Origin of the sequence: Pseudomonas sp. RIT-PI-S, assembly GCF_025642975.1 — a bacterium.
Classification (GTDB): domain Bacteria; phylum Pseudomonadota; class Gammaproteobacteria; order Pseudomonadales; family Pseudomonadaceae; genus Aquipseudomonas.
In genome coordinates, this window is sequence record NZ_JANZKJ010000001.1 from 1 (window position 1) to 57017 (window position 57017).

51 protein-coding genes (1 of these 51 running past the window's edge) are annotated in these 57017 nt (G+C 62.7%); 31 read left to right on the forward strand and 20 right to left on the reverse strand.

The features are described 5' to 3' along the window. Positions 1-43: 43 nt before the first annotated feature. From OGL93_RS00005 to OGL93_RS00015, 3 genes are all read left to right on the forward strand, one after another. Positions 44-613, forward strand: coding sequence for a GNAT family N-acetyltransferase (locus OGL93_RS00005; RefSeq protein WP_263260181.1), 570 nt, complete (start codon positions 44-46; stop codon positions 611-613). A gap of 64 nt (positions 614-677) precedes the next feature. Next, positions 678-1547, forward strand: a complete 870-nt coding sequence (gene tesB / locus OGL93_RS00010) for an acyl-CoA thioesterase II (RefSeq protein WP_263260182.1) — start codon at positions 678-680, stop codon at positions 1545-1547. Beyond that, a complete protein-coding gene (locus OGL93_RS00015) occupies positions 1544-2155 on the forward strand; it encodes an HAD family hydrolase (protein ID WP_263260184.1) in 612 nt (203 codons plus the stop codon). The genes tesB and OGL93_RS00015 overlap by 4 nt, the downstream gene beginning before the upstream one ends. 212 nt (positions 2156-2367) lie before the next feature. Here OGL93_RS00015 and OGL93_RS00020 read toward each other — a convergent pair whose 3' ends face one another. Beyond that, the gene (locus OGL93_RS00020) at positions 2368-3258 is read right to left on the reverse strand and encodes a neutral zinc metallopeptidase (RefSeq protein ID WP_263260186.1); all 891 of its coding nucleotides are present in this window, start codon (positions 3256-3258) and stop codon (positions 2368-2370) included. A gap of 145 nt (positions 3259-3403) precedes the next feature. Here OGL93_RS00020 and pcaH point away from each other — a divergent pair, with 145 nt between their 5' ends. Then, positions 3404-4123, forward strand: a complete 720-nt coding sequence (gene pcaH, locus OGL93_RS00025; RefSeq protein ID WP_263260188.1) for a protocatechuate 3,4-dioxygenase subunit beta — start codon at positions 3404-3406, stop codon at positions 4121-4123. A 14-nt stretch (positions 4124-4137) separates the two neighbouring features. Next, positions 4138-4743 (forward strand): protocatechuate 3,4-dioxygenase subunit alpha, encoded by a 606-nt coding sequence (gene pcaG / locus OGL93_RS00030; RefSeq protein WP_263260189.1) that lies wholly within the window; start codon positions 4138-4140, stop codon positions 4741-4743. A gap of 34 nt (positions 4744-4777) precedes the next feature. Here the strand turns inward: pcaG and OGL93_RS00035 are convergent, their stop codons facing one another. Next, positions 4778-5602 (reverse strand): aldo/keto reductase, encoded by an 825-nt coding sequence (locus tag OGL93_RS00035; protein WP_263260191.1) that lies wholly within the window; start codon positions 5600-5602, stop codon positions 4778-4780. A gap of 15 nt (positions 5603-5617) precedes the next feature. Next, a complete protein-coding gene (locus tag OGL93_RS00040) occupies positions 5618-7336 on the reverse strand; it encodes an FAD-dependent oxidoreductase (protein WP_263260193.1) in 1719 nt (572 codons plus the stop codon). 157 nt (positions 7337-7493) lie between these two features. Between OGL93_RS00040 and OGL93_RS00045 the strand changes: the two genes are divergently transcribed. The 5 genes from OGL93_RS00045 (at position 7494) to OGL93_RS00065 (ending at position 13032) form a co-directional block, all read left to right on the forward strand. After that, positions 7494-8270, forward strand: coding sequence for an IclR family transcriptional regulator (locus tag OGL93_RS00045; RefSeq protein ID WP_263260195.1), 777 nt, complete (start codon positions 7494-7496; stop codon positions 8268-8270). Between the two features lie 70 nt (positions 8271-8340). Further along, positions 8341-9156: a sugar phosphate isomerase/epimerase gene (locus OGL93_RS00050; protein WP_263260196.1), complete on the forward strand. Its 816-nt coding sequence runs from the start codon at positions 8341-8343 to the stop codon at positions 9154-9156. A gap of 3 nt (positions 9157-9159) precedes the next feature. Continuing rightward, entirely contained in the window at positions 9160-10119 is a 960-nt protein-coding gene (locus OGL93_RS00055) for a DMT family transporter (protein ID WP_263260197.1), read from the forward strand. Positions 10120-10368: 249 nt separating this feature from the next. Continuing rightward, the gene (gene quiC / locus OGL93_RS00060; protein ID WP_263260199.1) at positions 10369-12279 is read left to right on the forward strand and encodes a 3-dehydroshikimate dehydratase QuiC; all 1911 of its coding nucleotides are present in this window, start codon (positions 10369-10371) and stop codon (positions 12277-12279) included. A 90-nt stretch (positions 12280-12369) separates the two neighbouring features. Then, the gene (locus OGL93_RS00065) at positions 12370-13032 is read left to right on the forward strand and encodes a TetR/AcrR family transcriptional regulator (protein WP_263260200.1); all 663 of its coding nucleotides are present in this window, start codon (positions 12370-12372) and stop codon (positions 13030-13032) included. 67 nt (positions 13033-13099) lie between these two features. Here the strand turns inward: OGL93_RS00065 and OGL93_RS00070 are convergent, their stop codons facing one another. The 5 genes from OGL93_RS00070 to OGL93_RS00090 form a co-directional block, all read right to left on the reverse strand. Continuing rightward, the gene (locus tag OGL93_RS00070; protein ID WP_263260201.1) at positions 13100-13975 is read right to left on the reverse strand and encodes a shikimate dehydrogenase; all 876 of its coding nucleotides are present in this window, start codon (positions 13973-13975) and stop codon (positions 13100-13102) included. Positions 13976-14093: 118 nt separating this feature from the next. Beyond that, positions 14094-15509 (reverse strand): MFS transporter, encoded by a 1416-nt coding sequence (locus tag OGL93_RS00075; protein WP_263260202.1) that lies wholly within the window; start codon positions 15507-15509, stop codon positions 14094-14096. A 66-nt stretch (positions 15510-15575) separates the two neighbouring features. Beyond that, the gene (locus OGL93_RS00080; RefSeq protein WP_263260203.1) at positions 15576-17216 is read right to left on the reverse strand and encodes a phosphoethanolamine--lipid A transferase; all 1641 of its coding nucleotides are present in this window, start codon (positions 17214-17216) and stop codon (positions 15576-15578) included. A gap of 148 nt (positions 17217-17364) precedes the next feature. After that, on the reverse strand, positions 17365-18453 hold the full coding sequence (trmA, locus tag OGL93_RS00085) for a tRNA (uridine(54)-C5)-methyltransferase TrmA (protein WP_263260205.1): 1089 nt from the start codon (positions 18451-18453) through the stop codon (positions 17365-17367). Then, positions 18450-19745 (reverse strand): NCS2 family permease, encoded by a 1296-nt coding sequence (locus tag OGL93_RS00090; protein WP_263260207.1) that lies wholly within the window; start codon positions 19743-19745, stop codon positions 18450-18452. The genes trmA and OGL93_RS00090 overlap by 4 nt, the downstream gene beginning before the upstream one ends. Before the next feature lie 277 nt (positions 19746-20022). On the opposite strand from OGL93_RS00090, the gene OGL93_RS00095 reads away from it, so the two are divergent. The 4 genes from OGL93_RS00095 to OGL93_RS00110 all read left to right on the forward strand — a co-directional run bounded on the left by OGL93_RS00095 (position 20023) and on the right by OGL93_RS00110 (position 24174). Further along, positions 20023-20355, forward strand: a complete 333-nt coding sequence (locus OGL93_RS00095; protein WP_263260209.1) for a hypothetical protein — start codon at positions 20023-20025, stop codon at positions 20353-20355. A 110-nt stretch (positions 20356-20465) separates the two neighbouring features. Then, positions 20466-20984, forward strand: a complete 519-nt coding sequence (locus OGL93_RS00100; protein WP_263260211.1) for a (2Fe-2S)-binding protein — start codon at positions 20466-20468, stop codon at positions 20982-20984. Beyond that, the gene (locus tag OGL93_RS00105) at positions 20981-21970 is read left to right on the forward strand and encodes a xanthine dehydrogenase family protein subunit M (protein ID WP_263260212.1); all 990 of its coding nucleotides are present in this window, start codon (positions 20981-20983) and stop codon (positions 21968-21970) included. The genes OGL93_RS00100 and OGL93_RS00105 overlap by 4 nt, the downstream gene beginning before the upstream one ends. Further along, positions 21967-24174: a xanthine dehydrogenase family protein molybdopterin-binding subunit gene (locus tag OGL93_RS00110; RefSeq protein WP_263260214.1), complete on the forward strand. Its 2208-nt coding sequence runs from the start codon at positions 21967-21969 to the stop codon at positions 24172-24174. The genes OGL93_RS00105 and OGL93_RS00110 overlap by 4 nt, the downstream gene beginning before the upstream one ends. Positions 24175-24277: 103 nt before the next feature. Here OGL93_RS00110 and OGL93_RS00115 read toward each other — a convergent pair whose 3' ends face one another. Then, entirely contained in the window at positions 24278-25507 is a 1230-nt protein-coding gene (locus OGL93_RS00115; protein ID WP_263260215.1) for an MFS transporter, read from the reverse strand. 222 nt (positions 25508-25729) lie between these two features. Between OGL93_RS00115 and OGL93_RS00120 the strand changes: the two genes are divergently transcribed. The 6 genes from OGL93_RS00120 (at position 25730) to OGL93_RS00145 (ending at position 30958) form a co-directional block, all read left to right on the forward strand. Continuing rightward, positions 25730-27160: a cytochrome ubiquinol oxidase subunit I gene (locus OGL93_RS00120; protein ID WP_263260217.1), complete on the forward strand. Its 1431-nt coding sequence runs from the start codon at positions 25730-25732 to the stop codon at positions 27158-27160. A gap of 6 nt (positions 27161-27166) precedes the next feature. Beyond that, positions 27167-28174 carry a cytochrome d ubiquinol oxidase subunit II gene (cydB, locus tag OGL93_RS00125; protein WP_263260219.1) on the forward strand — a complete coding sequence of 336 codons (1008 nt, stop codon included), beginning with the start codon at positions 27167-27169 and terminating at the stop codon, positions 28172-28174. A 10-nt stretch (positions 28175-28184) separates the two neighbouring features. Beyond that, positions 28185-28331: a DUF2474 domain-containing protein gene (locus tag OGL93_RS00130; protein WP_263260221.1), complete on the forward strand. Its 147-nt coding sequence runs from the start codon at positions 28185-28187 to the stop codon at positions 28329-28331. 173 nt (positions 28332-28504) lie between these two features. Beyond that, positions 28505-28882 (forward strand): GtrA family protein, encoded by a 378-nt coding sequence (locus OGL93_RS00135; protein ID WP_263260222.1) that lies wholly within the window; start codon positions 28505-28507, stop codon positions 28880-28882. Continuing rightward, positions 28882-29814: a glycosyltransferase family 2 protein gene (locus tag OGL93_RS00140; RefSeq protein WP_263260223.1), complete on the forward strand. Its 933-nt coding sequence runs from the start codon at positions 28882-28884 to the stop codon at positions 29812-29814. The genes OGL93_RS00135 and OGL93_RS00140 overlap by 1 nt, the downstream gene beginning before the upstream one ends. Before the next feature lie 25 nt (positions 29815-29839). Then, positions 29840-30958, forward strand: a complete 1119-nt coding sequence (locus tag OGL93_RS00145) for a hypothetical protein (protein WP_263260225.1) — start codon at positions 29840-29842, stop codon at positions 30956-30958. Between the two features lie 47 nt (positions 30959-31005). On the opposite strand, the gene OGL93_RS00150 is transcribed toward OGL93_RS00145, so the two are convergent. Both OGL93_RS00150 and OGL93_RS00155 read right to left on the reverse strand, forming a co-directional pair. Next, positions 31006-32568: a glucosyltransferase domain-containing protein gene (locus OGL93_RS00150; RefSeq protein ID WP_263260226.1), complete on the reverse strand. Its 1563-nt coding sequence runs from the start codon at positions 32566-32568 to the stop codon at positions 31006-31008. A 145-nt stretch (positions 32569-32713) separates the two neighbouring features. After that, positions 32714-33838, reverse strand: coding sequence for a methyltransferase (locus OGL93_RS00155; protein ID WP_263260228.1), 1125 nt, complete (start codon positions 33836-33838; stop codon positions 32714-32716). A gap of 115 nt (positions 33839-33953) precedes the next feature. On the opposite strand from OGL93_RS00155, the gene OGL93_RS00160 reads away from it, so the two are divergent. After that, positions 33954-34724 carry a ferredoxin--NADP reductase gene (locus tag OGL93_RS00160; protein WP_263260230.1) on the forward strand — a complete coding sequence of 257 codons (771 nt, stop codon included), beginning with the start codon at positions 33954-33956 and terminating at the stop codon, positions 34722-34724. A gap of 112 nt (positions 34725-34836) precedes the next feature. Here the strand turns inward: OGL93_RS00160 and mscL are convergent, their stop codons facing one another. Continuing rightward, the gene (mscL, locus tag OGL93_RS00165; RefSeq protein WP_263260231.1) at positions 34837-35286 is read right to left on the reverse strand and encodes a large-conductance mechanosensitive channel protein MscL; all 450 of its coding nucleotides are present in this window, start codon (positions 35284-35286) and stop codon (positions 34837-34839) included. 192 nt (positions 35287-35478) lie between these two features. Here mscL and radA point away from each other — a divergent pair, with 192 nt between their 5' ends. Both radA and OGL93_RS00175 read left to right on the forward strand, forming a co-directional pair. Further along, the gene (gene radA, locus OGL93_RS00170) at positions 35479-36846 is read left to right on the forward strand and encodes a DNA repair protein RadA (protein WP_263260233.1); all 1368 of its coding nucleotides are present in this window, start codon (positions 35479-35481) and stop codon (positions 36844-36846) included. 69 nt (positions 36847-36915) lie between these two features. Beyond that, on the forward strand, positions 36916-37593 hold the full coding sequence (locus OGL93_RS00175) for an HAD-IA family hydrolase (protein WP_346659618.1): 678 nt from the start codon (positions 36916-36918) through the stop codon (positions 37591-37593). Between the two features lie 27 nt (positions 37594-37620). Here the strand turns inward: OGL93_RS00175 and OGL93_RS00180 are convergent, their stop codons facing one another. Beyond that, complete coding sequence (locus OGL93_RS00180; RefSeq protein WP_263260234.1) at positions 37621-37974, reverse strand: PilZ domain-containing protein; 354 nt, start codon at positions 37972-37974, stop codon at positions 37621-37623. 232 nt (positions 37975-38206) lie between these two features. Between OGL93_RS00180 and OGL93_RS00185 the strand changes: the two genes are divergently transcribed. From OGL93_RS00185 to yjiA, 3 genes are all read left to right on the forward strand, one after another. Then, positions 38207-40273: a carbon starvation CstA family protein gene (locus OGL93_RS00185; protein WP_263260235.1), complete on the forward strand. Its 2067-nt coding sequence runs from the start codon at positions 38207-38209 to the stop codon at positions 40271-40273. A 13-nt stretch (positions 40274-40286) separates the two neighbouring features. Further along, positions 40287-40487: a YbdD/YjiX family protein gene (locus OGL93_RS00190; protein WP_263260236.1), complete on the forward strand. Its 201-nt coding sequence runs from the start codon at positions 40287-40289 to the stop codon at positions 40485-40487. 122 nt (positions 40488-40609) lie between these two features. Then, positions 40610-41578, forward strand: a complete 969-nt coding sequence (yjiA, locus tag OGL93_RS00195; protein ID WP_263260237.1) for a GTPase — start codon at positions 40610-40612, stop codon at positions 41576-41578. 29 nt (positions 41579-41607) lie between these two features. On the opposite strand, the gene OGL93_RS00200 is transcribed toward yjiA, so the two are convergent. The 3 genes from OGL93_RS00200 to OGL93_RS00210 form a co-directional block, all read right to left on the reverse strand. Beyond that, positions 41608-42171, reverse strand: coding sequence for a hypothetical protein (locus OGL93_RS00200; RefSeq protein ID WP_263260238.1), 564 nt, complete (start codon positions 42169-42171; stop codon positions 41608-41610). A 153-nt stretch (positions 42172-42324) separates the two neighbouring features. Then, positions 42325-43578: a serine hydroxymethyltransferase gene (gene glyA, locus OGL93_RS00205; RefSeq protein WP_263260239.1), complete on the reverse strand. Its 1254-nt coding sequence runs from the start codon at positions 43576-43578 to the stop codon at positions 42325-42327. A 184-nt stretch (positions 43579-43762) separates the two neighbouring features. Continuing rightward, the gene (locus OGL93_RS00210) at positions 43763-47584 is read right to left on the reverse strand and encodes an EAL domain-containing protein (protein ID WP_263261078.1); all 3822 of its coding nucleotides are present in this window, start codon (positions 47582-47584) and stop codon (positions 43763-43765) included. Positions 47585-47839: 255 nt separating this feature from the next. On the opposite strand from OGL93_RS00210, the gene ettA reads away from it, so the two are divergent. Beyond that, positions 47840-49498: an energy-dependent translational throttle protein EttA gene (gene ettA / locus OGL93_RS00215; RefSeq protein WP_263260240.1), complete on the forward strand. Its 1659-nt coding sequence runs from the start codon at positions 47840-47842 to the stop codon at positions 49496-49498. A 77-nt stretch (positions 49499-49575) separates the two neighbouring features. Here ettA and OGL93_RS00220 read toward each other — a convergent pair whose 3' ends face one another. The 4 genes from OGL93_RS00220 to OGL93_RS00235 all read right to left on the reverse strand — a co-directional run bounded on the left by OGL93_RS00220 (position 49576) and on the right by OGL93_RS00235 (position 53049). Continuing rightward, entirely contained in the window at positions 49576-50076 is a 501-nt protein-coding gene (locus OGL93_RS00220; protein WP_263260241.1) for a GreA/GreB family elongation factor, read from the reverse strand. Between the two features lie 124 nt (positions 50077-50200). Beyond that, entirely contained in the window at positions 50201-50551 is a 351-nt protein-coding gene (locus OGL93_RS00225; protein ID WP_263261079.1) for a hypothetical protein, read from the reverse strand. 102 nt (positions 50552-50653) lie between these two features. Then, positions 50654-52504, reverse strand: a complete 1851-nt coding sequence (locus OGL93_RS00230) for a DUF4105 domain-containing protein (protein ID WP_263260243.1) — start codon at positions 52502-52504, stop codon at positions 50654-50656. Between the two features lie 56 nt (positions 52505-52560). Beyond that, entirely contained in the window at positions 52561-53049 is a 489-nt protein-coding gene (locus tag OGL93_RS00235) for a DUF3015 domain-containing protein (protein ID WP_263260245.1), read from the reverse strand. A 266-nt stretch (positions 53050-53315) separates the two neighbouring features. Here OGL93_RS00235 and OGL93_RS00240 point away from each other — a divergent pair, with 266 nt between their 5' ends. The 4 genes from OGL93_RS00240 to OGL93_RS00255 all read left to right on the forward strand — a co-directional run. Continuing rightward, complete coding sequence (locus OGL93_RS00240; RefSeq protein WP_263260246.1) at positions 53316-55757, forward strand: AAA family ATPase; 2442 nt, start codon at positions 53316-53318, stop codon at positions 55755-55757. 111 nt (positions 55758-55868) lie between these two features. Beyond that, positions 55869-56210, forward strand: coding sequence for a hypothetical protein (locus OGL93_RS00245; protein ID WP_263260247.1), 342 nt, complete (start codon positions 55869-55871; stop codon positions 56208-56210). A 153-nt stretch (positions 56211-56363) separates the two neighbouring features. After that, the gene (locus tag OGL93_RS00250) at positions 56364-56852 is read left to right on the forward strand and encodes a TIGR00645 family protein (RefSeq protein ID WP_263260249.1); all 489 of its coding nucleotides are present in this window, start codon (positions 56364-56366) and stop codon (positions 56850-56852) included. Between the two features lie 63 nt (positions 56853-56915). Then, positions 56916-57017, forward strand: partial view of an FKBP-type peptidyl-prolyl cis-trans isomerase gene (locus tag OGL93_RS00255; protein WP_263260250.1) — the start only. The gene runs 516 nt beyond the window's last position; only the first 102 of its 618 coding nucleotides appear in the window; its start codon is at positions 56916-56918; its stop codon lies beyond the right edge, outside the window.

Sequence of the window (57017 nt, forward strand, 5' to 3'; positions counted from 1 at the left end):
GAGTGTGCCAGCTTTCGCTATCGAGGAACAAAGGAGGCCACCGATGACCGACCTGCTGACTTTGGAAAGCCCGCGGCTGTGGCTGCGCCAGTGGCAAGACGAAGACCTCGCGCCCTTCGCCGAGCTTTGCGCGGACCCCACCGTGATGCGGTACTTTCCGGCGCCGCTGAGCCGCATAGAAACCGCGGCCCTCATCGGCCGTATTCGCGGGCACTTCGCAGAATACGGCTATGGCCTATGGGCGTTGGAGCGCAAGGACGACGGCGCTTTCATCGGCTTTACCGGATTGAGTCACGTGCGTTTCGAGGCCAGCTTCACCCCAGCGGTGGAGATTGGCTGGCGCTTGGCGCGGGACTATTGGGGCTTGGGCTACGCCAGCGAGGCCGCGTGGACCTGCCTGGGCTGTGCGTTCGAGCAGCTGGGGCTCGAGGAAGTGGTGGCCTTTACCGCCGAGCCGAACCTTCCATCGCAGAAGGTGATGCAAGCCATCGGCATGCAGCGCGATGCCGCCAGCGACTTCGACCACCCCGCAGTGGCGCAGGGCAGCCCCCTGCAGCGCCACCTGCTGTATCGAATCGGCCGGCAGGCATGGCTACAAGCCATGCACGATTAGGCGGTTGGCCAGCACATCAAGGTATGATGGCCGCTTATGTATTTGCGACCCGAGGTGACATCGAATGAGCCACGTCCTGGACGATCTGGTGGATCTGCTGAGCCTGGAGCCGATCGAGGAAAACCTATTCCGTGGGCGCAGCCAGGATCTGGGCTTTCGCCAGCTGTTCGGCGGGCAGGTATTGGGGCAGTCGTTGTCGGCCGCCAGCCAGACCGTAGAAGACGACCGCCATGTGCACTCGCTGCATGGCTATTTCCTGCGCCCTGGCGATGCCTTGTTGCCCGTGGTGTACATGGTGGACCGGGTCCGTGATGGCGGTAGCTTTTCCACTCGCCGGGTCACGGCGGTGCAAAAAGGCAAAACGATTTTCACCTGCTCGCTGTCGTTCCAGTACGACGAAGAAGGTTTCTCCCACCAGAGCCAGATGCCCAACGTGGTCGGCCCGGAGAACCTGCCCACCGAGCTGGAACTGATGCGCCAGGTGGAGGAGTTGATCCCGGCGCACTTGCGGGAAAAGCTGCTGTGCCCCAAGCCTATCGAAATGCGCCCAGTGGCCGAGCGGGACCCGTACAACCCCACCCCAGGGGATCCGGTCAAGTATGTGTGGTTCCGCGCCGATGGCGCCCTGGCGGACTCGCCCGCCTTGCATAAATACGTAATGGCCTACGCTTCGGACTTCAACCTGCTGACCACCTCGCTGCTGCCCCATGGCAAAAGCGTGTGGCACAAGGACATGCAGATGGCCAGCCTGGACCATGCGTTGTGGTTCCACGGCAACCTGATCGCCGATGACTGGCTGCTTTACGCGCTGGACAGCCCTTGGGCCGGTAACTCCCGGGGCTTCTGCCGGGGCAGCGTGTATAACCGGGCAGGCCAATTGGTGGCGTCCTCGGCGCAGGAAGGGCTGATCCGCCATCGCAAGGACTGGGTGTGATGCTGGCCGATATCCACCATTGGGTGTTCGACATGGACGGCACCCTCACGGTGGCGGCGCACGACTTCGCGGCGATTCGCGCAGCGCTGAGCATTCCCGCGGACCAAGACATCCTCGGCCACCTGGCGAGCCTGCCCGCCAGCGAAGCCGCCGCCAAGCATGCCTGGCTGCTCGAGCATGAGCGCGAGCTCGCCCTGGCATCCCGGCCAGCGCCTGGCGCGGTGGCGCTGGTGCGCGAGCTGGCGGGGCGGGGCTATCGGCTGGGCGTGCTCACTCGCAATGCACGCGAACTGGCGCTGATCACCCTGGCGGCCATTGGCATCGGCGATTGCTTCGACACCGAGCACGTTCTCGGTCGCGACGAGGCGGCATTCAAGCCCTCCCCAGAAGGGCTGCTGAAACTGGCGCAAACCTGGAACGTGCCTCCGCAGCGGATGGTGATGGTGGGGGATTACCACTTCGACCTCGCCTGCGGCCGCGCCGCGGGTACCCACACTGTGCTGGTGAACGTGCCGGAGAACCCCTGGCCAGAGCTGACCGATTGGCACGCGCTTGATTGTGGAGCGTTGCTGGGAATGCTGTCGGCCCCGGAGCGTGCAGGCGCTTGAGCTGAGCCTTGTGGGGCCGGGCGTAGCCCGGGAACGCACGGCTCATTGGGGTGCCGGACGGTAGCAGCAACGCCTGCGCGCGACCGGAGGCGTATCGCTTGGGTAAAGGCAGTCGCGGGCAACCCTGCTGCTACGGGCCTTGCACCTGTGGAGCTGGGCGCAGCCTGCGAACCCTAGGCGTTGCCGGTTCGCGGGCTTCGCCGGATAACGCCCTACAGGCTCCGCGTATTAAAGGTGTCGCACTGGTCCAGCTTGCCGCCCTCGAACCCTGTCTTGAACCAGCGTACCCGCTGCGCCGAGGTGCCATGGGTGAAGGAGTCTGGCACTACGCGGCCCTGGCCCTGCTGCTGCAAGCGGTCGTCGCCGATGGCGTTGGCGGCGTTGAGAGCTTCCTCGATGTCGCCGGGCTCCAGCCAGTTCAGCCGCTGCTGGGCATGGTTGGCCCAGATGCCGGCGAAGCAGTCGGCTTGCAGTTCAAGCCGTACCGACAGGCCATTGGCCCCTTCCATGTTCTGCCCCTTCTGCCGGGCGGCATCCACCTGCCGTTCGATACCCAACAGGTTCTGCACGTGGTGGCCCACTTCGTGGGCGATGACATAAGCCTGGGCAAAGTCACCGGCCGCATTGAAGCGCTGGGTCATCTCCGTGAAGAAGGTGGTGTCCAGGTAGACCTTGCGGTCGCCCGGGCAGTAGAACGGCCCGACGGCGGAGGACGCGAGCCCGCAGGCTGAGTTCACTCGCCCGCCGAACAGCACCAGGGTAGGGTCTTCGTACTGGCGGCCGCCTTCCTTGAAGATCGCCTGCCAGGTGTCTTCGGTATCGCCCAGGATGGCCCGCACGAATTCGGTCTGGTCGTCGCCGCCGGCAGGGGTGCTCCGTTGCTGTGTAGGCGCTGGCGCGGTGGCCTGGCCGGTAAGTTGGCCGAGGATCTGTAGCGGGTCCTGGCCGGTGAGCAGGCCGAAGCCCACAATCAGCACCACCGCGCCCAGGCTCAGCCCCTTGCCGCCTACCCTGAAGCCGCCGCCCCCGCCATAGCCACTGCTGTCTGCATCGCCCCGTGCATCGACCACATTGTCGCTGCGCCTGCCTTTTTTCCACAGCATCCCGGCTTCTCCTCGAGTTTTTTTCATAACCATATGGTTATGTAAGAACGGCTTATTTTCAGTAGTCGCTCTACCGGCTTTGGCGGACACTCAAAGCCCGCGTATTGACCGTGCGACCTTATAAATCCAATAACAGGAGATCGACATGTCTGAACAAGACACCAGTCGCTTCATTATCCGTGACCGCAACTGGCACCCCAAGGCGCTGACGCCCGACTACAAAACGTCGGTGCCGCGTTCGCCTCGCCAGGCTCTGGTGAGCATTCCGCAAACCGCAAGCGAAAGTACCGGCCCAGACTTCTCGCATCTCAAGCTCGGTAAGTTCGACAACGATCTGCTGCTGAATTTCAATAATGGCGGCCTGCCGATTGGCGAGCGGGTGATTATCGCCGGCCGGGTGATCGACCAGTTCGGCAAACCCGTGCCCCGTACGCTGGTGGAAATGTGGCAGGCCAATGCCGGCGGCCGCTATCGCCACAAGAATGACCGCTACCTGGCCCCGCTGGACCCGAACTTCGGGGGTGTAGGCCGCACCCTGACCAACGGCGAAGGCTATTACAGCTTCCGCACCATCAAGCCTGGCCCGTACCCGTGGCGCAATGGCCCGAACGATTGGCGCCCGGCACATATCCATGTGTCCATCAGCGGCCCGTCGATCTCCACCAAATTGATTACTCAGCTGTACTTCGAGGGCGACCCGCTCATTCCGATCTGCCCGATCGTCAAGTCCATCGCTAACCCTGAAGCGGTGCAAACGCTGATCGCCCGCCTGGACATGACCAACGCTAACCCCATGGACTGCCTGGCCTATCGCTTCGACGTGGTACTGCGCGGCCAACGCCAGACCCATTTCGAAAACTGCTGAGAGGAGTAACGCACATGCCCGTTCAAATCTTGCCGGAAACCCCCTCGCAGACCGCTGGCCCCTACGTTCATATCGGCCTGGCCCTGGGCGTTGCCGGTAACCCTACCCGGGAAGAGGAAATCTGGAACGAGATGGCCAAGCCCGGCGCCCCAGGCGAGCACATTGTGCTGGTGGGCAACGTATACGACGGTAATGGCCACCTGATCCGCGACTCTTTCCTGGAGTTCTGGCAAGCGGACCATCACGGCCGCTACCACACCGAATACAACCTGGAAAACCCCTTCAACAGCTTTGGCCGTACCGCGACCACCTTCGATGCGGGGGAGTGGAGCCTGCAAACGATCAAGCCGGGCGTGGTCAAGACCACTGCGGGCATCCCCATGGCGCCGCACATCAACGTCAGCCTGTTTGCCCGTGGCATCAACATCCACCTGCAAACGCGTATTTACTTCGACGACGAAGCCGAGGCCAACGGCAAGTGCCCGATCCTCAACCTGATCGAGCAACCACAACGCCGTGAAACACTGATTGCACGCCGCTGCGAAGTGAACGGCAAAACCGCCTATCGCTTCGACATCCGTGTGCAGGGCGAGGGTGAGACGGTGTTCTTCGACTTCTGATCGAAGCGTGCCACCTACCCGGTATAGGCGCCGCTCAATCCCAACGCGGCGCAAATTCCGGGTTGACCAGGCGCTGGTCCTTGGGAAGCCCAGCGATCAAGGCCCGGTCTTCGTCGTCCAGCTGAACCTTGAGCGAATCCAGGTTGCTTTGTTGGTTAGCAAGGCTTGCCGCTTTGGGGATGGCGGCAACGTTTGGCTGATCGAGCAACCACTTGAGCGCCACCTGGGAAGGCAGCACCCCGTGCTTCTCAGCGATCCGCTGGATCTCCGGGAACTGCGTCACTCGGTTGCGAGCCAGCGGGCTATAGGCAGTCAATGCCAGGCCGTGCTGTTGGCAGAAGTCCAGCAGTGGTTGCTGGCCCAGGCTAACGTGGTATTCGACCTGCAGCGCCGCCAGGGGTACGTGCAACTCCTCCACGGCCCGGCGCAGCATCGGCAGCGGGAAGTTGGCCACGCCGATGGCCTTGGCTTTGCCGCTATCGCGCAGCGCCGCCAGCGCGTCGAGGCTGCGCTCCATGTTCCAGTCCCCCCGCCCGGGCCAGTGGATCAGGAACAGGTCGATATAGTCCAGGCGCAGCGCTTTGAGGCTGGCTTCGAACGAGGCGCGCAGGTCGGCCGGGGCAAGTTTGTCCCACCACACCTTGCTGGTCACATGAATGGCTTCGCGTGGCACCGACGTGCGGCTCAAAGCCTGGCCCACGGCCGCTTCATTGTTGTAAGCCGCGGCGGTGTCGATATGCCGGTAGCCCAGGTCCAACGCGGTGCACACTGCATCGCTGCAGGCTTGGTCGAGCATCGGCCAGGTGCCAAGGCCCAGCTTTGGCATGCTCAGGCCTAATGAATTGTCGAGGGTTTGCATCGGCGCCTCCTTGGGTCAGCAGTTATCTGAAAGGCCAGCGGCATGGCGGCCGGCAATGTAGCCAAAGGTCATGGCCGGCCCGAGGTTGATGCCGCCGGCTGGGTAAAAACCGCCCATGATGCTGGCCATGTCTGCCCCGGCCGCGTACAGCCCGGGAATCGGCACGCCGCTGGCGTTCAACACGCGTGCACTGGCATCGGTTTTCAGCCCGGCAAAGGTGCCGAAGCTGCCCGGGCGCACCTCCACGGCGTAGAACGGCGGCTGCTCCAAGGGCGCCACGCAGGGGTTGGGGCTGTGCCGCGGGTCACCTTGCTTGCGGTTGTACAGGCTATGGCCGCGGCCGAACTGCGGGTCTTCTCCGCGCCGGGCATGCAGGTTCCAAGTGCTCAAGGTTCGCTCCAGCCCCTCGGGATCGATGCCACAGTTGCGGGCCAGTTCGCCGATGGTGGCGCCGGTTTTCAAGTAGCCCGAGCGCAGCGCCGGCTCCACTGGGAAGGGGAACGGCCTGGCGATGCCCAGGCCGTAACGGCGCAGGAAGGCATGGTCGCAGATCAACCACGAGACCACGTCCGTTCCTGGGGCCTGCTCCACCATTGCCTTGGCATAGTCGTAGTAACCGCCCGCTTCGTTGACGAAGCGCTCGCCATTGGCCAACACGCCAAAAATGCCCGGTTTGCCACGGTCGATGATGTGTGGGAAATGCCCATGGCTGCCGTCCGGGTAGGGCACGCGCGACACCGGGCACCAGGCGGCCGGGCTGGCTAGATCGTCCGCCACCACGGCGCCCACGCTTTCGCCAAGGCGCAGGCCATCGCCATTGGCCGCGGGCGGCGGCAGTGGCAGGTGATCCCCATTGCGAGGCGCGCGTGGAAACGTCGCCTGGCGGCGGGCTTGGTCATGCGGGAAGCCGCCCGCGGCCAGCACTACGCCTCGTCGCGCGTGGACATGTACCTTGCCTTTGGCAGTGGCCACCTCGGCACCGGCTACGCGATCACCGCGCTGGATCAACCGCGTGGCCGGCGCGCTGGGCCACAGCACCACGCCAAGGTCCTCGGCAGACTTCGCCAGGCGGGCGATCAACGCCACACCGTTGACTAAGTGAGTGGCGCGGCCCTTGAGTGCCATGCCCAGCAGGTGGGCACTCAGGCGCCGCGCCACGTGCAGCGCCGAACGCCATGAGCGGGTGACGCTGAGGAAGGCGGCCAGGTCCGCGCCGGCCATGATCGGCATGCCCAGCACCGCGGTTTCACGCATCGTGCGGCGCAGCCGGGGCAGCAACTTGCCGAGGCTATAGGCGCTGATGGGCGCGGCAATCACCGAACGCCCGCCTACGCCGGCGCCCGGGCTGTCGCCGTGGATATCGGCGATACCGTTACCGTCGGCGAACTGCAGCGCGGTGCGCTGTTCGAAAAACGCCACCATCTCTGGCCCCGCCTTGAGGAAAGCCTCGACGCGTGCCGGGTCGAAGCGCTCGCCTAGCTCATGCTGGAGGTATCGGCGCGGTTCGGCGGGGTCTTCGATGATGCCGGCGCGCTTGGCCAAGGGATTACAAGGTATCCACATCCATCCCCCAGACCAGGCGCTGGCACCGCCCAGCACTGGGTCCTTTTCCACCACGATAACCCGCAGCCCCTGCCAGGCCGCGCTCACCGCCGCCGATAGGCCCGCCGCGCCGGAGCCGATTACTAGCAGGTCACAGGTGAGCGTGGAGAAGGGGTGGGATAACTCTGGCATAAAAGCACTCAGCGGGTTTTAAAATGTGGAACTGTGTTCCAGAATTTTAAGAAGCTATCTCGCCTGCAGCCAACCCCTTAGGTATCGAAAGCGGGCGAAGATCGCACGCAGACCCAGGCTTCACTACAATCGCGGTTTTTCCAAAGGGCCCACTACCATGGCCGGAAGTCAGATCGAACGCGCCCTGAGCCTGTTGGAGCGGCTCACGCTGGAGCCACGGGGCCTGCCCTTGCAGGCGCTGGCCGACGCGCTGGGCATTCCCAAAAGCGCGGCGCACCGCATGCTCGGCGAACTGTCGCGCTTGGGCTACGTTCGGCAAAACCCCGAAAGCCTGCGTTACCTGTTGACCACGCGGCTGGTTGCCCAGGGCTTTCGCTACCTGGGCAACAGCGGGGTGGACATTGTGCAGCCGATCCTTGATCGTCTCGCCGAACACAGCGGCGAGCTGATTCGCCTCGGCGTGGTGGAAGGCCCGCGGCTGACCTGGCTGGCCAAGGCTCAAGGCGCCCGCTCCGGCTTGCGCTACGACCCAGACATGGGCCGCGAGGCGCCACTGTTTTACACCGCCTCCGGCCATGCCTGGCTGGCGACCCTCGGCGACGCCGATGCCTTGGCGCTGGTACAGGCCCAAGGTATCGCCCCGGCCGAAGGCTTCGGCCCCAACGCTCCACGCAATACCGCCGAGCTGCTGGAACGCCTGCGCCTGGCACGCGAGCGCGGCTATGCCTGGGTACTGGAAAGTTCGGCCGTCGGGATGTCTGCGCTGGCCGTGGCGGTGCGCCATCCCGCTACCTCGGCAACCTTGGGGGTGCTCAGCGTGGCGGGACCAACCGCGCGCCTGCCCGAAGCACGGCTGCATGACCTCGCCCCAGCGGTGCGGGCGGCCGCGGTGGAGCTGGCGGAAGCGAGCCCGGCATCTGAGTGGTTTCAATGAGGAGGCAGGGGTTGTATTGAAACTGGAACTCGGTTCTAAATAAGCGAACTTCAGCCTTTCCCGGTTCTCGATGATGGATCGCAATTTCTCTTTGGCCGCGCTCACCGTATTGGAGCTCTCGCCTGTAGACATGATCGAAGTGGCCGCTCGTGCGGGCTATACCCATGTGGGCTTGCGCACCGAGCCGGCCACCGCCGAGGAACATCACTTCCCGCTGCTGGCGGACGCTGCCCTGCGCCGCGCCACTCACCAGCGGTTGCGCGACACCGGGGTAAAGGTGCTGGATATTGAAATCCTTCGGTTAAAAGCGGACACCCAGGTAGCCAGCTTCGAACCGCATCTGGCTTTCGGCGCCGAGTGTGGCGCCAGCGAGCTGCTCGTGGCCGGCAACGATCCGGAGCTGGGCCGCTGTGCCGAGCGGTTTGCCGAGCTGTGCAACCTGGCAGCGGGTTACGGCCTGCATCCCCACCTGGAGTTCATGCCGTGGACCGACGTGCCAGACCTAGCGACCGCTATTGAAGTGGTGAACCGAGCCGGGCGCACCAACGGGTGCGTGCTTGTGGACGCATTTCACTTCAACCGTTCCCGTTCAAGGCTGGAGCAACTCGAGCAGCTGCCGCCCAGCCGCTTGCGCTACGCTCAGTTGTGCGACATCGCCGGGCCCCCTCCGGCCGACCTCGCCCGGGTGCTGTACGAAGCTCGCCACGAGCGCTGCCTGCCCGGCGACGGAGATTGCGACCTTACCGGGTTGCTGCGAGCGCTGCCGGCGGGCATTGCCCTGAGCCTTGAAATCCCTACCCGCCGTTTGCTCGAGCAGGGGCTGAGCGCGCTCGACCGCGCGACCCTCGCCTTGCAGGCGACCCAACGCGTACTGGAACGCCTCTAGCCCATGACCAAAACTGACATGTCGTTGACCGGAAGCAGCCAGCCGCTCAAAGGGATGCTGTTGATGGTGATAGCCACGCTGCTGTTCGCCAGCCACGACGTGTTATCCAAGTACCTCTCTGGCTTCTACCCCGTGATGCTGGTGATCTGGGTGCGGTATTTCGTGCATACATTGCTGATGATGGGGATTTTCCTGCCGCAGTCCGGGCTGCGAATCCTGCGTACCCGGCGGCCGTCGTTGCAGGTGTTGCGCGCGCTCTGCCTGTTGGGGACCAGCCTGCTGTTCGTTTCCGGGTTGCAGTACATCCCTCTGGCCGAAGCCACCGCGGTCAACTTCCTCGCGCCGTTGCTCGTGACGGCGCTGTCGGTGCCCTTGCTCGGAGAGCGGGTGACCTTCGGCCAGTGGGCCGCCGTGTTGGTAGGGTTTTGCGGGGTGATGATCATCGTTCACCCCGGGGGCGAGCTGTTCACCCCGGCGATTCTCTTTCCGTTCGGCTCAGCGCTGTGCTTCTGTTTCTATCAACTGCTGACCCGCAGAGTCGCGGAGGTCGATAGCCCTACCACCAGTAACTTTTTCGCCGGGATCTTCAATACCTTGCTGATGAGCGCGGTGGTGCCGTTCTTCTGGCACTGGCCCAGCTGGCTGGACGGCCTGTTCATGGTGGCGCTGGGTGGTTGTGGCATGTCGGCGCACTTGTTGCTGACTCAGGCTTTTCGCCATGCGCCGCCTGCATTGCTGGCGCCCCTGGGGTACTGCCAGATCGTTTTCGCCGGCATCTATGGCTATGTAGTGTTCCACCACAGCCTGCCTTCGACCACGGTCGTGGGCATCGTGGTGATTTGCAGCAGTGGCGTGGCGGCGGCCTGGTTGCAGCGGCGGGCGAAGGCTGGGGAACCCTCGGTGGCGGCGCAGGCCCAACGTACAGGCGCCGCAAGCGGCCGGGCGGCCGAGCAAGGCAGTTAGCGATCCTGCACTAGGCTGGGCGGTAATCGAACACAAAACTAACCAGTTGGTACGCTCGGGCGGTGGGGTTTCGGTATAACCCTAACCCATAACTGTAGGAGCCGGCGCCAGCCTGCGAACCTACGGGGCGACAGGCATGCACGCTGTTGCCCGTGTTCCACAACCGCGGATAAGCGTTCGGCTTCGCCCAAGGCCACCGGCGTACACGGGCCGACGCGGCAGGCTTGTTCGCACCAGGAGTAGGTCACCATGCATCGTTCGATCGCCACCGTCTCACTCAGCGGCACTCTCCCAGAAAAACTCGAAGCCATCGCCGCCGCCGGTTTCGATGGGGTGGAGATCTTCGAAAACGATCTTCTTTATTACGACGGCAGCCCGCGGGAGATCCGCCAGATGTGCGCGGACCTGGGGATCGCCATTACCCTGTTCCAGCCGTTTCGCGACTTCGAAGGGGTACGTCGCGATCGCCTGGCGCGCAATCTTGAGCGCGCGGAGCGCAAGTTCGACCTGATGCAGGAACTGGGCACGGACCTGGTGCTGGTGTGCAGCAATGTGGCGGCCGACTCGCTCGGCGAGCATGAAATCCTCGTGAACGACATGCGCCTGCTGGCCGAACACGCCGCCGCGCGTAACCTGCGCATTGGCTACGAAGCGCTGGCATGGGGCCGCCACGTGAATACCTGGCAGCAGGTATGGGAGATCATTCGGGAGGTTGACCACCCGAACCTGGGGATGATCCTCGACAGCTTCCATACGCTGTCCTTGCGGGGCGACCCTTCGGGTATCGCTCAAGTGCCGGGGAACAAGATTTTCTTCGTGCAGATGGCCGACGCGCCGTTGCTGGCCATGGACGTGCTGGAGTGGAGCCGGCATTTTCGCAATTTCCCCGGCCAAGGCGATTTCAACCTGCCCAACTTCCTCGCCCCTATCCTCAAGACGGGCTATCAAGGGCCGTTGTCGCTGGAAATCTTCAACGATGGCTTCCGCGCCGCGCCGCCTCGCTCGAATGCGGCCGATGGCTTGCGCTCGCTGCTGTACCTGGAAGAAAAAACCCGCGAGCTGCTCGCCCAGGGCGAGGTGGGGCAGGCCGACACCGAACAGTTGTTCGCCACACCGCCTGCTGCCCCTTATGGCGGTGTGGAGTTTCTTGAATTTGCCGTTGACGAGGCCACGGGTGCCAAGCTCAAGCACTGGCTGGGGCAGCTAGGCTTTGCCGTCGCCGGCCAGCATCGATCGAAAAGCGTGACCCTGCTACGGCAGAACGACATCAACCTGATCCTCAACTCGGAGCCCTATTCGTTCGCCCATAACTTCTTCGAGGCCCACGGCCCGTCGCTGTGCGCCACGGCCATACGGGTGAAGGACAGCAGCGCCGCGCTAGAACGCGCCGTGGCCTACAAAGCCCAGCCTTATCGCGGGCTGGTAGGGCCCAACGAGCGGGAGCTGGCTGCGGTCCGGGCGCCCGACGGCAGCCTGCTTTACCTGGTGGACCCTGATGCCCAGGGGCGCACCATCTATGACACCGACTTCAACCTCACGCCGGTGCCCGCTGCCAGCGGCGGGCTCAAGCGCATCGATCACATGGCCATGGCGCTGCCCCCCGACGCGCTCGACAACTGGGTGCTGTTCTACAAGAGCGTGCTGGACTTCACCGCCGACGACGAGGTGGTGCTGCCGGACCCATACGGCCTGGTCAAAAGCCGCGCGATCCGCAGCCGTTGCAGCTCGGTGCGGCTGCCGCTGAATATCTCGGAAAACCGTGGCACGGCGATCTCCCACGCCTTGTCGTCCTACCGGGGCTCGGGGGTTCACCACATTGCCTTCGATTGCGACGATATCTTCGCCGCTGTGACCCGGGCGAAGGAGGCGGGCCTGCCGCTGTTGGAAATCCCGCTCAATTATTACGACGACCTCGCCGCGCGGTTCGACTTCGACGAAGAGTTCCTGAGCGAGTTGGCCTACTTCAACGTGCTTTATGACCGCGACGCTAACGGCGGCGAGCTCTTCCATGTATATACCGAGCCGTTCGAGAACCGTTTCTTCTTCGAGGTGCTGCAACGCCGAGCTGGTTATGCCGGCTACGGCGCGGCCAATGTGGCGGTACGCCTGGCGGCCATGGCTAAGGCCAGGAGCGGCGGGCAACGGCAGGCACGGCTGTAAGCGCCTGGCCTGGCCGCTTACCCTGGATCCGCTTCCTTCCTGCTGGCTGGCGCCGCATAATCACCGCTGACCCACACAGGCTTAGAGCCCATGACAATAACGACAGACATGCCCGTGGCCAGCGCGCCGCGCCGCACCCGCAAGAACAACCCGGAAAAAACCCGCGAAAGCATTCTGCAGGCCGCCATCGTCGAGTTCGTGGCCCAGGGGCTGGCCGGGGCACGTGTAGACGCCATCGCCGAGCGCACGCAGACCTCCAAGCGGATGATCTATTACTACTTCAACAGCAAAGAGCAGCTCTATGTCGAGGTGTTGGAGAAGCTGTACGGTGACATCCGCCACACTGAAAGCAGCATGCACCTGACCGAGCTCGAGCCGTTCGAAGGGCTCAAGCGGCTGGTGGAGTTCACCTTCGACCACCACGACCGCAACGTGGATTTCGTGCGCATCGTGTGTAACGAAAACATCCACCAGGGCGAGTACATCAAGCAATCCCGCTCGATCCGCAGCATGAACCAGACCGTGCTGGTGCAGCTTGAGGCCTTGCTGGCCAAGGGTGTGGCCAGCGGTGTGTTCCGCCCGGGGCTCGAGGCCCTGGACGTGCATATGCTGATCAGCTCGTTCTGTTTCTATCGGGTGTCCAACAAGCACACCTTCGGGGAAATCTTCCAGGTGGACTTCAACGATCCGACACTCAAGCGCCATCACCGGCAGATGATCGTCGAGTCCCTGGAGCGCTTCGTTAGCGTCTGAAGCCAGCAGCAGTTGGCCTAGGCCGCGACCGGCGCACCACCGAGGGTGCGCCGGTCGCGGCCAGGCCTCAGGCGTTCATGCTGTGGAAGTGAGCGCTCATGCGCTCGGCGTTCGCTGTGATCCCGGTAAACAGCTCGAACGCCTTGACCGCCTGGAACACCGCCATGGTGCTGCCGTCCAGCGTGCGGCAGCCCAAGGCGCGGGCGTCGCGCAGCAGTTCGGTTTCCAGGGGAAAGTAAACGATTTCCGCGACCCACAGCTCTGGGCGCAACAGCGCCTTGGGTACCGGTGTACCCGGCAACTTGGCCATGCCCATTGGGGTGGTGTTGACGATGCCCTCGGCTTGCCCGACCGCCAGGGATAAATCCGTGCCGACCTGAGCGGGCTCGCCGGGAAAGTGTGCGTTGAGGTTGTGCACAAGGGTCTGGGCGCTGTGTGGGTTGACGTCGAATACCGTCAGCTGCTGTACGCCTTCGAGCAGCAGCGCGTGAGCCACCGCCGACCCCGCGCCACCCGCGCCCATCTGCACTACCCGCCCGCGCCCTGCGTCGGCGAGGCCGCGGCGCAAGCCTTCGGCGAAGCCCAGGCAGTCGGTGTTATGGCCAACCCGCTTGCCATCCTTGAGCACTACGGTATTGACCGCGCCAATGCCCTTGGCCTCGGGAGAGAGCTCGTCGAGGAAGGGAATGATGGCCTGCTTGCTAGGGAAGGTGATGTTCAGCCCGGTGAAGCCCATGCGTTGGGCGGCGATGAGCAGTTCCTCCAATGCGCTGTTGTCCAGCTTGAGCACGTCCAGGTCGATCAGCCGATACACATAGCCCAGGCCTTGGGCATGGCCTTCCTGTTCATGCATGGCAGGGGTTCGGGACAGCTGTATGCCCTGGCCGATCAGCCCGGCCAAAATGCTTCGGCACGCTGGTGAGGCGGGGGAGGTGGCACTCATGGGAAAGCTCCGTTGTTATTTTTAAGCAGCTGGTAATAAATTGTACCAACTGGTTAATGAGGTCAATGCTTTCCCCTGATGGAGCCCACCCCGCCCGTCGAAACCGGGCGGCAATCGGTCAGTTGGCGCTGCCAGCCACTTTTGCGCCGGCGTTCGCGGGCAATTTCCACACATCCACGGCCGCCGCCAGGGTCAGCAGGCCAACGGCAACGAACGCCAAGTGGAAGGCCGTTGGCTGGGCGGAGCCCACCCCCAGGATGCCTTGCGCAGCCCGTAGCAGGATCACCGCCAGGGCAATGCCAAGGCCGAATGCGAGTTGCTGGGTCATGCTGAACAAGGTGTTGGCCGAGGTCATCAGCGGCGCTGGCACGTCAGCGAAGGCCAGGCTGTGATAGGCGGTAAAGCCCATGGAGCGGGCCATGCCGGAGATCACCAGCACCGGGACGATCGCCCAAAGCGGCGTAGCCACCGTCATGCCGGCGCAGGCGAAGGTGGTCGCTGCCAGCACGCCGATGCTGCCAAGCAGCGTGGTGCGAAAGCCTAGGCGTTTGAGGATGGCGCTGGTCATGGGCTTCATGCCGATGTTGCCAGCGAACAGGGCTAGCACCAGCAGGCCGGATACGAGCGGCTCCAGGCCGAAGGCCAGTTGGAACATCAGCGGCAGCAAGAAGGGCGCGGTGCTGACCATGGCACGGTATAACGAGCCCCCGCCGATGGTGACCGCGTAGGTTTGGGTGCGCAGGGCTTCAAGCCGCAACAGCGGGGCGGCCGCCTTGCGTAAATGCCGTTGCAATCGCCACAGCACCACCGCGCTAACGCCCAGCCACACATAGCCTTGCAGGTCTGCGGGTAGCTTGCCCACGCGTTCCAGCCCATGCACCAGGCCCGCGCAACCCAGCGCGCAGTATGCGAACCCTAGCCAGTCGAATGGCTGATGATCAGCTTCCGCCACGCTGGCTGGCATCCACCGCCAGGCGCAGGCCAGGGCCAGTGCGCCAAGGGGCAGGTTCAGCAGGAAGATCCAGTGCCAGGAGGCGTAGCTGGTGATAAAGCCACCCAGCGGTGGCCCCAGCACCGGCGCTACCAGGCCCGGCCAGGTGATCAAGGCGATGGCCCCGAGCAAGTGGCGTTTCTCGGTATTGCGCAACACTGCCAGCCGGCCGACCGGCACCATCATGGCGCCGCCCACTGCCTGCAGCGCCCGGGCAAGCACGAACTGCCAGAGGGCCTGGCAGCTGGCGCACAGTACCGAGGCCAGGGTAAAGAGCAGCAACGCCGCCATGAATACCCGCCGGTGGCCAAAGCGCTCGGCAACCCAGCCGCTGGCGGGAATGAACACCGCCAGGGTCAGCACATAGGTGGTGATGCCGACATTGAGGTCCACCGCCTCGACCCCAAAGGAGCGTGCCATGGCCGGCAGTGCGGTCACAATCACGGTGGCGTCGAGGTTGTCCATGAAGAACGCCGCGGCCACCAGCAGCGCCAGCAGCCGGGCCCGTGAGGGCGACGAGGCAAAAGCGGATGGGGTAGTCACAGGGGGCTCCGGGCCACAGGCCCTCCGGGTCGGAGCGCCGATGTAACCGGGCTTGAACGGGGCTTGTCAACCGGCCGTGGCGCCCTCGTGGCAGGGCCGGAACAGATCCAGCGCCGGCTTGTAGACCTGCGTCTGCACCCCGAACAACCCCAGCACCGAGTGGAATACGAAGTCGTGGCTCAGGTCGGCGTCGTCACGGCGGGCCGCCAGGCACTCCCGGGATACCCTGGCATCGGTCAGGGTGCCTTGGCCGAACCAGAGCACCATGGGCACATGCTTTTGCGCTTCCGGGGCGATGGCATAAGGCGCGGCATGCAGGTACAGGCCGTTTTCCCCTAGGGACTCGCCATGATCGGAGACGTACCACATTGCCGTGTCGAAGCGCCCCTGGTTGGCTTTCAGCAACCCGACAACCTGGGCGAGGAAGTGATCGGTATACAAAATGCTGTTGTCATAAACGTTGGCCAGCGCCTCGCTGCTGCAGCTGCCCAACTGGTTCGTATGGCACACCGGCGTGAAGCGCTCCAGCGCTGGCGGGTAGCGCTCGTAGTATTCCGGGCCATGGCTGCCGTCGGAATGAAGGAAGATCACCGCATCACCATCGAGTTTGTCGATATCGGCCTGCAGGCCTTCGAGCAGGGCCTCGTCGAGGCAATTGTGACCGTCGCAGAAAGGGCTGGGTTGGTTCTTCGGAATGTCCCGGTGCGGGCTGCGCAGGCAGGTGCCCTTGCAGTCGCTGTTGTTTTCGACCCACAACACCTTCACCCCGGCATGCTGCAGCACATCGAGCAGGCCCTCTGTGGTCTTGCCTTTCTTGTCCGAGTAATCCTTGCGCCCGAACATGGAGAACATGCACGGCACCGACACCGCAGTGGACGTGCCGCACGAGTGGACCTGGGTGTAGTCGAGAACGTCCAGGTGGCTCAACTCGGGGTTGGTGTTCCGGCCGTAACCGTTGAGGGCGAAGTGGTCTGCCCGGGCGGTTTCTCCCACCACGAAGATCATCAGCCGTTTGCGCCCGCCAGCCGCTGCCTGCACCGCATCGGTGCCGATGGCCTGGACGGCAGCGACCTGGCGCACGCCTAGGCGTTCTTTGCCCAGTTTGATCCCGGCATAGATGAAGTTGGTGGGGTTGATGAAGTGGGTCAGCTTGTCTTCCTGGCGCAGCAACGGGCCATAGGTCGAATAGAACGCGGCGACGGCGGCCAGCAGCAGTAGCGTTGCCAGCGCAGCCACGCCCAACTTGTGCAGCAACCCGCGCAGGGGCGGCGCATAACGTACCGGCCACAGCCAGATCAACGCAGCCGGCAGCAGGCCGAGCAGCACTACATAAGCGAACATCTTCGCGCTCAGCAGGGCGGCGACTTCGCCTGGGTTGGTTTCCACCACGTTCTGGAACATCACCGTGTCGATCGCCACGCCGTAGTCGTTCATGAAATACGCAGCGGCAGCAGCGCTGATCGCTACCAGGCTCAGCACGGGCTTGAGCAGGGGCCGAAACGACAAGCCAATGAACAGCAAGGTAAAGGCCGACCATAAAAAGACCGCGAATGAGCCCTCGAACAGCAACCGCTTGAGCCCATGCAGTTCCACCAGCGCGGCCAACGCCTGCCAGCAGGCTAGGTTGCAGGCAACGACCATGAAGGCTGAGAACAGCATCACCAAGCGAGACGAACTGATAGGGGGCAGGCGGTGGGTTGAGGCCATGATGACTCTACGAACAATGCCAGGGGGCGGCGGGCGGGATCGGCGCAGAGCGTAGAGGCGTGGATGTCAGGGCGGGGTGACAACTTCGTGAAGAAAGCGTTAACCGCCGGGGGCGGGTGCCCCGGCGATTGGCAGGTTAAGCCGCCGTTCAGCGACGGACCAGCAGGACCCCCGCTTCCATGTGATGGGTGTAGGGGAACTGGTCGAACAAGGCGCAGCGGGCGATGCGGTGGCTGCTGTGGAGTTGCTCCAGGTTGATCGTCAGCGTCTCCGGGTTGCAGGAGATATACAGGATGTTATCGAAGCGGCGAGCCAGCTCGCAGGTGTCGGGGTCCATCCCGGCGCGGGGCGGATCGACGAACACGGTACCGAAGCGGTAACCGGGCAGGTCGATACCCTGCAGCCGCCTGAACTCGCGTACACCATTCAACGCCTGGGTCAGCTCCTCGGCGGATAGCCGCACCAGCGCTACGTTATTCACGGCGTTGTCATCCAGGTTGTGGAGGGCAGCGGCGACGCTGGTTTTACTGATTTCCGTTGCCAGCACCTGGCGTACTCGCGTGGCCAGGGGCAGGGTGAAGTTACCGTTGCCGCAATAGAGTTCCAGCAGGTCATCGTCACGCTCGCCGAGGGCCTCGTATGCCCAGTTGAGCATGTGCTGGCACACCTGGCCGTTGGGCTGGGTGAACGCACCCTCCGGCTGCCGGTAACTGAACGCACGCCCGGCCACCGTCAGCGTTTCGCTGACGTAATCGCGCCCGATCACCAACCGCTGCCCCCGCGAACGGCCGATCAGGCTGACCCCAAGAGACGCTGCCAGGGCCTGGGCAGCGGTTTCCCAATGGCTGTCGAGCGGGCGGTGATAGCAAAGGGTGATCAAGGCATCACCTGCCAGTGTGGTCAGGAACTCCACCTGGAACAGCTTGTGGCTCAGGGCGTCGTCCGCCTGCCAGGCCGCCTTGAGCAACGGCATCAGCGTGTTGATCCGTTCGCTGGCCACCGGGAACTGCTCGATCAAGATAGGCGTGTACTTGTCACCAGGGCTGAACATCGCGTAGTGGCGCAGGCCTTCTTCGCGCCACAGGCGAAATTCCGCGCGCAGCCGGTAGTGCTCGCGCGGGGACTCGAATACCTGTGGCACGGGCGCCTCGAACGGCGCCAGCAGGGCTTGCAGGCGAGCCACCTTGGCTGCGAGCTGATCGGCGTAACCCGCCGGATCGAAGCTGATGGAGGTCATGCGTTGAACCAGCCCAGCTTGATCACGAACAGCACGGACAAGATGATCAGCGCCGGGTTGAGGTCACGCAGGCGGCCCGAAGCCAGCTTCATGGCGGTCCAGGCGATAAAGCCGAAGGCGATGCCGTTGGCGATCGAGTAGGTCAGCGGCATGGCCAGGGCGGTCACCACCACGGGCGCGGCTTCGGTGATGTCGTCCCAGTTGATTTCCGCCAGGCCCGAGGTCATCAGCACCGCCACGAACAGCAGTGCTGGCGCCGTGGCATAGGCTGGCACGCTACCGGCGAGCGGAGCGAAGAACAGCGCCAGGAGGAACAGAACGGCGACCACGATGGCGGTCAGGCCCGTACGGCCGCCAGCGCTCACGCCCGCAGCGGACTCGATATAACTGGTGGTGGTGGAGGTGCCCAGCAGCGAACCGGCCATGGCGGCGGTGCTGTCCGCGATCAGCGCGCGGCCCATCTTCGGCATATGGCCATCCTTGCCCATCAGCCCGGCGCGCTTGGCCACGCCGATCAGTGTGCCGGAGTTGTCGAACAGGTCCACGAACAGGAAGGCGAAGATCACGCTCACCAGGCCGATGTTCAGCGCGCCGGCGAGGTCCAGCTGAAGGAAGGTCGGCGCCAGCGACGGCGGCATTGATACCAGCCCGCCGAAGGGGCTGAAACCAAACCCGATCGACACCACGGTGACAGCCAGAATGCCGATGAGCACGGCGCCGCGCACTTTGCGCGCCTCCAGGGCGACGATCAGGATAAAGCCAAGCACCGCCAGGATGGCGCCCGGCTGCTTGAGGTCGCCAAGGCCCACCAGCGTGGCTGGGTTGTCCACCACGATGCCGGCGTTTTGCAGTGCGATCAGCGCCAGGAACAGGCCAATGCCCGCGGCAATTGCACTGCGCAGTGGCAGCGGGATGCTGTTGACGATCCACTCGCGGATTTTGAAGATCGACAGCAGGAAGAAGCACACCGCGGAAATGAACACCGCGCCTAGGGCAACCTGCCAGGTGTGGCCCATGTGCAGGACGACCGTGTAGGTGAAGAAAGCGTTCAAGCCCATGCCCGGCGCCAGGGCGATAGGGTAGTTGGCGATCAACCCCATTACCGCCGAGCCGATGGCCGCGGCAAGGCAGGTGGCGACGAAGACGGCGCCTTTGTCCATGCCAGTGCTGCCCAGAATGCTGGGGTTGACGAACAGGATGTAGGCCATGGCCAGGAAGGTAGTAACCCCCGCCAGTACCTCCGTGCGCACAGTGGTGTTGTGTGCCTTCAACTGAAACAGCCTTTCCAGCATGCCCGCTCCCCGGGGCGCCCAGTGGCGCCTGAATGATGACCTATCAGCAAAGCACAGCTTTGCAAACAGGCCCAAAAAAGCCGCGCATCATACCAGTGAGCGGTGCCTGGGTGAATGCGCCGCTTACCGTCCGGTGGCCCGTGCCTAGCCCCGTACCCAACCGTTGGTCGACTTGCTTGATACATTTCGTTGAGAGCGATGACCTAGAGCAAGATGGCAATGAACACGACAGGTTATTGGCTAACGCCCTGCCGTTATTTTTGATTAAGGTTTTTCGATGACAGCTGCCGCCCTTCCAACCACGGTCTTGGAAGTGTCCACGACTGTGCTTTATCCAGGCGCCGATGGGTCAATCAGCTATGGCCAGTTGCCCATCCCGCTGGCCGGTGTCGTTCCCTGCCAGCTACGCTTTGCCGATGGTGTGTGCGCCAGCGGCTCGTTGCTGGCCGTGGAGGAAAACGGCTGGCTTCTGCTCGTGCATGGCTATACCACCGCCCAAGGGCGCCCGGTCGCCTCGCGAGGCTGGGCACTGGAGCAGCCGGCAGATGAGCCTGGCCGGCGCTTTCGCATACGGTCCATGGTGCCAGCCGGCCCGGTTGCAGTGAGCTAGCGAGCGCTGGCGCCAACGCTGCCCGGCTGAACGAACCCGTGCCGGGGAAAGTCGTAAATCGGAGAGACGCAGGCGCCCAGACTTGCGCGAACGACCGTGAGGCTTCCCCCATGAGTGCTCTTTCCAACCGCACTGGCGTGGAGTGCTACGCCAGCCATTCGATACAGTTCACCCTCAACGGCCAGCAACAGGCGCTTGACGTATTGCCCTGGACGACCCTGCTCGACTTGCTGCGCGAACGGCTTGACCTGATCGGCAGCAAAAAGGGCTGCGACCATGGCCAATGCGGGGCTTGCACCGTGCTAGTCAACGGCAAGCGGGTGAACGCCTGCCTGACCCTGGCCGTCATGTGCGACGGGGCCACGCTGACCACGGTTGAGGGGCTGGCCAGCGGCGATGCCTTGCACCCCCTGCAAGCGGCCTTCATCAAACACGACGCCTTCCAGTGTGGGTACTGCACGCCGGGGCAACTCTGCTCGGCGGTAGGGCTGTTGGCGGAGGGGCAGATCGGTTCGGCGGATGACATTCGCGAGCGAATGAGCGGCAACCTCTGCCGCTGCGGGGCCTACGGCAACATTGTCGCGGCCATCGAAGAAGTCATTCAGGCGCCCGGGGAGGCCACCCCATGAACCCGTTCAATTACGCTCGCGCCAGCGACGTCAATGAAGCCTTGGCGCTATACCGGCCTGGTAGCCGGTTTATCGCCGGCGGCACCAACCTGCTGGACCTGATGAAAGAAAACCTCGTTCAGCCCGAGCGGCTGATCGACATCACCCGGCTGCCGTTGCATGAAATCACCCTGCAAGGCAACGACAGGGTGCGTATCGGTGCGTTGGTCAGCAATGCCGACCTTGCCCAGAACCCGTTGATCCAGGCGCGTTATCCCTTGCTCAGCCAAGCCATCCTCGCAGGCGCGTCCCCGCAGCTGCGCAACATGGCGACCACTGGCGGCAACCTGTTGCAGCGCACCCGCTGTTACTACTTCTACGACGCCGGCGTGCCCTGCAATAAACGCCAGCCCGGCAGTGGCTGCCCGGCGCGCACTGGGCTGAACCGCATTCATGCGATTTTCGGGGCCAGCGAGCAGTGTGTGGCCACGCACCCGAGCGACATGTGCGTGGCATTGGCCGCACTGGGGGCCAGCATAGAGGTGCAGGGGCAGGCGGGTTCGCGGGTGATCGACTTTGCCGACTTCCATCGCTTGCCCGAAGACCATCCAGAGCGGGACAACCAATTGGCCGATGATGAGCTGATCGTGGCCGTGGAGCTACCCGCGGAGGGCTTCGCCGCCCATAGCCATTACCTGAAAGTCAGGGACCGGGCGTCCTATGCGTTCGCACTGGTGTCCGTGGCGGCCGCCCTGCGGCTCGATGGGGATGTGATCCGTGAAGCGCGCTTGGCCCTTGGCGGCGTTGCCCACAAGCCATGGCGCAACCAGGCGGTAGAGGCGGCGCTGATTGGCCAGCCGGTGAGCCATGAAACCTTCACCGCTGCCGCCGAGGCGCTGGTCAAGGATGCGCAACCGCTGGCGGGCAATGCGTTCAAGGTCAAGCTGGCGCGGCGAGCCATCGTTCGCGCCCTCGATGAAGCCGCGTTGGGAGGGCCACGGGCATGAGCATGTTAGGTAAACCCATGGACCGTGTGGACGGTGTGTTGAAGGTTACCGGCCGTGCCCGTTATGCCGGCGAGTATCCCGAAGAGGGGCTGCTGTACGGCAGCGTGGTGTCCAGCACCATCGCCTCGGGCCGCGTGCTGCGCATCGACGCTAGCGCCGCCCTGGCCTTGCCGGGTGTGGTCGAGGTCATCGACCATGGCAACCGGCCGCCCATGGCCGGCGACGATGAGCAGTATTCGGATGAAGATGCCGCGGACGGCAAGCCCTTCCGCCCCCTTTACAATGATCGCGTGCTCTATAACGGCCAGCCCCTGGCATTGGTGGTCGCTGAAAACCTGGAGCTGGCACGGCATGCTGGCTCCCTGGTGCGCATCGAATATGTGGAGCATCCCTGGAGTTCGGACCTACGTGCCGAACTGGGCAACGCTGAACCAGCACCGGCCGAGTTGCCGGAGCCCCGGGGCGACTTCGATGCGGCCTACGCGGCGGCGGCTTATCAGGTCCACGCTACCTACGAGACCCCTGCCGAGCACCACAACCCCATGGAGCCGCACGCCAGCACGGTGTTCTACAAGGCCGACGGCAGCCTTGAGGTGCACGACAAAACCCAGGGCACGCAGAACTGCCAGACCTACCTGTGCCAGACGCTAGGGCTGGAGAAAGAAAAGGTGCGGGTGCTGGCCGCCTTTGTCGGCGGCGCTTTCGGGTCTGGCCTGCGCCCGCAGTACCAGCTGCCGCTGGCCGCCATGGCCGCGCTCAAGCTGCGCCGCTCGGTCCGGGTTACCTTGACCCGGCAGCAAATGTTCACCTTCGGCTACCGCCCACGGACCGTGCAGCACTTGCGCCTGGCCAGCGATGCTGGCGGCAAGCTGGTGGCAGTGGCGCATCACGCCATCGGGCAAACCTCGCGCTTCGAGAAATTCACTGAACATGTGGTGGAGTGGAGCGGCATGCTTTACCACTGCGACAACGTAAAGCTCAGCTATGACCTGGTTCCGGTGGACCTCTATACGCCGCTGGATATGCGCGCCCCCGGCGCGGCCCTAGGCCTGATCGGGCTTGAGTGCGCGATGGACGAGCTCGCCGAGCAGGTAAAAATGGACCCGGTCACCTTCCGCGAGCTGAATTTCTCCGACCATAACCAGAACGAAGGCAAGCCTTACTCAAGCAAGGCGTTGATCGCTTGCTACAGCGAAGGAAAGGCCCGCTTCAATTGGGCCCGGCGCAAGGCCGAACCACGTAGCCTGCGCAATGGCCGCAAGCTGGTTGGGCTGGGCATGGCGGGCGGGGTGTGGGAGGCCATGCAAATGCCGGCCAGCGCCAAGGCAAGCCTGGGCAAGGACGGCACGCTCACGGTTAGCACGGCGACCACGGACATTGGCACCGGCACCTATACCGCGCTGACCCAGATCGCTGCCCAGGCCGCAGGCATGCCGCCGGAGCGCATCACCATCAAGTTGGGTGATTCTTCATTGCCCAAAGCACCGCTGCAGGGTGGGTCGTTCACCATTTCTTCGGTGGGCACGGCCGTGCAGCAAGCCTGCGAAGCGTTGCACAAGCAACTGCTGACCGCTGCCGCCAGTATCGACCCGGACTTCGCCACCGTGACCCTGGAGCGCGTGCGCTTTACCGAAAGCGCGCTGGTGTGGGGTGACAAGCAGCTGTCGTTCACCGATCTGGTCCATGCCAGCGCGGTGGAGGCCATCGAGGTGCAGGTAGACGCCCAGCCAGACAAAAAACGCGAGCAGTTTTCGACCGCTACGCATTCGGCGGTGTTCGCCGAGGTGGAGGTCGACGAAGACCTTGGCACCGTGCACGTTACCCGGGTGGTCAGCACCGTCGCGGCCGGCAAGGTGGTCAACCCAAAGACCGCTCACAGCCAGATCCTCGGTGGCGTGGTGTGGGGCATCGGCATGGCCCTGCATGAAGAGACCCTGACCGACCACGCCTTCGGCCGGCACATGAACCATAACCTTGCGGAGTATCACATCCCTGTACAGGCCGATATCGGGCAGATTGACGTGGTGTTCGTGGACGAAGAAGACACCGTCGTCAATGCCCTGGGCTCAAAAGGGGTAGGGGAGATTGGTTTAGTGGGCGTGGCCGCGGCCGTGGCCAATGCGATCTACAACGCCACAGGCAAGCGAGTGCGGGATTTCCCCATCACCCTGGACAAACTCCTCGATGGCCCCGCTCACCTGTAGGCAGTTCAATGGGTGAGCCCAAGCCGGTGGTGCGGCCTGGCCCGTGGGAATGGGCGGAGGCCGCGAACAGGGCTGCGCCGGGCTTGCAGGCCGGCGCCAGTGCCTACAGTTCCGCCGGGGCCTGCATGTGGTCCCGGTTGGCCAGGCTGGGGAAGAGCTTCATCCATGCCCCGGTCACCAGCAGGGTACCGACGCCGCCAATCACCACCGCAGGGACGGTCCCGAACCAGTGAGCCGTCAACCCGGACTCGAACTCGCCCAGTTGATTGGACGCCCCGATAAACAGGCCATTGACCGCGCTGACCCGCCCGCGCATTTCGTCTGGGGTTTCCAGTTGCACGAAGGCACCGCGGATAACCATGCTGATCATGTCCGCCGCGCCCAGCACCGCCAGGGTTGCCAGCGAGAACCAGAACGAGGTGGAAAGGCCGAAGGCAATAGTAGCCACGCCGAAAATACCTACCCCGGCGAACATGGTGCGGCCTACCCGGCGCTCGATGGGAAAACGCGACAGCCAGAACGACATCAACAGCGCGCCCACGGCCGGCGCAGAGCGAAGCAGGCCCAGGCCCCAGGGGCCGGTGAGCAGGATGTCGCGGGCGAACACTGGCAGCAGCGCGGTAGCACCGCCGAGCAGCACCGCGAACAGGTCCAGGGAAATAGCGCCGAGGATATCGGAGCGGCTGCGGATAAACCGTATCCCGGCCAGCAACGAGTGCAGCGTCGCTCGCCCGGTGGGCAATGGCGCCTCGCGCTTGGGCAGGCTGAGCATCAGGCTCAGCGCTAGTAGATAAAGAACGACCGTAGGCCCATATACCCAGACGCTGCCGAACGCATAAAGGAAGCCACCCAATGCCGGGGCGACGATAGTCGCGGTTTGCATCGCCGACGCCGAGGCGGCCACCGCCCGCGGGAACAGCCCGGCCGGCACGATGTTGGGCAGCAGTGCCTGAGTGGTCGGCATTTCGAACGAACGGGCGGCGCCCAGGCAGAAGGCGAGCACGAAGATCATCTCGCGGCTGACGCTGTCCGTGCTGCTGCCCACCACCAGGGCCAGCGCGACGATGGCCTGGAGGGTCTGGCAGATGGCGGCGACCTTGCGCCGATCGTAACGGTCAGCCACATGCCCGGTGTGCAGCATGAACAACACCCGGGGCGCGAACTCAACCAAACCCACCAACCCGAGGTCCAGCACGCTGCCGGTAAGCTGATACAGATGCCAGCCAATGGCCACGGTGAGCATTTGAAAGCCACTGGCCGTACAGACCCGCGCCAGCCAGAAGGCGAGGAAGGGACGGTGGTGTCGCAACAGCCGAGGAGCTTCGGTAGCCATAAAAGGGCGTGAGCCTCTAGGAACAAAAGGGCCCCGAAGACTATCACTCATCTGTAACAAAAAGTGGCATCGCTTGCATGAAACCTGCCGCTTACCAGGGGTGGGGCAATCGGTCACGCGGCGTTGCACCGCAGCGTCTGGCCGTGGGAACGGGGCTACGCTAATGCAGGTCGTTGATGTGGATCAATGCTGAGTTCCTTGTAGCCTGCCAGAGGAAAACCTATGTTCGGTTCAGAGGCGCTAGACCTCGCCCGTATCCAGTTTGCTTTTACCGTGTCGTTTCACATCCTGTTTCCTGCCATCACCATTGGGCTTGCCAGCTATCTGGCAGTGCTCGAAGGCTTGTGGCTCAAAACGAATAACGGGGTCTATCGAGAGCTCTACCACTTCTGGTCGAAGATCTTCGCCGTCAATTTCGGCATGGGCGTGGTGTCCGGCCTGGTGATGGCCTACCAGTTCGGGACTAACTGGAGCCGCTTCTCGGACTTCGCCGGCGCCATCACGGGGCCGTTGCTCACCTACGAAGTACTCACCGCATTCTTCCTCGAAGCGGGCTTTCTGGGTGTGATGCTCTTTGGCTGGAACCGTGTAGGCCGTGGCTTGCATTTTTTCGCCACGGTCATGGTTGCCATCGGCACCTTGATTTCCACCTTCTGGATTCTCGCCTCCAACAGCTGGATGCAAACACCGCAGGGCTACCAGATCGTCGACGGCCGGGTGATCCCGGTGGACTGGCTTGCGGTGATCTTCAACCCCTCCTTCCCCTACCGGCTAGCGCACATGGCCACCGCCGCGTTCGTGGCCACTGCGTTCTTCGTTGGCGCATCCGCCGCCTGGCATTTGCTGCGCGGGCGCAACAACCCAGCGGTGCGCACAATGTTTTCGATGGCCATGTGGATGGCCTTGGTGGTTGCCCCGGTCCAGGCTCTGCTGGGCGACATGCACGGGCTCAACACGCTCGAACACCAGCCGGCGAAGATCGCCGCCATCGAGGGCCACTGGGAAAACACCAACGATGAGCCCACGCCGCTGATCCTCTTCGGCTGGCCCGACATGCAGGCAGAAAAAACCCGTTTCGCCGTAGAGGTGCCTTATCTAGGCAGCCTGATCCTCACCCACAGCCTGGACCGGCAAATCCCTGCGCTCAAAAGCTTCCCGCCCGAGGACCGGCCCAACTCCACCATCGTGTTCTGGTCGTTCCGCGTCATGGCCGGCCTGGGCATGTTGATGATTGCGGTGGGGCTGTGGAGCCTGTGGCTGCGCTGGCGCGGCGGGCTCTATGACTCACGGCTGTTCCACCGGGTGACGCTGTTGATGGGGCCTTCCGGGCTGATCGCACTGCTCGCCGGCTGGTTCACCACCGAGATCGGCCGGCAGCCTTGGGTGGTGTATGGGCTGATGCGCACCGCCAACGCCAGTTCCAACCATGACGTGGGCCAGATGAGCTTCACCCTGGCGCTGTTCGTACTGGTGTATTTCGCGGTGTTCGGCGTGGGCTTCGGCTACATGATGCGCCTGGTGCGCAAAGGCCCCGCCATCAGCGAGCCGCATAGCCATGGCGGCCCTGGGCAGAAGCGCACACCGGCGCGGCCGTTGTCCGCCGCCCACGACGAAACCCCCGAAGATCACCACGCCACGCCGAGCGAGAGGTAAGCACCCATGGGCATCGATCTATCTCTGATCTGGGCCGTTATCATTATTTTCGGCGTGATGATGTATGTGGTCATGGACGGCTTCGACCTTGGCATCGGCATCCTCTTTCCCTTCACGCCCCAGGAGCACGACCGCGACGTAATGATGAACACGGTCGCACCCGTGTGGGATGGCAACGAAACCTGGCTGGTATTGGGTGGGGCAGGGCTGTTCGCGGCCTTCCCGCTGGCGTACTCGGTAGTGTTGTCCGCGCTGTACCTGCCGTTGATTTTGATGCTGATCGGGCTGATTTTCCGCGGCGTCGCCTTCGAGTTCCGCTTCAAGGCCAGCGCGCCCAAGCGCCATGTATGGGATAAAGCCTTCATCGGCGGCTCGTTGCTGGCGACCTTCTTCCAAGGTGTGGCCCTGGGCGCCTTTATCGATGGCATCAAGGTGGCCGAGCGCGCCTATGCCGGCGGCCCTTTCGACTGGCTCACGCCGTTCTCATTGTTCTGTGGGCTGGGGCTGATCGCTGCCTATGCCATGCTCGGCTGCACCTGGCTGATCATGAAAACCGAAGGTGAGCTGCAAGCGCGCATGCACCACCTGGCCCGACCGTTGACCTTCGTGCTGCTGGCGTTTGTGGCGATCGTGAGCATATGGACGCCTCTGGCGCACAACGCCATCGCCGCCCGCTGGTTCACCCTGCCTAACCTCATCTGGTTCATGCCGGTGCCGGTGCTGGTGGTGATCGCTACCCTCGGCCTGCTTAAGGCAGTGGCGCGCAAGGCGCATTACATGCCGTTTCTGTTGACCTTGCTGTTGATTTTCCTAGGTTACAGTGGCCTTGGCATCAGCCTGTGGCCGAACATCATCCCTCCCGCGATCAGCATCTGGGACGCCGCCTCGCCACCGCAAAGCCAGGGGTTCGTACTGGTGGGCACACTGTTTATCCTGCCGTTCATCCTCGGCTACACCTTCTGGAGCTACTACGTGTTCCGCGGCAAGGTCACCACCGAAGATGGCTACCATTGAGGGCCTTTTAATGCGTGATTCCCCGTTGGTAAAGAAACCCCTGTGGCAGCGCTTAGGCTGGCTGCTGCTGATCTGGACCGCCAGTGTGGTCACCCTGGGCGTGGTCGCCGGGTTGCTCAGGCTGTTGATGGCAGCGGCGGGAATGCGTAGCCACTGATCGCCTCTCAACCCCATTGCCCGCGCCACAGCGGGCTTTTTTTTATGGTCGATGTGCCCCGGATACACAGCGTACCTAGCAGATTTGTCAGGTTATTACGCATTGTGATGCTTGATAGGCTCTGGTGATGTCTCCGCACACGGTGGGGAAGTGTCAGAGGGTCGATCACGCTGATGAACACTGCTGCCCTGCAACCGCTACTGCGCTACGCCTGCGTCGGCGTTATGAACACGCTCGTTCACACCTGCGTGTTTCTCTGGCTGGTCTATGAAGCAGGCCTGAGGCAAGCGCCGGCCAACCTTGCGGCCTTTGTACTGGCCGTGACCTTCAGCTATTGCGCCAATGCCCGGTGGACCTTCCGCGCGGCTGCGTCGCTGCGCCGGTACCTGCTGTTCAGCAGCTTCATGGCGCTCCTGGCTCTTGCGACCGGCGCTGTGGCGCAGGCGCTGGCCTGGGCTCCGCTGCTCACCTTATGCCTGTTCAGCGCCCTCAGCCTGATGCTGGGTTACGCCTATCCCCGTGGCGTTGTCTTCAAACCGGGGGGCCGCTGATGCTGATCTCGTTGGTTGTGCCGGTGTACAACGAGGAGGAAGCGATCCCGCTGTTTTACCGCGCCGTGCGGGCTATGGCAGCGGGGCAGAGGCACGGCTTCGAAATCATCTTCGTCAACGATGGCAGCACGGACGCGTCGGTCCAGGCGGTGGAGCGGCTGATCGCGCTCGACGAGCACATCACCCTGGTGAACTTGAGCCGTAACTTTGGCAAGGAGTCGGCCCTGTTGGCTGGCCTCGACCACAGCACTGGCGATGCAGTGATCCCCATCGATGTAGACCTGCAAGACCCGGTCGAACTGATCCCTACCCTTGTGGAGCGCTGGCAGCAAGGAGCAGACATCGTGCTGGCCAAACGGGTGGACCGGCACGCCGACGGCCTGCTCAAGCGCAAAACTGCAGGCTGGTTCTATCGCCTGCACAATGCGATCAGCCAAAACCCGATAGAAGAAAACGTGGGCGACTTTCGGCTGCTTTCGCGCAAAACGGTAGAGCGACTAAAGGCAATGCCCGAGCGAAACTTGTTCATGAAGGGTTTGATGCAATGGGTAGGCGGGCAGCGCGCGGTCGTTGAGTATGCTCGGCCGTCACGGGTTGCTGGCCAAACTAAGTTCAATGGGTGGAAGTTGTGGAACTTCGCCCTGGAAGGCATCACGTCTTTTTCAACGCTGCCACTGCGCGTATGGACTTACCTCGGCGCCGTGATTGCCGTTGTCGCGTTGTTTTACAGCCTGGGGTTAATGCTCTCCACACTGCTGTGGGATAAACCGGTTGCAGGGTACCCCTCTTTGGTGACCGCCGTGATGCTCATGGGCGGTGTGCAACTGATCAGCATCGGTGTGCTGGGAGAATATGTTGGCCGAATTTACAACGAAGCGAAGTCCCGGCCGCGATATTTAGTGGACTCCGTGGTGCGCCACGGCCATCAGTGAAAGGCAACGCAGCGCCGAGGCCACCATGAATGACGGCAATAGCTTATCGCACCGTTTGACTGCCAAGCCCCTGCAACCATGGTCTGTTGGTGGGTTTTTCTTCACCGCGCTGTTGCTGTATAGCCTGCCACTCGCCGTGAATCACCCCCCTGCCAGCAATAACGTCGACCGCTTTTTTCTGGCCATGCCTTGGCGCGATGAAACCACTTATGTTGGGCATGGGCTTGGCTTCAGCGTGACAATACCCGAACAATCGGCATTGGCTTTGGTTACCGCCATAATGGTGATGGCTTGCAGCATGGCAATTCTCGCCCGGCATTGGTTCGCAAGCCCTACTTATACTCAATGCGCGATCCTTTTACCGCTTTGGTACAACCCTTTGTACCTGCAAGTAATGTCGACTTATCAAGGGGCCTTACCGGTAAGCATTGGCATAGCGCTGTCGTTGCTAATGGTTTGTCATCGGCATCGAGTCGGGCTTGTGTACTGGTGGGGCCTCCCGACGATAGTGGTGGCTGCGGTGATGAGTATTCACCCTCTGCTCCTGGCCGTGTTCTTCGGAGTTGCATGCGTTGATGTCCTCCAGGCAGCGCACCGGCAACCGGCAAGCCGCCGGGTTTTCGAGTTGGCCATGCATCATCTGAAGGTGGGGATTGGCGCCAGTCTTCTCTACCTGGTTTGCACCCACCTCTCTGCGATACCTGGGCAAACCGGGCTGGGCTGGCCCTTTCTCGCCGATGGGTACAGGCATTTGCTGTTCCTGGCCCGAGAAGCTTCATTGCATCTCTCACCGCTCAACGCTGGCGTAGCAATCGCGGTACTGGCAGCCGCGGCGGCGGGGTGGGGGTTGATCGCCCGATGCGCACGGCGTGGTCCTTATACTCCTGGTGCGCTTAGGTTACATATCGGCCTTTGCCTGGCCTGCATAGCCGGGCTGTGCTTGTGCTTCGGTTGCCCATTGCTTGCTTCAAGCAACGCCGAGGGCGCCCTTGAAGCAAACGCGTGGTTGGGTTCGGGGCCCCTGTTGGTTGCACTTTTATATTTGGCTTATGTATTTTTAATTCAAATGAAGCATGCTTACGCTTTATTGATCAGTGTGCCCCTTATGTGCTTGCTGACTTTTGCGTTTGGGTACGGTAGGTGAAGGCTCCGGCATCACTTGCAAGGCTGATACAGCCTACGGTCGTGAATCTATAAATCATCCGGATCTGCCAGTTTGCTGTCAAAAGGCTCGGCCAATAGCGTACATGAAGGGGTAGTGAAATCCAGTACGGCACCTTTTTTATACCGGTAGAGGCGATAAATGCAGTTGGAGGCGCTTACAGCTGGCGGAACATAAGCCGTGAGCGTTGGCGTGGTGAGGCCAAGTGGGTAAAGTACCATGAACTTATTCATCAAGGCGTAATAACCAAACAGCCCATTCTCGCTGAGCGCTGGTGAGATGATCTTTTTCAGCATCGGGTAATTACGAAAGGCTGGCTGGGTGGCAGGTGCTAATGGGCTGGCACCGATAATGCTTACCAAGTGAATGCGCTCACCGTCCATGTGCGACAGGTCATTGCGTATGCTGATAGCCAGGCCATTATCGAAATGGCTTTGGTTCACCGCCGCTCGAAACGCCGCCAACATGAAAGTCGCTGAAAACAAAAGGTACGCTAGCAGCAAAACAGTAAGAGGCCGCTTGAGGCCGGGCCAGGCTTTATGGGCTATGCAAACGTTGAACACTAATGCCGTGGAAAAGGCAGTCAATACCCGTGGGTCCAAGGACACAGCATTGAGTATGAGCAAAAAGCCTGCGATCGCCGCACAAACGAACATCGGCGCCGTGAAACAAAAGGCGGCTTTCGGGTAATTCAGCCAATGCCGTGGGCGGGCGACCAGTTGCTTTACTGCAATTTTCCAGCAGCCGCAGGTGCCGGCGAGGAAAATCAGCATCACAGGCACCCCCGCATACCCAGGGAAGGCTTCGCGCAGGACCTCCACGCCCTTCAAGGCGTTACCCATAACCTGCTTCGCGCCTTGCAGATTGACCGGGACGGTTGCAGCGCGGGCCATGTTATAGCTGTCCGTCACGCAGTAGGGAACGATCAGCACGCGATAGATGACCAGCGCCGTGAACAGCCCCGCTAGCGACAGGCAGGCAGGCGCAAGTTGTTTATCGGCGCCGCCGGGGTGCCGATCGATTGCAAGCACCAACCCCAAGGCGATAAGGATGAAACTATGATTGACGGCTGTTTGATAAAGACAGGCTGCGGCCAAAAATATCAGGAAACTAAAGCCGTACTGAAAAAGGCGCCGGTCGCTCAAAGCCATGCACCCTAAGAAGCCGAGGCCGATCGAGAGCAGAATAGCCAGCGCGTCATAGGCGTATAACATTGCCTGAACCATGAACGGGCTCAGCATCACCACCAATGACAACAGCAGGGCCTGGGTGGACGACACACGGGTCAGTCGCTCCATGCTCAGCGCTAATAGCGCTGCCAACGTCATCAATCCAATAACGAGCGAAAACGGCGACGTATCACTAATAACGCTGGAGAATTGCAAGAGATAGGCCAGCCAGACGGCGAGCGGGCGACCATTTTTTGACCAAAAATCTACATTGCCAGTGATCAGCCGAAAGTTGTCATCTTGATAATGAATACCACTGCTTAACAGAGGTGCGCTGACTAGCAGGGCCACCGCGAATGTGATTATAAAAAATTGAAGACGTGTTAGTGATTTATCAAGCGATGAAAAGAAATGCCCATTCATAAGAGATCCTGAAAATACAGCGTCAAGTGGCGCTTTGTGAAGCGCCTCTTGATGGTTTGATTATGTGCTGTAAGTCAGTGGGCAGTTTAATCGGCTGGCCTGAAGTGCGCGAGGGCTTTCTCTTTTTTAATTTAATCGCCTCGGTTTATTTTCGAGCCCGGAGTATCACGAACTTAGGCGTAGCCGCTACTTGCTCCACACCACGATACAAACGCGCCAACTTGGTGTGATAACCGAGGTGGCGGTTGCCGACGATATAGAGCGCGCCGCCGGGGACCAACGCTTCCCGTGCCTGCTGGAACATGCGCCAGGCAAGGAAGTCCCCTACCACCTGTTGCTGGTGGAACGGCGGGTTGCACAGCACCACATCCAGCGAGCCCGCGGGCTGGCCGGCCAGGCCGTCGCCGGGGCGGATATCCGCTGGGCGCTCGCCGAGCGCAGCAGCCCAATTTTCCCGGGCCGACTGAACTGCCATAAAGGACTCATCCACCAGCGTGTAGTGAGCGTCTGGGTTGTTCAGCGCGCTGACGATGCCGAGCACACCGTTGCCGCAGCCCAGGTCGGCCACCCTGGCACCCCCCAGGTTGCGTGGCAGGTGCGGCAGGAATGCACGCGTGCCGATGTCCAGGCCATCGCGGCAGAACACATTGGCATGGTTGATCAGCTCGAGCGCGGGCGCATCCAGGCGGTAGCGGGTGGGGTAGGGGGAGCGCGCCGGTTCCCGAGGTTCGAAGGTAGCGGTCAACAGGCGCGCCTTCTTAACTGCCAGCGACGCTTGCACTGGCCCGATGTATTGCTCCAGCAGGTCGCCGGCCGCCCGAGGCAAGTGCTTGATCATGGCGCCGGCCACAACCTGCGTGCCCGGGCGCAGGTGCGCCTGCAGCCGAATCAACTGGTCCTCTAGCAGGGCGAGGGTCTTGGGCACGCGCACCAGCACATGGTCGAACGCGCCCTGCAGGGGGGCGTTCGCTGGCACCACGGCGAGCGCATCGAAGGCATGCCCGTTAAGGCCAAGGTTTTTACCCAGCGCCAGCGCCCCCAGGTAAGAGTCCCCGCTGCTGGTGACGTCGAACCGGCCCAGCAGGCTGATGGCCAGGGTACCGAAGCCGTCATTGAGCACCAACACGCGCTGGCCATCAGGCAGGTTTCGCTCCGCCAGCTGGCTCAGCAGGTAGTCATCGGCGGCGTCGAAGGCATACAACGGTTCGTTGGCCATTTCCGGCTGGCGAACCAGTTCGAGTTGGGCGAAGGCGTTGGCAAAGCGAGGCATGTTGAAACTCAGGGCGGGCGAAAAAAGGGGAATTCTACGGCCTTTCCACACACCGCGCCGGTGTTTGTCTACGGCCGATTGCGCCACACTACGCGCCATGAGATGTGGAGGCGCCATGAGCGACGAAAAATTCACCCGCCAGCGCTTGCTGGCCGTGCACACCCTGACCCCGAACTTGTTCACCCTGCGCACCACCCGGGATCCGGGCTTCCGCTTTCAGGCCGGGCAGTTTGCGCGCCTGGGCGTAACCAAGGCAGACGGCAGCGTGGCGTGGCGCGCGTATTCCATGGTGTCGTCACCGTACGACGAGTTCCTGGAGTTTTTTTCGGTGGTGGTGCCGGGAGGGGAGTTCACCAGCGAGCTGTCGCGGTTGCAGGTGGGGGACGAGCTGTTGATCGAACGGCAGGCCTTCGGCTACCTGACTCTGGACCGCTTCGCCGACGGTCGCGACCTCTGGCTGTTGGCCACTGGGACCGGGCTGGCACCGTTCCTATCGATCTTGCAGGGGTTCGAGGCATGGGAGCGCTTCGAGAGAATTTTCTTGGTCTACAGCGCCCGCCACGGCAAGGACCTGGCCTACGGCGACCTGATCGCCGGCTTGGAAAGCCGCGACTACCTGGCAGAGCACGCGGGCAAACTGACCTTTATTCCGCTGACCAGCCGTGAGGCTTGGCCAGGCGCGCTCCAGGGGCGCATCACCGATCTGATCGCCAGCGGCGAGCTCGAACGCGCCGCGGGCGCCGAGCTTTCCCCTGAGCACTCCCGCGTGATGATCTGCGGCAACCCGGAGATGATCGACGACACCCGCAAGGTGCTCAAGGCCCGCGACATGAACCTGAGCCTTAGCCGGCGGCCCGGGGCGGTAGCGGTGGAAACGTATTGGTAGCCACCGCGCCTGGGCAGGCCTGCCAAGCACTCTAGGAGCAGGCCAGCCCGCGAACTGGATTCAACCAGGGAACTGCGAAGGCGCGCCCGATGCGGCCACGCCCCCGTCACGCTCAGCCAATCGGCGGGCGTTCAACAACAGTGGCCGGCGTTGCCTGGCCATTCTGTTCCTTGAGCAGGTCGCGAATCTCGCCCAGCAGCAGTTCTTCCTTGCTAGGCACCGGCGGCACGGACGGCGCCTTGGCTTCTTCGTGCTTGAGCCGGTTGATCATTTTCACGCCGATGAAGATGGCGAACGCGACGATCAAAAAGTCTACGACCGTCTGGATGAACTTGCCGTAGGCCAGCACTACCGCCGGTACATCACCCTCGGCTGGCTTGAGCACCACGGCGAGGTTGGTGAAGTCCACACCGCCGATCAACAAGCCCAGCGGTGGCATGATCACGTCACCCACGAACGACGATACGATCTTGCCGAAGGCCGCGCCGATGATGATACCTACGGCCATGTCGACCACATTGCCTTTTACCGCGAAGGCCTTGAACTCTTTAATCAGGCTCATTAACGAATCCTTTTTTTCAAGTGGGAAATCCGCGAAGACTTTTATACGTAAAACTCAGCAAAATCCGGGCTTTAGCGCTTCGCCTACTGTTCTACAAGACCGGCAATAAGTCGATTAGTTTTGTATTCGCGGTGCCGAACCGCTCCGCGCGCGCGGTATCATGGCTCCTTTTTTCCCGATGGAGCTCGCCCGATGGCCAAGGCCAAGCGCATGTATGGCTGCACTGAATGCGGCGCTACCTTTCCCAAGTGGGCAGGGCAGTGTGCCGAGTGCGGCGCCTGGAATACCTTGGTCGAAACCCTGGTAGAAAGCACGCCCGTGGCCAGCGGTGGCGGCCGCACCGGTTGGGCGGGGGAGCAGGCCACGGTGAAAACCCTGGCCGAGGTAAGCGTGGAGGAGATCCCTCGGTTTTCAACCGCGTCGACCGAGCTTGACCGTGTGCTGGGGGGCGGGCTGGTGGATGGCTCGGTGGTGCTCATCGGCGGCGATCCAGGTATCGGCAAGTCGACGATCTTGCTGCAAACCCTGTGCAACCTCGCCGAGCGCATGCCCGCGCTCTATGTCACGGGGGAGGAGTCCCAGCAGCAGGTGGCCATGCGCGCGCGCCGTTTGGGCTTGCCTCAGGACAAGCTCAAGGTCATGACCGAAACGTCCATCGAGAGCATCATCGCCACGGCACGCCAGGAAAAGCCCAAGGTGATGGTGATCGACTCGATCCAGACGATCTTCACCGAGCAGCTGCAATCCGCACCCGGTGGTGTGGCCCAGGTGCGCGAAAGCACCGCGCTGCTGGTACGTTTCGCCAAGCAGAGCGGCACCGCGGTGTTTCTGGTAGGCCATGTGACCAAAGAGGGCTCCCTGGCCGGGCCTCGCGTGCTGGAGCATATGGTCGATACCGTGCTGTATTTCGAAGGCGAGTCCGATGGGCGCCTGCGCTTGCTGCGTGCGGTCAAGAACCGCTTCGGGGCGATCAACGAGCTGGGTGTGTTCGGCATGACCGACCGTGGCTTGAAGGAAGTGTCCAACCCCTCGGCGATCTTCCTCAGCCGCGCCCAGGAAGAGATCGCCGGCAGCGTGGTCATGGCTACTTGGGAGGGCACCCGGCCTATGCTGGTCGAGGTACAGGCCCTGGTGGACGACAGCCACCTAGCCAACCCGCGGCGGGTCACTCTCGGCCTGGACCAGAACCGCCTGGCCATGTTGCTGGCGGTGCTGCACCGCCATGGGGGTATCCCCACCCATGACCAGGACGTGTTCCTCAACGTGGTCGGCGGGGTCAAGGTCCTGGAAACCGCATCGGACCTGGCATTGATGGCGGCGGTCATGTCCAGCCTGCGCAACCGGCCGCTGCCGCATGGGCTTTTGGTGTTCGGCGAGGTGGGGCTATCCGGAGAGGTTCGCCCGGTGCCTAGCGGGCAGGAGCGTCTGAAGGAGGCCGCCAAGCACGGCTTCAAGCGGGCCATCGTGCCGAAGGGCAACGCGCCCAAGGAAGCGCCGCCGGGGCTGGAGGTCGTCGCCGTCACCCGGCTGGAACAGGCCTTGGACGCCTTGTTCGAATAGCACCTGGGCCTTGACCCAGAGCCTCTGGGCGAGTATCACCACGTTTTAGCTCGTGCAGGATTTCCCATCGTGACCGCTCCGATCCCCGCTCCCCAGATCAAAGCCGTGATATTCGACATGGATGGCCTGCTGCTCGACACCGAGGGCATCTATACCGAGGTGACCCAGGCCATTGCCCAGCGCTATGGCAAAACCTTCGACTGGAGCCACAAGCAGCACATCATCGGCCGTGGCGCCCGTGACCTGGCCACGTATGTGGTAGAGGCGTTGGAGCTACCCATCAGCGTGGATGAGTTCCTGGAAATCCGTGCGCCGCTGATGACCGCGCGTTTCCCCGATGCCTTAGGCATGGCGGGCGCCGAGGCGCTGGTGCGCTGGCTGAAGGAGAAAAAGATTCCGATCGCGGTAGGCACCAGCTCTTCGAGCACGTACTTCAAGCTCAAGACCCAGCAGCATGAGGAGTGGTTCTCGCTGTTCGACACCATCGTCACAGCCGATGATCCGGAGGTCGGCGCCGCCAAGCCGGCGCCAGACATCTTCCTGGTCGCAGCGCGCAGGCTTGGTGTAGCCCCGGCAGACTGCCTGGTATTCGAGGATTCGCCCTTCGGCGTCACCGCCGCCAAGGCCGCCGGCATGTACGCCCTGGCGGTTCCGGATTCAGCCATGGACCCGGAAAAATACACCCATGCCGATGGCCGCCTCGGCAGCCTGCTGGACTTCAAACCGCACGAATGGGGGCTGGCCTAACGCCGGCCGCCGCGCCCGGAGGCCCGCTCAGCCGATCAAGGCACTGAGCTCGCGCTCCAGCTCCGCTTCGTCGCCCAGGTTGAGTTCGACCAGGCGGCGTAGGTGGGACACCGATTCAAGGTCGATATGCGTGCATTTGAAACCTAGCTGGCCGGCATTGTCGTGTCGCAGCTCGGCTTCCATGGTCAGTGCCTCCTCGCCTAGCTCAACGCGGACCTGAAACGGCGCGTCCGAATCGCCCCCCCAATTTTCGGGGCGTTTCACCAGCAAGCCTTTGAGGGACAGGTCCAGCAGGGTCACTTCCCAGCGGTCCTCGCCCTGGCTCAACTCGGTCTTGGCATCGAAAGCGATGCGTTTGAAGCGGCGGCGTTCTTCGGTCATGAGTACTTCCTCGATGAGGCCCGCCAGCGCGGGATGCCCTGTATGCTGCCGTGCCCTGGAGCGGCCGGCAATGCTTGTGTCGCCGTTTTTTCGGCGACCTTGCCAAACCATGAACGAAAGCGCATAACCGCAGCAAAGCACTGTCCTCGACCTTGGTGGGGGGTGTGCTTGGGGTGAAGTCTGGCTAGACTTGACCCGGGTTTATCCGTTCCCATTCGCTGGAATATAAAACATGAAAAATAATAATAGCCTGGCCCGCCACCTGCCGTGGCTCGTGCTGGCGGTAATCGGCGCCTGGGCGCTCGGGGTCGTTGCCCTGCGCCGGGGTGAGACCATCAATGCTTTGTGGATAGTCGTGGCGGCCGTCGCCATCTATCTCGTCGCGTATCGTTATTACAGCTTGTTCATCGCCGAAAAGGTGATGCAGCTCGACCCCCGCCGGGCTACCCCCGCCGTGCTCAATAACGACGGGCTCGACTACGTTCCCACCAACAAGCACATCCTGTTCGGGCATCACTTCGCGGCCATCGCCGGCGCCGGGCCTTTGGTGGGGCCGGTGCTTGCCGCGCAAATGGGCTACCTGCCCGGTACGCTGTGGCTGATCGCCGGCGTGGTGCTGGCAGGTGCCGTGCAAGACTTCATGATCCTGTTCCTCTCAACCCGCCGTAACGGCCGTTCGCTGGGCGACATGGTTCGCGAGGAGATGGGCCGCGTTCCCGGGACCATCGCGCTGTTCGGCTGCTTCCTGATCATGATCATCATCCTCGCGGTGTTGGCCCTGATCGTGGTCAAGGCCCTGGCCGAGAGCCCATGGGGCGTGTTCACGGTGATGGCGACCATTCCGATCGCGGTGTTCATGGGGCTGTACATGCGCTTCGTTCGCCCCGGCCGGATCGGTGAAATTTCGCTGATCGGCGTGGTACTGCTGCTGGCCTCCATCTGGGCCGGCGGGCAGGTGGCTGCGGACCCAGTATGGGCCAAGGCGTTCAGCTTCACCGGCGTGCAGATCACCTGGATGCTCATCGGCTACGGCTTCGTTGCCGCGGTCATGCCGGTATGGCTGATTCTGGCGCCGCGTGACTATCTGTCGACCTTCCTCAAGATCGGCACCATCATCGCCCTCGCCATCGGCATCCTGGTGACCATGCCGGAACTGAAAATGCCCGCGCTGACCCAGTTCGTGAACGGTACCGGGCCGGTGTGGAAGGGCGCGCTGTTCCCGTTCCTGTTCATCACCATCGCCTGTGGCGCAGTGTCCGGCTTCCACTCGCTGATCTCCTCGGGCACCACGCCCAAGTTGCTGGATAACGAGGTCAACGCCCGCTATATCGGCTATGGCGCGATGCTGATGGAGTCCTTCGTGGCCATCATGGCCATGGTTGCCGCCTCGGTTATCGAGCCTGGGGTGTACTTCGCCATGAACAGCCCGGCGGCCGTGGTTGGTGGTGATGTAAACGCCGTGGCCACCATGGTCAGCAGCTGGGGCTTTGCCATCACGCCAGAGACATTGCAGGCGGTGGCCCATGACATTGGCGAGAACACCATCCTGGCCCGTGCCGGTGGCGCTCCCACGCTGGCCGTGGGTATCGCGCAGATCCTTCACGCCGTGCTGCCGGGTGAAAACACCATGGCGTTCTGGTACCACTTCGCGATCCTGTTCGAGGCGCTGTTCATCCTCACCGCGGTAGACGCCGGCACCCGCGCCGGCCGCTTCATGCTGCAAGACTTGCTCGGCAGCTTCGTGCCTTCGCTCAAGCGCACCGAGTCCTGGGGGGCGAACCTCGTCGGCACCGGCGGTTGCGTGGCCTTGTGGGGTTACCTGCTCTACCAAGGCGTGGTGGACCCGCTCGGTGGCATCAATACCTTGTGGCCACTGTTCGGCATCTCCAACCAAATGCTCGCTGGTATCGCCCTGATGCTCGGCACCGTAGTGCTGATCAAGATGAAGCGCGAGCGGTACATCTGGGTCACCCTGTTGCCTGCTACCTGGCTGCTGATCTGTACGACCTATGCCGGTTTTATCAAGTTGTTCGATGCCAACCCTGCGGTGGGCTTCCTGGCACTGGCGAAAAAATACAGCGACGCCCTTGCCGCGGGGCAGGTCGTTGCGCCCGCCAAGAGCATCGACCAGATGCAGGCAGTGATTTTCAACGCCTATACCAATGCCACGCTCACCGTGCTGTTCCTGTTCGTGGTCTTCGCGGTGCTGTTGTTCGCGGTAAAAACCGGCTATGCGGCGCTCGGCAAGCGCGAGCGTACCGACAAGGAAGCGCCGTTCCAGGCGGTTCCTGGCGCATAAGAGGAAGCACGCAATGTTCAATGACCTGAGCCGGTTGGGCAAATACCTGGGGCAGGCCGCGCGCCTGATGGTGGGCATGCCCGACTACGACAACTACGTCGAGCACATGCGCAACACCCACCCGGAGCAACCGGTGATGGACTACGAAACCTTCTTCCGCGAGCGGCAGGAAGCCCGCTATGGCGGCGGCAAGGGCTCGCCTCGCTGCTGTTGAGCCCTGCCAGGGGCTGGCTTGCGAACCGACGGCGACGGTTCGCGAGCTAGCCCCCGCTCCCGCAAGCGGCAACCGCACCCTGAGCATTCGCTACCCCAACTCCCGACCCGCAGAGGCACCGTGTGGTAGACACCTCCCCCATCCCGGTAACTGTGCTGAGCGGCTTTCTCGGTGCAGGCAAAACCACCTTGTTGCGTTACCTGCTGCAAGCCGAGCATGGCTTGAAACTCGCGGTGATCGAGAACGAATTCAGCGATGCGGGTATCGACACCGAGCTGCTGGGCAACGCGCCTGTGCAGGTCGTTACCCTGGCCAATGGTTGCGTGTGCTGCAGCATTCATACCGACCTGACCAAGGCGCTGTTCCTGTTGCTGGAACAGCTGGACGCAGGCGAGATTGCCTTCGATCGCCTGGTGATCGAATGCACTGGCCTGGCAGACCCCGCACCCGTGGCGCAAACCTTTTTCATCGAAGAGGAGCTGCGCGATCGTTACGTGCTCGATGGCATCGTCACCTTGGTGGATGCCGTACATGCCGGTGAGCATTTTAAGCAAACCATTGCCCAGGCCCAGGTAGGGTTTGCCGACCGGTTGTTGGTGAGCAAAACCGACCTGGTCACCCCCGAAGACTTCGACCTGCTCAGCCAACGGCTGGCGCGCATCAATAACCGGGCGCCGATTCGGGTGGTGGAGCATGGCGAGATCGACCTGGCCGAGCTGTTGGATATTCGAGGCTTCAACTTGAACACCGAAGTTGCTAGCGCGTTGAGCCCGCCGCCGATGTTGATCGGGCAAAGCGCTGACCGTATCCGCAGTATGGTATTGCGCACTGAAAAGCCGTTGGACCTGGACCGTTTGAGCGATTTCATGAACCGCCTACTCGAAGGGCATGGGCGCCAACTGCTGCGCTACAAGGGCGTGCTGAGCATCGCTGGCGAGGAGCGCAGGCTGGTGTTCCAAGGGGTACTCAAGCTCTATGGGTTCGATTGGGACCGCCCTTGGGAGCACGGGCAGGCCCGGGTAAGCGTGTTGGTGTTCATCGGGGACGACCTGCCCGAAGCAAGCATCCGAGAGGCGTTCGGGCTGGTCTAAGCGGGCCAGCGATGGCTGGTCCGGGCTAGTCAGGTTTCATCTGGCGAGCTGAGCCAAGGCACGCTGCGCTCGGCGATCTTCAAAAACCATACCTGTGGCGCCTTGCTTCTGGCAGCGAGGTACTGGTGCGAGGTGTTGGCCCTGCGGCTAGGCGAGATACCCGCTCCGTCACTGCTCAAGGTTACCAGGTGGGTATCGGCGAGCAGGTCACGGAGGGTTACTGGTTCACCGCCGGGCCGGTGCAGGGTAAATAGGCTGGGTGTGTGCTTGTCGGTAGGGGCCAATCCCAGGCACTTGTCGTGGTGGGCCACCACCGCTTTGCCAAAGTGCTCGCCGGGCTCGCGCACATAGAGCCGGTAGCCCTCCGAGGTATGGCGGAAGTAGAACGTCATCGCCGCCTGGACGACACCTGACTGGCAGCTGAGCATCGCTGAGTCGTTACGCACGGTGCTTGCCAGGTGCGGCACGGTAACGGGCACGTCGCCCACACGGTTGACCCAGGCCGGCTTGCCCAGCAGCGTGGCGAGGGTGTTGATCGGTCGGTCGTTCAACCAGAGGGTAGCGAGAAAGGACTGTTGTCTGTGCGTGGTCATCGGGAACCTCCTTGTACGCAACGCGTGCTGAAAGGCACGCGGCTCGAACGATAGAAGCTCACAGCAGCCAGGCGCAGCCTGGATAGATTCCCACCGAAAGAACGAAAAAAAGCCCGGCGACTGGGCCGGGCTTATGTTCTTCAGCGCTTGGGTTTATTTGCCGTATACCGGCAGCTTGGCGCAGATAGCCTTGACCTTCTCGCGTACCGCGTCGATCACCGCGTCGTTGTTCAGGTCGGCAAGGATGTCGCAGATCCAGCCAGCGAGTTCACGGCACTCCGCTTCCTTGAAGCCGCGAGTGGTGACGGCTGGCGTACCGAAGCGCAGGCCGGAGGTGACGAAGGGCGAGCGCGGGTCGTTCGGCACCGAGTTCTTGTTGACGGTAATGTAGGCACGGCCCAGGGCGGCGTCTGCGTCTTTGCCGGAGATTTCCTGCTTGATCAGCGACAGCAGGAACAGGTGGTTCTGGGTGCCGCCGGAGACTACGTCGAAGCCGCGCTCGATGAACACTTCGGCCATGGCCTGGGCGTTTTTCACCACCTGCTGCTGGTAGGCCTTGAACTCAGGCTGCAACGCTTCCTTGAAGCACACGGCTTTGGCGGCGATCACGTGCTCCAGCGGGCCGCCCTGGGCACCGGGGAACACAGCGGAGTTGAGCTTCTTCTCGATCTCGGCATTGGCGCGGGCCAGGATCAAACCGCCACGAGGGCCGCGCAGGGTCTTGTGGGTAGTGGTGGTCACCACGTCGGCGAACGGTACCGGGTTCGGGTAGACACCGGCGGCAACCAGGCCAGCCACGTGGGCCATGTCAACGAACAGATAGGCACCGACCTTGTCGGCGATGGCACGGAAGCGTGGGAAATCCAGCAGTTGCGAGTACGCCGAGAAACCGGCCACGATCATCTTCGGTTTGTGTTCAACAGCCAGGCGCTCGACCTCGTCGTAGTCGATCAGGCCGTTGCCGTCGATGCCGTATTGCACAGCGTTGTACAGCTTGCCCGAAGAAGACACCGAGGCGCCGTGAGTCAGGTGGCCGCCGTGCGCCAGGCTCATGCCCAGGATGGTGTCGCCTGCATTGAGCAGCGCCAGGTAGACCGCGGCGTTGGCTTGGGAGCCGGCATGAGGTTGCACGTTGGCGTAATCGGCGCCGAACAGTTGCTTGGCGCGGTCGATCGCCAGTTGCTCGACCACGTCCACGTATTCGCAGCCACCGTAGTAGCGCTTGCCTGGATAACCTTCTGCGTATTTGTTGGTCAGCACCGACCCTTGAGCCTCCATGACCGCGGGGCTGGTGTAGTTCTCGGAGGCGATCAGCTCAATGTGCTCTTCCTGACGCACGGCTTCTTGCTCCATGGCGGCAAAAAGGTCGGCGTCGTACTTGGCAAGGGTCAAATCACGGCTGAACATTGGCGGTCCTCGAGGATCGGCAGAGAGAAAGCCGGCATTCTACCCCATCCACCAAAGGCTGGCATATGAAGCCCAGTCATCATCAGGATGACCGGAACTACAGGAGCCGGCAGTACTTGGCGCCGGCCTGCGAACCTGGGCGGGTTATTCCCGGGCATTGCCCGGTTTCACACCAAGTTCGTTGTTAATCAAACATGAACAACGCATCGTTACTGAACTGCGCCTCGAATCGGTTGGCCTGCATCGGCCGGCCGAACAGGTAGCCCTGCACCTCGTCGCAGCCGTGTTCGCGAAGGAAGTCCAGCTGTTCGTGGGTTTCGACCCCTTCGGCGATCACCGCAAGGTTGAGGCTGTGCGCCATGGCAATGATTGCCCGGGCGATCTGCGCATCCTGCTCGCCCTCGGGCAATCCGTCGACAAAGGTGCGGTCGATCTTCAGTACGTCGATAGGGAACTGTTTGAGGTAGTTGAGCGAGGAATAACCTGTGCCGAAGTCGTCCACGGCGATGCTCAGGCCCAACACCTTAAGGTTGTCGAGGATATGCATCGCCTCGTTCACCTCGCGCATCAGGATGCTTTCGGTCAGTTCCAGCTCCAGGCAAGCGGGCGGCACCCCGGTCTCGTTGAGGATATGGGCGATGCGCTTACCTAGCTGGCCGTCGGAGAATTGCCGGGCGGAAATGTTGACCGAGACTTTTGGCACCCGCACCTTGGCCTGATGCCAGGCTTTCAGCTGGCGGCACGCTTCGGTGAGCACCCAGTCGCCCACGTCCACCACCAGGCCCAACTCTTCGAGCACGGGGATGAAGTCTTGCGGCGGCACCAGGCCGCGGCGCGGATGGCGCCAGCGCAACAGCGCTTCGGCGCCGGTCAGGCGCTTGCCGTCGCCGCTCAGCTGGGGTTGGTAATACAGCACGAACTCTTTTTGTTCCAGGGCATGGCGCAGGTCGCTTTCCAGTTCCAGGCGTTCCAGGGCGCTGGCGTTCATGTCTGCCTGATAGAACTGGAAGTTGTTCTTGCCGCGCTCCTTGGCGTGATACATCGCGGTGTCGGCGTTCTTCATCAGCTGGCTCAGTTCGCTGCCGTCCTGCGGGCTGAGGGCGATACCGATGCTGGCGGTTACGAAGAACTCACGGTTTTCCAGCACGAAGGGCGCATGCAGGTTGCCGAGAATTTCTTCGGCCACATGAATCGCGCGGTTCAGCGCGGCTTCGCGGCTGCCGCGTGGTTGCAGCAAGAGCGTGAATTCGTCGCCGCCCATGCGCGCTACGGTGTCGTCTTCGTCCACGCAGGCCAACAGGCGCATGGCCATGTCCTTGAGCATGCGGTCGCCGGCGGCGTGGCCGAGGGAGTCGTTGATCGGCTTGAAGCGATCCAGGTCCAGGAACATCAGCACCACCCAGGCCTTTTGCCGCTCCGCTTGCTGCAGGGCGGTGAACAGCCGGTCCTGGAACAGGGTGCGGTTGGGCAGGTGGGTGAGGGCGTCGTAATAGGCCAGGCGGTGAATCCGCTGTTCGCTGGCCTTGCGCTCGCTGATGTCGCTGAAGAAGCATACGTAGCTGGCCAGGTCGCCTTCTTCGTCCAGCACGGCGGTAATGCCCACCCACGCCGGGTAATGCTCACCGTTGCGGCGCTTGAAGCGGATTTCCCCCTCCCAGCTGCCCAGCAGCCGCAGCTGCTTGACCACATATTGCAGGTGCGCTTCCTGTTGCTCGGTGACGGTGAGCATCACCGGAAGCTGATCGAGCACTTCCGGCGCCTGGTAGCCGGTAACCCGGTTGAAGGCCTCGTTCACCTGCACGATATAGCCGGCGGGGTCAGTGATGAGGATGGCCGAGGTCGAATGCTGGAAAACAGTCGCCGCCATGCGCAGGTCTTTTTCCGCTCGCCGCTGTTGGCTCACATCGCGGCCAACCCCGAGCATACCTTCGAAGTTGTCGTGCTCGTCCCAGATCAGCACCAGCCGCAACTCGATGGGGATCTTGCGGCCGTCGGCGCGCAGGCAGTCGAGCATGAAGGTCTGGCTCTTCACCTGGTTGCGCAATTGCGCCAGCAGCGCCGGCTCACCGAGGGCCGTGCGAATCCTGGCGAGCAAGGCCTCCAGGCCGGTCACCTGGCTTGGGGTGGCAACGGTCGATTGCCAGCCGTTATCGAACACCGACTGCACGTCATAACCGAGCATGGTGTGAACCGAGGGGCTGACGTAGTTGAGCTTGAGCCGGCTGTCGGTGGAGAAAATAACGTCGCTGATGCTTTCGGCGAGCATGCGGTAGCGTTGCTCGCTGTCGCGCAGAGACTGGCTGGCCTCGATCTGCTCGGTAACGTCCTTGGCCACACCGATGATCCGGGTGACATGCCCCGCACCGTCCTCGCTCAGCGAATGCTCGCGGATGTCGAAGCGGCGCCAACTGCCGTCGCGGTGCTGGAAACGCAGCTGGCATTGCAGCTGCCCGGCGTAGGCCGTATCGCGCTGGTACTGGCGCAGGGCGCGGTACTGTTCGGCGTCTACCGGGTGCATCAGCGCTTCCCAGAACAGGTCGCCCAGGTCCTCGACTTCCGAGAGGGTATACCCCAACGTCATGCCCAGGTGATGGTTGCTGTACAGCATCCGCCGCTGTAGCACGTCCGCCACATAAAGGTGGTCGGGCACTGCCCGTACCACGTCCGACCAGAACCGTTCACGCTCCACCAGCGACAGCTGTGCCTGCTTGCGCTGGGTGATGTCGTTGAGGCTAAGAATGACTTCGTCGACGCTGCCGTCTTCCGGGATGCGGATCTGTGCCCATACGTGGCGCACCATGGCGTCGGCCCCGCACACCGGAAACTCCAGCTCCACGGCGCCGGGCGCGAGCAACGCCACCAGCAATTTATAAGCGAGGCTTTCGGCGTCGAGCGTCGCTTCGCCGATCAGCCGCGCCCAGACGGCGCTCGCGTCCTTGAGCTGCCACAGGTCGAGGGCGACCTGGTTGGCTTCGGTCAGGCACATGGCTTCGCGCAACATGCCATGTTGCGTTGGGTGCGCCTGCAGCCAAGGGGTGATGTCTTCGATCCGGCGGATGCCGGCGAGGGTGAGCAGCTGACGGAGGTTGCGCAGGTCAAATACACACAAGCCAACGCCTGCGCCTTCGAAGATGTCCTGGTAGCGCCGGCGTTGTGCTTGCGCTTCCTGCTGGCGACGCCGCAGGTTGCGCAACACCAGCAGTGGCAGCACGGTACATGCCAGCCCCAGGAACAGCTTGCTCAACAGCGCAGGCAACAGCGGCAGGCGGGCAAGGTGCGGGTCGAACAGGCCATACAGCTGCCAGTCGCTGCTGGCCAGCGGGTAGGTCGCGATAGCGATCTCGCGCTCCTGTTCGGAAAGCGGGCGCGGGTCCCGAGCCATATCGCCCAGCGTCTGCCCACGCGGGTCGCGGTATATCACGTGGTTGCCACTGTTGATGAGCATCCATTGCGGCCAGCCGTGCACACCCAGCCGGGTGGTCAGCGATGCATAGAGCGACGGCGCGAAGCGCAGCAACCAATAGCCGTCAGCGCGCGGATCGCGCAGCAGCAGCCAGGCTTCGCTGCCGTCCGGGCTATTGCTATACCAATAGCGGGCATTGCCGGCGCGTTGCACCAAACGGCCGAGGTCCGCTATCAGCGGCGAGCCTGCACCGGGGGCCGCGAGTGGGCGCCCATCATGGCTCAAGCGCAAGGCCGTGCGCAGGTCCAACGACTCATCCGCGGTCGGGGCGGTGGTGCCGTCTGCCGGGGCGAGCAACAACCGGTTGAGGCTCGCTTCGGCGAACAGCGCCATGTTCAGCTCCAGCCGCTCGGCCAGGTCGGCACTGTGCTCCACGGCGTTGGTCCGCTGCTCGTCCTGGCTGCGGTGGTACTCGTTCAGCACTTGCCATACCAACAAGCCGAACAGCGACAACACCAATACCGCCAGGGCGCTTTTCAGCGAGCTGGAGAAAGGGCCGCCTGGCACAGTAGTGCGCTGGCGCAGGGGCGACGACTGATTCAGATTGCTCAAACTGAGATCCTGCGGTGTAGCGCTCGTAACCGCCAGTGGCGCCACGCGCGTGCCGTGGGGGGCGCGAAAGCCCCATCATATCAGGCACGGCTTCCGTTGACAGGCTAGCATGCCGTCACCTCTGGCAAAGTGCCAGCCCTGCGCCCCGGAAGTTTGCCCTCGATCACGCATTCCGGTAGCTTTGACGGCCTCTAAAAGCGCACTTTCATCGTCTGTGCGCCATCATCGTTACCAGTCAGGTTACCCATGGCCCAATACGTCTACACCATGCATCGGCTGAGCAAGGTTGTTCCGCCGAAGCGGGAAATCCTCAAGAATATTTCCCTTTCATTCTTTCCCGGCGCCAAGATCGGCGTGCTCGGCCTCAATGGCTCGGGCAAGTCGACGCTGCTGCGCATCATGGCCGGGGTAGACAAAGAGTTCGACGGCGAAGCCCGGCCGATGCCTGAGTTGAATGTTGGCTACCTCCCGCAGGAGCCCGAGCTGGACCCTGCGAAGAACGTTCGCGAAGTGGTCGAGGAAGCCGTTTCCGCGATCAAGGACGCTCAAGCGCGCCTGGATGAGGTATACGCTGCCTACGCCGAGCCAGACGCCGACTTCGACAAGCTGGCCGCCGAACAGGCGAAGCTTGAGTCGATCTTGCAGGCTGCCGATGGCCATAACCTTGAGCGCCAGCTGGAGGTCGCCGCCGACGCCCTGCGCCTGCCGCCATGGGACGCCCGCATCGAGCACCTCTCCGGTGGCGAGAAGCGTCGGGTAGCGCTGTGCCGGCTGCTGCTGTCGGCCCCAGACATGCTGCTGCTCGACGAACCGACCAACCACCTGGATGCAGACTCGGTAGCCTGGCTCGAGCACTTCCTGCACGACTTCCCGGGGACCGTCGTAGCCATCACCCACGACCGTTATTTCCTCGACAACGTGGCTGGCTGGATCCTCGAACTCGACCGCGGCCATGGCATCCCTTACGAGGGCAACTACTCCGGCTGGCTGGAGGCTAAGTCCGACCGGCTGGCGCAGGAGTCCAAGCAGCAATCGGCTCATGAAAAGGCGTTGAAGGAAGAGCTGGAGTGGGTGCGCAAAGGTGCCAAGGCTCGTCAGGCCAAATCCAAGGCGCGCCTGCAGCGCTTCGAAGAGCTGCAGTCGCAGGAATTCCAGAAGCGCAGCGAAACCAACGAGATCTACATCCCGGTGGGGCCGCGCCTGGGCGACAAGGTCATCGAATTCCATAACGTCACCAAGAGCTATGGCGACCGCGTGCTGATCGACAACCTCTCCTTCAGCATGCCCAAGGGCGCCATCGTGGGCGTGATCGGTGGTAACGGCGCGGGTAAGTCCACGCTATTCCGGATGATCATGGGCAAAGAGCAACCCGACTCTGGCACCATCGAGCTGGGCGACACCGTTCAACTGGCTTGCGTGGACCAGAGCCGGGATGACCTCGATGGTAGCAAGACCGTGTTCCAGCAGATCTCCGACGGCTCCGACCAACTGCGAATCGGTAACTACGAGGTGCCATCGCGTACTTATGTAGGCCGATTCAACTTCAAGGGTGGCGATCAGCAGAAGTTCGTCAAGGACCTGTCCGGCGGTGAGCGCGGGCGCCTGCACCTGGCCCTTACGTTGAAGGAAGGCGGCAACGTGTTGCTGCTCGACGAACCGTCCAACGACCTCGACGTGGAAACCTTGCGCTCGCTGGAAGAGGCTTTGCTGGACTTCCCTGGCGCAGCCATTGTGATCTCCCACGACCGTTGGTTCCTGGACCGTGTGGCGACGCACATCCTCGCATACGAGGACGACTCCAAGGTCGTGTTCTTCGAAGGCAACTACACCGAGTACGAAGCCGACCGCAAGAAGCGCCTGGGTGACGTGCAGCCGCACCGGGTCAAGCACCGCAAACTGGCGTGATCTTCACGCGGGAGAAGCGGGCGTAAGCCCGCGAACCTCCGGCTTGGGTTTCGACGGCTGGCGCCTGCTCCCCGGGGTCACCCCGGCGTGGCGGAGATCGCCAACACTTCCAGCATCCGGTCCCCGGCGGGCCGTCGCCAGATCACTTCGTCGCCTACCCGGGCGCCCATCAGCGCCCGGCCCAGGGGCGAAGCCCAATTGATCAACCCGACTCCCACATCCGCCTGGTCCTCGCCTACCAGGCACACTTGATGGTGCACGTTATGTTCATCGGCATAACTGACCCAGCTACCGATCTGCACGCTGTGCGTTTCCGTAACCGGAGGCACTACCTTGGCGCTGTGCAGGCGCTGGCGGTAATAACGCATGTCGCGTTCGAGGTCCGCTAGTGCCTGGCGGTCGGCACGCTCACCTAGCGCGCTTTGTTCCAGGTGCAACGCGCGCAATTCGTCGGCGCGGGCGCGCAGCTGGACCAGGCCGGACTCCGTCACGTAATTGGGGTGGGAGCTAACCGACCGTTCGACCGGCTGGCTCGCCTGGGCGGCGGCTTGATCTTCGTTGACAAATGCGCGGCTCATAGAGGCTCCTCCCGTCCCTGATCGGATGGTGCTGGAGTACGCCGGCCAGGGCGGCCGGCGCAAAGGGTGATTCAGGTTAGGCACGCAGGCCCGCCCGGAGTTTCCTTGCCGTGCAGCAGCAGGCCTAGCGCGGGTGAAAAGCCCGAGCCTTGCCGTTGTCTATGTCGCGCTGCCAGTCCCGGTCGCGGTCGTTCAGGACCTTGTCGTGGAGGTCTTGGCGATCCTGGTTGGCCAGGGCGGCCTGGCATTGGCGAAAGCCGTCATCCCAACCGCTGCTGTAGAGCTTGTCGCTCAGGTACCGCGGCACGTTCTTGGTGAACGTCCCGCTGATGGACCCAGCGGCATCGCGGCCGCTGCCGCAACCATCCTGATAGCCATCGGCAAAAGCCGGTGGGTAGCCTTGTTGCATCAACTGTTCATGAGTCGTCTGACAGCCGGCGAGAATCAGGACACCGAAGACCATACACCGCTGCATGTTCATTGTTAGATACCTCAAGCGCCAGGCACTACGCCCGGCATAGGTATCAGTGTAGGTTCGTTTTGGTGAACGGAGCGTCAGCCGGCGATCAGCGATGCGTCAATAGTGATACCACTTGACCTCGAGCATCACTTCGTTTGTCGGGCCGGCCAGGTGGCTGAAGTCACGTTGCGCGCCTACGCGCAGCCCGAGCGTCGGCGACAGCTCCCATTGTTGAGTGAGGCTGAGCTGGCGTCGCGCCTCGCCATTGGTGAAGTAGTCGCCGCTGGCCTCCAGGCGCAGGTTGCCCAGGCTGTTGCGCCACAGCAGGCCGCTGTCGAAGCCCAGCGCGGGCGCGACGAACCCGGCGAAGTCATTATTGTGCTCCACCCGGGCGGTGCCCAGGGCAAACCCGAGCAGTTGCGGCGTGAGCTGCCAGGTGCCGCCAGCGCCACCATTGAGGTGGCTGACCAGCACCGCATCGCCGTGTTTGCCAGGCACCCGCTCCAGCCCGCCGGTCACTTGCCATGACCACGGCTTAAGCAAGGCGTTGCGTGGGGACAGCGAGCGAATGGTGGCCAGGTTCAGTTGTTGCAGCTGCCACTCGCCACCTTCGTATTGGCGAACCTTGAGCCCGCCGATTTCGATCTGGGCGCCAAGGGGGAAGCCATAGGCGTTGTCGTTCAGGTCGTGGTAAGCCATGCGCAACCCATACTCGGCAAACGCGCGATCATCGCGAGTACCCAGCCCCAGCTCCCAAGTGCGCGATGGGTGGCCGTCCTCAGGCAGTCCGGGGCGCTCAAGGGTCAAGGCGGGGGGCGGGTTCCGGTTGATAGCCTGAAGCAGGGCAAAACTGCGCTGGCTGCGCTTGGAGTCCCGGGCCTGCCCGGTGGCCCGATAGCGGTCAAGGCGATAGGCGGTGTCCAGCACCAGGGCTTGGCGATCCTGGGGCAGGGCGGTAAAGGCTGGAGCCTCGCCGTTGCCAACGGAGGCTACCTGCTCGGCAATGGCCTGTTCATCGGCACTCAGCGGGGCCGCGCGGGCGAGCAGCTCGCGTTCTCTCGACGGCCGATAATCGATACGCCGCACCAGCCCGGCGGCCTTCACCGCCTTTACCGTGTCGGTGGGGATCGCCGTGATCGGAAACTGCTCCGTAAGCCGCAGGCTCGGCCGGGCGACCTGCAGGAGTTCCAGCAGGCGGTAGGAGCAGTTTTCGTCGAAGAAGAAGTAATCGAAGCGGATCTGTTGCAGCTCCCACACATGCTCCACAAGGCGCCCCGTTTCTTCCGGGGTCAGATCCAGCTGGTATTCCCATAGGTCACGGTTCTCCAGGCTGCGATACTCAGCGAGTTTTTGCTGGTAGGGCACCAATGAGAACAAGCCAGGGTAGCCACCCGCCAGGCCTTTCCAGGCGTAGAGCATGCTGTTGTCGCTGCCCTCGACGTAAGCACCGAAATTGATCGCGTAGCTGAGCAAGGCGGTGTTGTCCGCCTGAGTCTCGGCTTGGTCAATGCGCAACAACGTATGCCCGAACATCGACGAAGGGCTGTTCAGGTAAGCCGCGGGAAATACCAGCACGGCCGAGTGCGCGGCGATGTCGCCGTACCAACGCTCAAAGGCGGGGCATTCCACGGTCGGAAGGTCAGTGAGATGCAGGGCAGTGCGCAACCAGCGGGTACGCGCCGGGAATACGCATTGGGCATGGCGGTCGCCTAGGCTGGCAGGGGCGTAGAGAGCCTGCAGGGTCGCTGTCAGTTCAGCCGCGGGTTGGTAGCGGCCATCTTGCGCGAGGAAAAACCGATGATCATCCACATAACTGCGCCAGCCGCGCAGTTGCTTGTATTCGTAGTGGCCCAGGGCGATCCAGTTCGGGTCGCGGGCCAGGCGGTCGACAGTAGCGGGTGGGGGCAAGGACGCGGCGTTGAGCGAGGTGCAGGCAAGCAGGGCCAGCCACAGAAAGCGGGTTAGCATCCATTCCATCCGGCAAGTGGCAGGGCCCGCCCCGGGGAGGGGCGGGAAACGCGAGCTTAAGCTTGGGTTGCGTATTTAGCCAGCCGCGGATCGCTCTTCAGTACATTGAGGGTATTGGCGTGAACGTCTTCAGCGGTAACGTCGGCGGTTTTGAAGATGTCGCCGAAATGCTGGTGAGTGACGCTGGAGAAGTACGCGCGGTCTTCCGGCTGAACGCCCAGCACTACGGCGTAAGTGGTCAGTGCCTCGCCTTGGCCCTTGGCCATGTCTTCGGACAGTTCGTCCATCATGCCATTCATGGCAATCCAGGATTTGCCGCCATAGGTCAGTGCGCCGCTGGTATTGCAGCCGTTGGTGCCCGAAGTCATCCCGAAGGTGGCGTTACCCGAGGTGCCATTGGTGGTGGAGGCCAGGAAGTGGGCCGGGGTGCCGCGCTGGCCTTCGAACAGCATGTTGCCCCAGCCGCAGTCCGGGCCGCCGGGGGCCTGGGCGAATGCGTGGAGGGAGGCAACAGTAAACAGGGAGCCAAGCAGAATCCGTTTCATAGCATTGTTCTCGCATGTCAATCAGAATGGCCTGGGCCCTGCCGAGCACCAGGTGCGGGCCTGCCGTTTGGCTGGGCGCGCACGTTGGAGTTTAGGCACTAATCAGGGTTCCGTCGGTGATTGCCGCGCATTTTGGAAAATGCCCTTACGCCGCAAGCCTCCACGGCTCATTTCAGTGCTCCTGTTTTGGGTGATCTACCTCGCCTTGCCAGCCGCGCCCCGCCAGCGCCAGAATGTTCCATAGCTTGTAAACCTAAGGAAGCCCGATGCCCGATTCCGCTGCCGTCCGCCTGCGTCTTGCCCCCGAAGCCCTGGCCCGCCCCTTTACCGCCGAGCAGTTCAGCTTCGCCAGCACCGAGGACCTGGAGCCTTTCCGTGGCGTGCTGGGGCAGGAACGCGCGGTGGAAGCCTTGCAATTCGGCGTCGCGATGCCGCGCCCCGGCTACAACGTGTTCGTGATGGGCGAGCCGGGTACTGGTCGGTTTTCCTTCGCCAAGCGCTACCTGAAAACCGAAGCCAAGCGCCTGCAGACACCCAGCGACTGGGTTTACGTGAACAACTTCGACGAGCCGCGCAACCCGCGCGCGTTGGAGATGCCGCCAGGCAGCGCTGGCGAGTTCATCAGCGATATCGGCACGCTGATCGACAACCTGCTGGCAACCTTCCCCGCAGTGTTCGAACACCCGTCCTACCAGCAAAAGAAGAGTGCGATCGACCGCGCCTTCAACCATCGCTATGACCGCGCGCTGGATGTGATCGAACGGGCCGCGCTGGAGAAGGACATCGCTCTATACCGGGACAGCAGCAATATTGCCTTCACCCCGATGCTCGATGGCAAGGCCTTGGATGAAGCTGAATTCGCCCAACTGCCGGAAGCGGATCGGGACCGCTTCCACAGCGACATCGCCGGCCTCGAGGAGCGGCTGAACGAAGAGCTCGCCAGCCTGCCGCAGTGGAAGCGTGAGTCGAGCAACCAACTGCGCCAGCTCAACGAAGAAACCATCACCATCGCCTTGCAGCCGCTGCTGGGGCCGCTCTCGGAGCGATACTCGGAATTCGCCGGGGTATGCGCCTACTTGCAGGCCATGCAGGTGCACCTGCTGCGCACCGTGGTCGAGCAACTGGTCGACGATCCCAAGGGAGATGCTGTCGCGCGCAAGATGCTCGAGGAGCAGTACGCGCCGAACCTGGTTATCGGCCATCACGCCAGTGGCGGTGCCCCGGTGGTTTTCGAGCCGCACCCGACCTACGACAACCTGTTCGGCCGCATCGAATACAGCACCGACCAAGGCGCGCTGTACACCAACTACCGTCAGCTGCGTTCCGGCGCGCTACACCGGGCCAATGGCGGCTTCCTGATCCTCGAAGCGGAGAAGATGCTTGGGGAGCCTTTCGTCTGGGATGCGCTCAAGCGCTCGCTGCAGTCCCGCCGGTTGAAAATGGAATCTCCGCTGGGCGAGTACGGCCGCCTGGCGACGGTGACGCTCGCGCCGCAGATGATCCCGCTCAACGTCAAGGTGGTGATCATCGGCTCGCGCCAGCTCTACTATGCGTTGCAGGACCACGATCCGGACTTCCAGGAGATGTTCCGGGTACTGGTGGACTTCGACGAAGACATCCCCATGGATGGCGATAGCCTCGAGCAATTCGCCCAGTTGCTCAAAACCCGTACCTCCGAGGAGGGCATGGCCGCGCTGAGTGCCGACGCCGTGGCGCGGCTGGCTACTTATAGCGCGCGCCTGGCCGAGCATCAGGGGCGTTTGTCAGCAAAGATCGGGGACCTGTTCCAGTTGGTCAGCGAGGCCGATTTCATCCGCCAGATCGCTGGTGACCCGGTCACCGATGCCGGCCACATCGAGCGAGCACTCAAAGCCAAGGCAACCCGCACCGGCCGGGTGTCTGCACGGATCCTCGACGACATGCTCGCCGGTATCGTGCTGATCGACACCACGGGCGCGGCAGTGGGCAAATGCAACGGGCTGACGGTGTTGGCCGTGGGAGACTCCGCCTTTGGCGTGCCTGCGCGCATCTCCGCCACGGTGTATCCGGGCAGCAGCGGCATCGTCGACATCGAGCGCGAGGTCAACCTCGGCCAGCCGATCCACTCCAAAGGTGTGATGATCCTCACCGGCTACCTGGGCAGTCGCTATGCGCAGGAGTTTCCGCTGGCCATTTCCGCCAGTATCGCGTTGGAGCAGTCCTACGGGTATGTGGACGGGGACAGCGCTTCGCTGGGCGAGGCGTGCACGCTTATCTCGGCGCTCTCACGCAAGCCGCTCAAGCAATGCTTCGCCATCACCGGATCGATCAACCAGTTCGGCGAAGTGCAGGCCGTAGGGGGCGTGAACGAAAAAATCGAAGGGTTCTTCCGCCTGTGCGAAGCCCGGGGCCTGACTGGGGAGCAGGGCGCCATCATTCCCAAGGCCAACGTGGCCACGCTGATGCTCGACGAGCGCGTGGTCAAGGCGGTGCGCGACGGCAAGTTCCATGTGTATGCGGTGAGCCAGGCTGACGAAGCGCTGAGCCTGCTGGTGGGCGAAGAGGCGGGGGACCCTGACGGTAACGGTAACTTCCCGGAAGAAAGCGTGAATGCCTTGGTCGTCGACCGCCTGCGCGCTATCGCCGAGGTGATCAGCGAGGAAGAGCTTCGCGAGGCCGAACGGGAGCACAAGGTCGAGGCGCTGGCGGAGGTCAAGCCCTGCTCATGAGGCTGCGCGCTGCCGGGCGGTTATGACCGCTCGGCGCCAGGGCGCCTAGGGCGCGGATCTTTTCGCGTGATTGCGGTCTGAGGAGAATCACCAAGCGGAGGGATTGCCAGCATGGCTCACTCGCTCAGCCTCACCCGTCAGTGCCTCGGGCTCGAAACCCGCATCGAATGCATCATCCGCCCGGTGGCTGGGGATGTAGGCCACTGGACGCTCCTCTTCGCGGCTGGCATGTCCGGCGAGCAACCCACAGCCATCAAGGCTCAAGGTCCGTTCCATGGCTCGCGGGCGGCGGAATCGGTCCTCGACGCCATTGTCGATAGCCTTACCCTCCACGGTTATCAGCTGCGGCATGATCCGCAGATCTGGGACATCCACTTGCACAGCCAGCTGCGCAAGATCAACGCCGAGCGGGGTCGTCACCTGGGCGACTATCTGGCGCGGCCGGATGCCTGACGAGCCGGTGCGGGCACGCCTGACAGGCTGTGCCCCGTGCCTTGGCCCGCACCACTCACAAGCCTGTATGATACCGGTTCGCTGTAGGGCCCCTGGCTCGCGGGCTTGGTCCGCGCCTACCGGTTGATTTGTGTCTGGCTATTGTGAGAAGCAATGGAACGTTTGATTGAAAGAACCATGTACGCGTCGCGCTGGTTGCTGGCGCCTATCTATCTGGGTTTGTCATTAGGGCTTCTGGCGCTGGCCTTGAAGTTTTTCCAAGAAATCTTCCACGTCTTGCCCAATGTATTTTCCCTGGCGGAGTCCGACCTGATCCTCGTGCTGTTGTCGCTGATCGACATGGCGCTGGTCGGCGGCCTGTTGGTGATGGTGATGATCTCGGGCTACGAAAACTTCGTGTCGCAGCTGGACATCGACGAGAGCGCCGAAAAACTGAGCTGGCTCGGCAAGATGGACTCGACCTCGCTCAAGATGAAGGTGGCTGCATCGATCGTGGCGATTTCGTCCATTCACCTGCTACGGGTGTTCATGGACGCCCAGAACATCGATGCCAGGCACCTGATGTGGTACGTGATCATTCACATGACCTTCGTGGTTTCTGCCTTTGCCATGGGCTACCTGGATAAACTCACCAAGCACTGATGTGCTAGGCTGCACGCCTTTTTGGCCCGGGCCGGTTTACCGGCCCTCCTACGGAGCAGTGCAATGTCCGAAGTGAACCTCTCCACTGACGAAACCCGCGTCAGCTATGGTATTGGCCGCCAGCTTGGCGACCAGATCCGTGATAACCCGCCACCAGGCGTGAGC

Coding starts and splice junctions, on each gene's coding strand:
- OGL93_RS00055 (WP_263260197.1), top strand. CDS start 9,160: ATGACCAAAACTGACATGTCGTTGACCGGAAGCAGCCAGCCGCTCAAA.
- OGL93_RS00160 (WP_263260230.1), top strand. CDS start 33,954: ATGAGCGACGAAAAATTCACCCGCCAGCGCTTGCTGGCCGTGCACACC.
- OGL93_RS00100 (WP_263260211.1), top strand. CDS start 20,466: ATGAGTGCTCTTTCCAACCGCACTGGCGTGGAGTGCTACGCCAGCCAT.
- cydB (WP_263260219.1), top strand. CDS start 27,167: ATGGGCATCGATCTATCTCTGATCTGGGCCGTTATCATTATTTTCGGC.
- OGL93_RS00070 (WP_263260201.1), bottom strand. CDS start 13,975: ATGAGTGCCACCTCCCCCGCCTCACCAGCGTGCCGAAGCATTTTGGCC.
- OGL93_RS00115 (WP_263260215.1), bottom strand. CDS start 25,507: ATGGCTACCGAAGCTCCTCGGCTGTTGCGACACCACCGTCCCTTCCTC.
- OGL93_RS00130 (WP_263260221.1), top strand. CDS start 28,185: ATGCGTGATTCCCCGTTGGTAAAGAAACCCCTGTGGCAGCGCTTAGGC.
- OGL93_RS00185 (WP_263260235.1), top strand. CDS start 38,207: ATGAAAAATAATAATAGCCTGGCCCGCCACCTGCCGTGGCTCGTGCTG.
- OGL93_RS00105 (WP_263260212.1), top strand. CDS start 20,981: ATGAACCCGTTCAATTACGCTCGCGCCAGCGACGTCAATGAAGCCTTG.
- OGL93_RS00245 (WP_263260247.1), top strand. CDS start 55,869: ATGGCTCACTCGCTCAGCCTCACCCGTCAGTGCCTCGGGCTCGAAACC.
- OGL93_RS00005 (WP_263260181.1), top strand. CDS start 44: ATGACCGACCTGCTGACTTTGGAAAGCCCGCGGCTGTGGCTGCGCCAG.
- OGL93_RS00040 (WP_263260193.1), bottom strand. CDS start 7,336: ATGCCAGAGTTATCCCACCCCTTCTCCACGCTCACCTGTGACCTGCTA.
- OGL93_RS00080 (WP_263260203.1), bottom strand. CDS start 17,216: ATGGCCTCAACCCACCGCCTGCCCCCTATCAGTTCGTCTCGCTTGGTG.
- OGL93_RS00155 (WP_263260228.1), bottom strand. CDS start 33,838: ATGCCTCGCTTTGCCAACGCCTTCGCCCAACTCGAACTGGTTCGCCAG.
- quiC (WP_263260199.1), top strand. CDS start 10,369: ATGCATCGTTCGATCGCCACCGTCTCACTCAGCGGCACTCTCCCAGAA.
- OGL93_RS00200 (WP_263260238.1), bottom strand. CDS start 42,171: ATGACCACGCACAGACAACAGTCCTTTCTCGCTACCCTCTGGTTGAAC.
- OGL93_RS00065 (WP_263260200.1), top strand. CDS start 12,370: ATGACAATAACGACAGACATGCCCGTGGCCAGCGCGCCGCGCCGCACC.
- OGL93_RS00050 (WP_263260196.1), top strand. CDS start 8,341: ATGATGGATCGCAATTTCTCTTTGGCCGCGCTCACCGTATTGGAGCTC.
- OGL93_RS00140 (WP_263260223.1), top strand. CDS start 28,882: ATGCTGATCTCGTTGGTTGTGCCGGTGTACAACGAGGAGGAAGCGATC.
- OGL93_RS00150 (WP_263260226.1), bottom strand. CDS start 32,568: ATGAATGGGCATTTCTTTTCATCGCTTGATAAATCACTAACACGTCTT.
- OGL93_RS00145 (WP_263260225.1), top strand. CDS start 29,840: ATGAATGACGGCAATAGCTTATCGCACCGTTTGACTGCCAAGCCCCTG.
- OGL93_RS00220 (WP_263260241.1), bottom strand. CDS start 50,076: ATGAGCCGCGCATTTGTCAACGAAGATCAAGCCGCCGCCCAGGCGAGC.
- OGL93_RS00225 (WP_263261079.1), bottom strand. CDS start 50,551: ATGCAGCGGTGTATGGTCTTCGGTGTCCTGATTCTCGCCGGCTGTCAG.
- tesB (WP_263260182.1), top strand. CDS start 678: ATGAGCCACGTCCTGGACGATCTGGTGGATCTGCTGAGCCTGGAGCCG.
- radA (WP_263260233.1), top strand. CDS start 35,479: ATGGCCAAGGCCAAGCGCATGTATGGCTGCACTGAATGCGGCGCTACC.
- OGL93_RS00135 (WP_263260222.1), top strand. CDS start 28,505: ATGAACACTGCTGCCCTGCAACCGCTACTGCGCTACGCCTGCGTCGGC.
- OGL93_RS00235 (WP_263260245.1), bottom strand. CDS start 53,049: ATGAAACGGATTCTGCTTGGCTCCCTGTTTACTGTTGCCTCCCTCCAC.
- OGL93_RS00230 (WP_263260243.1), bottom strand. CDS start 52,504: ATGCTAACCCGCTTTCTGTGGCTGGCCCTGCTTGCCTGCACCTCGCTC.
- OGL93_RS00190 (WP_263260236.1), top strand. CDS start 40,287: ATGTTCAATGACCTGAGCCGGTTGGGCAAATACCTGGGGCAGGCCGCG.
- OGL93_RS00250 (WP_263260249.1), top strand. CDS start 56,364: ATGGAACGTTTGATTGAAAGAACCATGTACGCGTCGCGCTGGTTGCTG.
- OGL93_RS00090 (WP_263260207.1), bottom strand. CDS start 19,745: ATGCTGGAAAGGCTGTTTCAGTTGAAGGCACACAACACCACTGTGCGC.
- OGL93_RS00045 (WP_263260195.1), top strand. CDS start 7,494: ATGGCCGGAAGTCAGATCGAACGCGCCCTGAGCCTGTTGGAGCGGCTC.
- OGL93_RS00240 (WP_263260246.1), top strand. CDS start 53,316: ATGCCCGATTCCGCTGCCGTCCGCCTGCGTCTTGCCCCCGAAGCCCTG.
- ettA (WP_263260240.1), top strand. CDS start 47,840: ATGGCCCAATACGTCTACACCATGCATCGGCTGAGCAAGGTTGTTCCG.
- OGL93_RS00095 (WP_263260209.1), top strand. CDS start 20,023: ATGACAGCTGCCGCCCTTCCAACCACGGTCTTGGAAGTGTCCACGACT.
- trmA (WP_263260205.1), bottom strand. CDS start 18,453: ATGACCTCCATCAGCTTCGATCCGGCGGGTTACGCCGATCAGCTCGCA.
- OGL93_RS00035 (WP_263260191.1), bottom strand. CDS start 5,602: ATGCAAACCCTCGACAATTCATTAGGCCTGAGCATGCCAAAGCTGGGC.
- OGL93_RS00180 (WP_263260234.1), bottom strand. CDS start 37,974: ATGACCGAAGAACGCCGCCGCTTCAAACGCATCGCTTTCGATGCCAAG.
- OGL93_RS00110 (WP_263260214.1), top strand. CDS start 21,967: ATGAGCATGTTAGGTAAACCCATGGACCGTGTGGACGGTGTGTTGAAG.
- OGL93_RS00020 (WP_263260186.1), bottom strand. CDS start 3,258: ATGCTGTGGAAAAAAGGCAGGCGCAGCGACAATGTGGTCGATGCACGG.
- OGL93_RS00120 (WP_263260217.1), top strand. CDS start 25,730: ATGTTCGGTTCAGAGGCGCTAGACCTCGCCCGTATCCAGTTTGCTTTT.
- pcaG (WP_263260189.1), top strand. CDS start 4,138: ATGCCCGTTCAAATCTTGCCGGAAACCCCCTCGCAGACCGCTGGCCCC.
- pcaH (WP_263260188.1), top strand. CDS start 3,404: ATGTCTGAACAAGACACCAGTCGCTTCATTATCCGTGACCGCAACTGG.
- glyA (WP_263260239.1), bottom strand. CDS start 43,578: ATGTTCAGCCGTGATTTGACCCTTGCCAAGTACGACGCCGACCTTTTT.
- mscL (WP_263260231.1), bottom strand. CDS start 35,286: ATGAGCCTGATTAAAGAGTTCAAGGCCTTCGCGGTAAAAGGCAATGTG.